The organism is Alkalimonas sp. NCh-2, from assembly GCF_039631345.1.
Lineage (GTDB): Bacteria > Pseudomonadota > Gammaproteobacteria > Enterobacterales > Alteromonadaceae > Alkalimonas > Alkalimonas mucilaginosa.
The window spans coordinates 111,347-168,740 of the sequence record NZ_JBDIUV010000006.1 but is presented as its reverse complement, the minus strand read 5'-3'; the positions used below and the strand labels follow the sequence as shown (position 1 = coordinate 168,740).

The following is a 57,394-nucleotide window of genomic DNA, read 5'->3' as shown; positions in this document are numbered from 1 at the left end:
TGAAAAAAAGCGATGCTGAATGGCAACAACAATTAAGCCCGGAACAATACCGGGTAACCCGGCTTAAAGGGACTGAGCTGCCTTTTAGTGGTGAGTTACTCTATCAGGAAGCTAAAGGCAGCTATCATTGCATTTGCTGTGGTACTGCTCTGTTTGATTCAGCGGCCAAGTTTGACGCTGGCTGCGGCTGGCCGTCCTTTTATCAGTCGTTGGCTGACAAAGTACGCTATCAGCATGATCAGAGCCATGGCATGAGCCGCACGGAAATTCTTTGTGCTCAGTGTGATGCCCATCTTGGCCATGTATTTGACGATGGGCCGGCACCAACGGGTCAGCGTTATTGTGTAAACTCGGTCTCTTTGCAGTTTAGTCCTGAAAAAAAGCTGTAACTGTTGTGGTAAGGTTTCAGTTTCTATTACAATAGGCCGCCGCTCGCAAGGGCGGCCTCTGTATCTGAACACCCATTACATTCAGCAGACTGAAGTTAAAAGGCCGAACTATGACCCTATCACACGAAGAACAGTACCAGAAGAGCTGGCAGGAGCGCCAGGAATTTGCCGAGAACATGCTTCCTTTGATTGGGCGGTTGTACCGCAACAAAGGCGTGGAAGTGGTTGTTTATGGCAAGCCTCTGGTCAATGCAACCACCATTGAGCTGATCAAAGCCCATAAAATGGTGGAGCGTTACGAAGGACAAAAACTCCGTTTGCGGGAAAGCTTTCCTATCCTTGAAGCCATCAGTCAGCTGGAGCTGGCCCCGGGGCGCATTGATATCGGCAAACTGGCTTATGGTTATCAGTACAAAAACTCTTCCAATGGCGCCAGCCTGCAAGACTATCTAAAGCGAGAGCTGGCCGATTTGTTGGATAACCCAGATAAAGTCCAGCCAACTGATGTTGTCCTTTATGGCTTTGGCCGCATTGGTCGTTTGTTGGCACGCCTGATGTTGGAGCGCAGTGGCCCAAGCAGCAAACTGCGCTTACGTGCAATAGTGGTGCGTGGTGGCAAAGAAGGGGACCTTGAAAAGCGCGCCAGCTTGTTGCGCCGCGACTCCATTCATGGCCTGTTTAATGGCAGCATCACCGTCGATCACGAGAATCAGGGCATTAAAGCCAACGGTACTTTTATTAAGATCATCTATGCCAACTCACCAAGCGATGTTGATTACACCCAATATGGTATTAACAATGCATTGGTGGTGGACAACACCGGTGTCTGGAAAGATGACAAAGCTCTGGCCATTCATTTTGAATCCAAAGGTACGGCCAGGGTGTTGTTAACTGCCCCGGCAAAAGGCGAAGTGCCAAATGTGGTCTATGGTGTGAATCAGGATATGATCTTGCCAGAGCATAAAATTGTGTCGGCTGCCAGCTGTACCACCAATGCTATTACACCAGTGCTGAAAGCACTCAACGATGAGTTTGGTATTCGCAATGGCCATGTCGAAACCGTGCATTCCTATACCAACGATCAGAATCTGATCGATAACTTCCACAAAGCCGAGCGCCGTGGCCGGGCCGCTCCTTTAAACATGGTTATTACCTCGACTGGTGCTGCCAGTGCTGTAGCCAAGGCATTGCCAGAATTAAAAGGCAAGCTGACCGGTAACGCCATCCGGGTACCAACGCCGAACGTGTCGATGGCTATCCTGTCGTTAAACCTGAATAAAGAAACCAGCAAAGATGGTTTGAACGCCTTCTTGCAGCAAACGGCTTTGTTCTCTGAATTGCAGGATCAGATTGATTACACCAGCTCAACTGAAATCGTATCTTCTGATTTGGTGGGTTCGCGCTATGCCGGTGTGGTGGACTCTCAGGCTACCATCGTGGATGGCGATCGTTGCGTGCTTTACGTCTGGTACGATAACGAGTTTGGTTACAGCGTGCAGGTGATTCGGGTGATGTACGAAATGGCAGGCATCAAGTATCCCACCTTGCCACAAAGCCGTTAAACGCCCAGTTCGGAGTAGCCCGGTAAAGTCATTGCTTTACCGGGTTTCTTATTCCTGAACTGGTTTGTACTGCAACTTATATTCCGCTTTCCAGCTTGATTGCTTGCAAAAAATGAGCAGATTCTTTTTTTTGTAATTCCATTGTCATATCAGGCGCTTATTCTGAAAGGTTGCAATTGCGACTAAAACAGGGTTGAACCTTTCGCAACTTTGCCTTATCTATTAGATGCGGACTGGCTGAACGCATTCATCCAGTGTTGTCATCAAAAACGATTGAGGAAGACTGCCGTATGAAAAGACAAAAACGTGATCGTCTTGAACGTGCACACGCACAAGGTTACCGGGCCGGAGTCACTGGCCGCTCAAAAGAAATCTGTCCTTATCAAAATCTCGATGTACGCTCCCAGTGGTTAGGAGGCTGGCGCGAAGCCATGGAAGACCGTGGCACAGGTCTCTATAACAAGGGTATGTAATTGCCGAATATCAACAAGAACAAGCCCCGATCACCGGGGCTTGTGGCTTTGTAAAGCTGGCGTTTTTACCTGAGCCTCAGAAGCTGGAGGTGTCGGTAAAGAGGCCTACTTTTAAATCTTTGGCAGTGTATATTTCGCGACCATCCACACTGACTGAGCCATCTGCAATTCCCATAAACAGCTTGCGTTTTATCACGCGTTTCATGTTGATCCGGTAGGTTACTTTTTTGGCTGTTGGCAGGATCTGGCCGGTGAACTTCACTTCACCTACCCCCAAAGCCCGACCTTTACCAGGGCCACCAGACCAACCAAGGAAGAAACCAACCAGTTGCCACATAGCATCCAGTCCCAAACAGCCTGGCATGACCGGATCGCCCTGGAAGTGGCAGGCAAAGAACCAAAGCTCTGGGGTAATATCCAGTTCAGCAAGGATTTCACCTTTATCAAAGTCGCCGCCTTGCTCAGAAATATGTACAATGCGATCCATCATCAGCATCTGATCGATGGGGAGCTGGCTGTTGCCCGGGCCAAAGAGTTCACCGCGACCGCAGGCCGCCAATTCTTCTTTTGTAAAGCTATTCTTCATCATGTATGTTGATTCCAGTTAACGAGGTCTGATTTTTTCTGGTGGGAGCTTAGCGAACACTTGTACGCTAAGCAAGTCCGATTAGTGTAAAATAAGCACAAACACCAGCATTCAGCCAGCATTGAGGTACCGCATGAGCGAACAAGACAAACAAGCGCTAAGCAATGCCGAAAAGCAGCGGCGATACCGCGAACGGCAAAAAGAAGCTGGTAGAAAAGAGTTGCGTGGTTATCTGTCACCAGAAGCTTTGCGCTGCTATGAAGATATCCAGCAAAAAACAGATTGGAACGATAGCACCCTGGTCAGCAATGCTTTACGACTGATGTATGCTGCCCATAAGTGTGGCCAGGTCGGTTTGCTTTATGCCTGGTTAAAAGAGCATGATCGCTAACAGCCTCTGCCATTGAGCCGGTTGCTGCCGTATAATGCACGAACCTTGTTCGTCCTGTGAGTTGTTATGATTTTATTTGTACGTGATCTGACGGTCATCGATTTTTCTTATCTTTGTTCGCAGCGTGGTTTATTGGGTGAAAGTCTGATTGTGGATGTTGAGCTGCACGGTGATTTAGATCAGGCCTCCATGGTGTTTGATTTTGGCCTGGTCAAAAAAGTGATCAAAAAAGTCATTGATAGCAGCATCGATCATGCGTTGGCTGTGCCTGTGGCCTCGACTGCCTCCAGGCTGGAACAGCAAGATGCTGTCACCAGGGTGCATTTTAACAGTGCGCGTGGTGCCATTCAGGTGGCTGGCCCTGGGCAAGCCTTTGCTTTACTGCAGGCACAGCAGGTAGATCTGCAGTCCATAGAGCAATTTATTCTGCAGCAGTTGCATGGCCAGTTGCCAGACAATGTGAAACAAGTGCAGTTAACCTTAAGGCCGGAAGCCAGTCAGGGCTTTAGTTATCACTACAGTCATGGCCTGAAAAAGCACGATGGTAACTGCCAGCGTATCGCACATGGTCATCGCTCTACCATTCAGATCTATCAGGATGGCATGTTGTCTCCCCGGTTAAATAAGTTCTGGGCTGATCGCTGGCAGGATATTTACCTGATCACCACCGAGGATCTATGTCAGCCGGATGACTTGCAGTGGTTGCAGGCCAATGCCGGTGATCTCTGTTCGCGTTATCAGGCGGGCCAGGGCCAATTTGAAATTTGTTTACCCGCCAGCCATTGCGAAGTGGTGCCTTGCGATACCACTGTGGAATGCCTGGCTGACTACATAGCCGGTGCATTGAAAACATTGAATGCGGAACATCATTACAAGGTGGTTGCTTATGAAGGTGTGGCTAAAGGCGCTATTGCTTGCAGTTAGTTTGCCGCTGCAGGCAACTGAATTATCAAAAGACAGCATTGAGTTACGCGGGGAACTGACGCAGGGCAGCCTGATCCGTGCTGTAGTGCCGGCTGGCAGCCAGGTCTGGTTTAATGATACTGAAATTGCAGTAAGCCCAAGCGGCCAGGTGGTTTTTGGCATTGGCCGGGATGCTGCGCTTGAGCATCAATTGCGTGTTCAGCTAAATGGCCAGCAGCTTATCCTGCCATTAACATTCAGTGGCCGGGAATACGACATTCAACGGATTGAAGGGGTAGAGCAGCGCTTTGTCAGCCCTCCGGCTGAAGTACTGGCCAGGATCCGTCGTGATAGCCAGCAGGTGCAGGCTGCACGGACAACGATGACCGACTTGCCGTATGCTTTCCAACAGCCGGTATGGCCCGCCTATGGCCGCATCAGTGGTGTTTATGGGTCACAACGTATTTTTAATGGCCAGCCTCGTAACCCACATTTGGGGCTGGATATTGCCGGCCCGGTTGGTAGCCCGGTGTACGCCCCGATGACCGGTATAGTCACGCTGGCAGACGACTTGTACTACTCGGGGCTAACCCTCATCATCGACCATGGATATGGTGTAAGCAGTACGTTGATGCACCTGAATGCTTTTCATGTAACCGTTGGTGATAAAGTTACTCAGGGCCAGTTAGTGGCAGATATGGGCGCTACCGGCCGGGTGACCGGGCCTCATCTGGATTGGCGAATCAACTGGTTTCAAGAGCGATTGGATCCCGCTTTGCTTATGCCGGAAGCTGCACCGCCAAGGCAGGATCCAAATCGTCGTTAAGCTTTAATGGTCCATTGCCGGGGCGGCCCACCAGGGGTGAAGTGCATCTTCAGCAGTCATACGCAATTGTGCCACTGTAGCGGGTGGCGCGCTTAACGTGATGTGTCGCTCTAACAAGCGGTCACGCCGAAACAACTGCAGGGTCAAGGGCTGCTGTACAGGCAAACGTTTAAGCAGTTCTGGCAGGCTGCTGGTAGTCAGCCGGTAGCCATCCAAAGCCAGCAATTCGTCACCTACCATCAGGCCAGCCTGATGCGCGGGTCCTTTGTGATAGACAGCGGTGAGTTTGATGCTGTGTTCACTGCTCTGATATTGGGCACCAAGCCAGACGTTACCCTCTGATTCAGCTGTTCCGTTCAGATCGTCAGGGCTGGTCGGTTGACGCCAGTTCAGTGTTAATCCAAGAGCTGGTATGTAATCGGCCAAAGGGATAGGTTCGGCTTCTTGCACCCAGTGGTTCAGTTGTGTTGCCAGCTCGGGTAGCTGCCACTCCACTAATTGTTCTGCGATGGCGCCAGGGGGAGTCCCGGTAGTTAAATGCTTTAGCCATAGCTGTTGCATCAGCTCTGGCAAGTTGCGACCTTTCGCGGTTAAAGCGGCATCAAGACAAAGTGCCACCAAAGCACCTTTGGCGTAATAACTGGCTATCGCATTGACGGCATTTTCATCCTGCTTATAGAATTTAGTCCAGGCATCAAAACTGCTGTCTTCCAGTGATTGCACCGTATCGCTTGGGTTACGGGTGACGCGGCTGATGGTTTTTTCCAGGGTTTTTAAATAACGCTCTGTGCTTTGCAGACCACTGCTGTACAAGGCCAAATCATCAAAGTAGGAGGTAAAGCCTTCGTAGATCCATAACTGTCGGCTGTATTGTTCCTGTGTCAGTTGATAAGGATGAAATTCGGCCGGTTTTAATCGTTTTACCCACCAGGTATGGAAATATTCATGACTGCAGAGGCTCAACAAGGTTTGATAACCTTCCGACAGATCGGCGTTGTCCGTTTGCACTGCAGGTAAATCAAAGCGGCTGCACAACAGCAAGGTCGAGTCCAGGTGTTCCAGACCACCAAAGCCGGAGTCAGTAACCCAGGTTAAAAACCAATAAGCCCTTAAATCCTCAGGCAAAGCGCCAAAGACATTTCGTTGTTGCTGGCAAATCCTGGCCAGATCGGCGGTAAAGCGGCTGGCATCAAATAAATTACGTCCGGTCACCACCAGGTAATGCGGTACATCGTCGATGTGAAACTCGCTCAGTTGAAAGCGGCCCGCTAATAAGGGGCTGTCAATTAAGTGCTGGTAATGCCTGGCCAGGTAGGTGCCAAAGCCCAGCCATGGGGTATCGTCTGCCGCAGGCAAAGCGGTAGCCAGTCGCCAATCGGCCGCACCTGCATCTGTTGGGGCATGTACTTTCAGGCAATGCGGCAGTTGTTCATAACCGGCGACCGACAAACACAGACAGGCTGGGTTTAATACCGCGACTTCATCATCCAGATAAGCAGCCCGCACCGAGCGATCAAACGCATAGAGCTGATAGCGTATCTGAACGCTTTGGTTGCGGTGCACCAGTTGCCAGCTTTGTTTGTCGACTTTTTCGACCGGTAAAGGCCCTTGCTGATCCGATGCTGTCAGCCATAGTATATTGCGGGCAAAGTCCCGGATCATGTAGCTACCAGGGATCCAGGCCGGCAATTGCAACAGCAGGGGGCCGTTGTCTTGTGGCTGTATGGTGAGTTCCATCTCAATCAGATGGGCCGCGATATCGACACAACGAAGCTGGTATTGAATGAAAGCCTTCATATATACTGAGGTCTCCTGCAGATAGACTCTGTTGATTGTAACATGACAAGGAATCCCCATGGCGCAAGAAACGATTTTCAGCAAAATTGTACGCGGCGAAGTTCCGGCCGATATCCTGTACCAGGATGAACTGGTGACTGCTTTTCGGGACATTCATCCCAGAGCACCCAGCCATATTTTGATTATCCCCAATCACTTGATCCCAACAGTCAATGATGTAGAGCCGCAGCATGAACAAGCACTGGGTCGCCTCTTTACCGTGGCTCGTAAACTGGCGGCAGAGGAGGGCATTGCTGAGGATGGCTATCGGCTGATTATGAACTGCAATCAGCATGGCGGTCAGGAGGTGTACCATATTCATCTGCATTTGGTAGGCGGGCGCCCCTTAGGCCCCATGTTAAGCTACTAAAGCTGGCAGCATTGCATTTGCCGGGCGTTCACGTACAATGCGCGCCCGCACATACAACCAACAGATCAGAGCGAGCATGAGCACAGACAACCAAGACGCACTTATTGCCAAACGCATGCAGCATGCCATCACCCGGGTAACTAAAACCGTTTTTCCGGGGCGCACCAATCACCACAACACCTTGTTTGGTGGTGAGGCGCTGGCCTGGATGGATGAAGCCGCTTTTATTGCTGCTACCCGTTTTTGCCGTAAACCCCTGGTAACTGTGTCTTCTGACCGGGTTGATTTTAAAGAAGCCATTCCTGCTGGCAGTTTGATTGAACTGGTCGCAAAGATTGATCATGTCGGGCGTACCAGTATCCGGGTGCATGTGGATATTTTTTTGGAGCACATGTACCAGGATGACCAGCACAAAGCCATTTCCGGCAGCTTTACCTTTGTTGCGCTTGGGCCGGATCGCAAACCTGTGCCGGTGCTGTCAGGGTTTGATGGCTAGGTCCTTTACTTGACTTTGTGTGCTGTTGGATTAATCTGGTAAGAGCAGTTAGCAGCCGCCAGGTGACACAATGAAAACAGCACAGCAGTGGTTTGATGCATACGCGGTAAGCCATCAAAATAAAATAAATAAGGCCATTCACTGGTTAGCGGTGCCAATCATTTATGGCACTGTTTTTGGTTTGCTATGGTCCATTCCGATGCCTTTGTCCGGTCTGGCTGCCAGCCAAATCAATTGGGCCATGTTAATGGCTGTACCTGTGTTGGTGTTTTATTTTAGTTTATCTTTTGCACTGGGTGCGGGCATGACCTTGTTTACCGCTCTGGTATTTTCTGTGTTGCGTTGGCACGAACTGGCGCTTGGCTGGCCTCTTTGGCTCAGTAGCCTGGTACTCTTTGCAGTCATGTGGCTGTTGCAATTTATCGGGCATCATATTGAAGGGAAAAAACCGTCCTTTTTTCAGGATATTTTCTTTTTGCTGATTGGGCCGGCCTGGCTACTGAGCTTTGTGTTGCAGCGCCTTGGCATCCGTTATCAGCGCCGTTGCGACTAATGTAGCGGGATTCAGGTTTAACTGAGCTGCAGCCTGGCTGCACTCGGGTATAATTTCAGCTATCTCAAGCAGTTCTGGTGGCGCCTTGCTTCACAACTTAGACGATAAAAGACATCTGCAATTTTGGCTACTGCACACGCTCGGTTGGATAGGTTTTGCCGTGGTGCATTATCTGGGCTCTCTGGTGCAGGAGATGCGCGATGCTTACCTATGGGTGGTATTACTGGATGCCTTTGTGGGCTGGTTACTGACCATACCCCTGCGCTATGTGTATCAACGTGCCTGGTACTGGCATCCACTAAAAATGATCCTGACGGTCTTGTTGCTGGCCACTGTGGTTGCCGTGGTATGGACCATCTTTAAAAACCATTCCTACTGGGAAATCTACCGCCATGGCTTTCAGCCAAAAAGCTGGAGTTGGGCCCAGTTGTACCTGCGACATACGCCGGTCTCTTTTTATGTGATCCTAAGCTGGAGTGGCCTTTATTTTGGTATTAAGTATTACCAGACCCTGCAACGGGAAAAGCAGAAGCTGCTTACTGCTACCAACAGAGCGCATGAAGCTCAGTTAAAGATGTTGCGCTACCAGCTCAACCCTCACTTTTTATTCAATACCTTAAACGCAATTTCTACGCTGGTGTTGACCAGAGAAAATGATACTGCGGAGAAAATGGTAACCCGGCTCAGTGACTTTTTGCGTTATTCTTTGTACAAAGATCCGATCAAAAAAGTCCCCCTGCAACAGGAAATCAGTGCGGCTCGGCTTTATCTGGAAATTGAAAAAGTACGTTTTTCAGAGCGGTTGAAGGTGAGTTTTGAAATCAGTGATGAAGCCTGCCAGGCATTAGTACCCAGTTTAATCTTGCAACCCCTGATTGAAAATGCCATAAAGTACGCAGTAGCAACCCAGGTAGAAGGTGGCCGAATTGCAATTTCAGCGAAAAAGTTTGGTCATGATCTGCTGTTGGAAGTAGCCGACAATGGACCAGGTGTGCCGCTGGATGGTGGTTTGCCCAAGTCGGAAAACAGTGGGGTTGGTTTGGTCAATACCCGTGAGCGGTTAGCGGCATTGTACGATCATAATTTTTCATTGGTGCTGACGCACAACGATCCATTGGGACTGAAGGTCAATATTCGTATCCCTTATGAACTGGACACAACGGAATAAAGAGCATGCTGAAGGTAGTAGTAGTCGATGATGAGCCATTAGCCCGCAAAGGGATGTTGTACCGGCTGGGAGAATTTAAGGAGCTGACGGTAGTCGCTGAATGTGCCAATGGTAAAGAAGCGATTGATGCCATTGCTGCGCATCAGCCCGATTTGGTGTTTCTGGATGTAGAAATGCCAGGTATTAATGGCTTTGCTGTGATTGAACATTTGCAAAATCAACAATTGCCAATGCCTTACATTATTTTTGTCACCGCTTACGATCACTATGCGTTGGCGGCCTTTGATGTCAATGCTATTGATTATGTACTAAAGCCAGTTGAGGCAGAGCGGTTAAAGCTGGCTGTGGATAAAGCCATCAAGGTGTTTGACAGCCGGGATGATCAGAAGCACAAATCGCAACTGGCGCAGGTTGTATCCCGCTTAACCGGTGATGCAGCCGACACTATTTTGGAGCGGCTGAGTAACGAAGAGCCAGTGGTTGACTCACGCTATCCGGATGCCATTAGTATCAAAGACAGTGGCGAAATTACCCGGGTAATGGTGATTGATATTGATTGGGTGGATGCAGCCGGTGATTACATGTGTATCCATACCCGTGATGGTCAAACGCATATTCTGCGTAAAACCATGAAGGAGCTGGAGCAAGAACTGGATCCGCGCTTGTTTGTCCGGGTGCATCGTTCAGCCATTGTCAATGTAAATACCATCGTAAAGCTGCAGATGTTACCCAATGGCGAGCATCAGTTGATGTTAAGCAATGATCAGACGGTGAAAGTCAGCCGTAGCTACAAAGACAGGGTCAAACAGGTCTTTAAAGGAGCATAAACCATCACCTCAGTAGGTAGCTTGCCGTCCCTTAGCAGGACGGCAACCGAACTGAGTCAGTCATTGGCGACTTGTTGCTGCCAGCGAAGCAGATAAGGATCAATGCGTTTTTTCCGCTCGCCGCTGGCCTGCAGCGGGTACAGACCAGCCTGATGATTCACTTCACCAGCCATCATCAGGTGGGCACCGCCAAGTAACTGCTCCACTGCGTAGGCACCTAATTTAGTGGCAAGGATGCGATCCGCTCCAACGGGTGATCCCCCGCGTTGAATATGCCCCAACACACAAGCACGACATTCGATGCCGATCGCATCGGTAATGTCCGCTGCCAGCGTGGTGCTGCCACCAGGGTAGCAATGCTCGGCCATCACAATGATGTAACTGCTTTTGCCTTTCAGTACCTGGGCATTCTGAATGGGCCGAATCACTGTATCGAGCTGGCCTGGTTCCAGAGTACCGAACTCCGGACAGATAATTTGCTCTGCGCCGGATGCGATACCGGCAGACAGTGCAATAAACCCGCTGTGGCGTCCCATCAGCTCTACCAGAAAGATACGTTCGAACGCATCGGCAGTATCCCGAATTTTATCAATGGCATCCAGCGCCGTATCAATGGCGGTGGCATAGCCTATGGTGGCATCGGTGCCATCCACATCATTGTCAATGGTACCCGGCAAGCCAAGAATTTGCCCCTTGTAATGCTGAGCGATGGCCAGGGCACCTTTAAAACTGCCATCACCTCCAATCACCAGCAACGCATCAAGCTGCAGTTGACGCAGTGTGGCGGCGGCAGCTTTTGCGCCTTCTTCAGTCTGTAAAGCAGGGCAACGGGCGCTTTTTAAAATGGTGCCGCCCAGCTGAATAATATGCTGCACATGATAAGGCAGCAGCTTGGTATAGTCGCCTTCTATTAAGCCGTTGTAACCATGAGAAAAGCCAATCACCTCAATTTGGTGAGCTGCAGCCGTTAACACCACCGAACGAATGCAGGCATTCATGCCTGGCGCATCGCCACCTGAAGTTAAAACACCTATGCGCCGTATCGTTGCCATCTGATTGCTCCATTGCTATCTACAGAGCAGCAGTATAGCAAAACTTCATTGCAACACTTTGATCTGCCGCATAACGCTACATAACGCAATAAAGTGCTGGCTGGCGGAAACTGCAGGACTTTTGTCTTTGAATAAGCGAAAATAGTGGTTGTTGTTTTGCCCTTACAGGTAGTCCTTCCATGCATCAGGTTTCCGGTCGCGCAATTTTAGGTTTCAGCCTTGCTTTTACCACGGCGGTGCTCTGGGGGGTTTTACCGATAGTACTGAAGGTGCTGCTTGATTTTCTGACCGCCAGTACCTTGACTGGTATTCGTTTTTTCGTAGCTGCTGTTATGGTTGGTGTCTTATTGTGGTGGCAGCGGCAATGGCCCCGGTTCAGTTTGTTAAGCCGGCAAGGCATTGTATTGTTGTTGATTGCTGTGCTGGGCCTGTTGGCCAATTATCTGTTGTATATGTCAGGTTTAAATTACCTGACCGCAGAAACAGCTCAACTGTTAATCCAGTTGGCCCCTTTTCTGATGATGTTAGGAGGGGTCTGGATTTTTAAAGAGCGCTTGTTGTTTTGGCAAAAAATTGGTGCTCTGGTGTTGGTGGTTGGGTTGCTGCTGTTTTTTAATACACGCTTGTTGGTGCTACTGACTCAATTGAGCGAAGAAAGCTTTGGTTTATTGCTGATCATTGGAGCGGCTGTCACCTGGGCAGCTTATGCTCTGGCACAAAAGCAATTGTTGGTGCATTACAGTTCAAAGCAAATTATGGTGCTTATTTATTGTGCCGGAGCTGTAGTATTTATGCCTTTGTCGGATCTGCAGCCTTTGCTGCAACTGACGGGGTGGCATTGGGCATTTTTGCTGTTTTGTTGCTTAAATACCGTGGTAGCGTATGGAGCTTTTGCGGAGGCTTTGCATCATTGGGAGGCTTCAAAAGTCAGTGCTGTGTTGGCTATTACGCCTTTGATCACCATACTGGTTGCCAAAGGTTTGCATCAATGGCAGCCAGAATGGCTGACACCAGAACCTTTAAATGGCTGGGCCATGCTGGGAGCTTGTTTGGTGGTGGTAGGTTCCATGACAACCGCATTATCACCGTTGTGGGGGCAGTATCACGCTAAATTCCAAGAAAAACGCCGTAGTCAGCAACTACGGCGTTAAAACAGGCTGGTACTGGTAGCCGTTATTTAACCTGCACGATTTTACAGGTATTAGAGGCTCCGATAGTTTCCATTTGATCACCATGGGTCAGCATCACCAGATCGCCACTTTTTAAACCAGCCTGGCTGGCAATGCATTGAATTGCACTGTGAGCCAGTTCCTGTGCCGGAATAGCCCTGGTATCAAAAAATGCTGGATACACACCACGGTACAGCGCCAGTTTGTTCAGTGTTTTTTGATGGCGTGACAGGGCATAAATGGGCTGGGTGGAGGTGATTCGTGACATCAGCTTGGCGGTATAGCCAGATTCAGTCAGCGCGATGATGGCTTTAATGCCAGGCAGATGGTTCGCTGCATACATCGCGGACAAGGCTATGGTCTCACTGACATCACTGAAGGTTTCCTCCATCCGGTGCTTGGATACTTTAATGCTGGGGTGCTTTTCGGCTCCAAGACAAACCCGTGCCATCGCATCCACTGTTTCTGTCGGATAAGCACCAGCTGCGGTTTCAGCAGACAGCATCACGGCATCGGTACCATCCAGTACCGCATTTGCCACGTCCATCACCTCCGCCCGGGTTGGCATTGGGCTTTCGATCATCGACTCCATCATTTGAGTTGCTGTGATCACAATCCGATTCAACTGGCGACTGCGGGCGATAATACGCTTTTGCTGGCCAACCAACTCAGCATCGCCTATTTCTACCCCCAAATCCCCTCGGGCCACCATAACGGCATCGGAAGCCAGAATAATGTCATCCAGGGTAGGGTTATCTGCCACGGCTTCAGCCCGTTCAATTTTTGCCATGATACGGGCTTCAGAGCCTGCAGCCAAAGCCAGCTCGCGTGCCAGACGCAGGTCGTCACCGCAGCGCGGAAAAGAAACTGCCAGATAATCTACATCAATTTCAGCTGCCAGCTTGATGTCTTCTTTGTCTTTTTCGGTCAGGGCCGGGGCTGATAAGCCGCCGCCCTGGCGATTAATGCCTTTGTTGTTACTGAGCTTACCGGCCACGGTGACCTTGGTGTGTACCTTGCTGCCATCGACCGAAGTAACTTGCAATTGGATGCGACCATCATCCAGCAGCAGAATATCGCCAGGCTGTACATCCTGTGGCAATTCTTTGTAATCAATCCCTACCTGCTCAGTAGTGCCGGCGCCTTTCGGTAAGCTGGCATCCAGCAGGAATGCCTGCTCAGGTTTTAGCTGCACTGAGCCTTCAGCAAAGGTCGAGACACGAATTTTGGGTCCCTGCAAATCACCAAGAATGGCGACATGAGTCCCGGTTTTATTGGCGGCAGCACGAACCATGGCAGCGCGCTGGCGATGGTCATCGGCACTGCCATGAGAGAAGTTGAAGCGAAATACCGTGGCCCCTTTTTTAATCAGTTGCTCTATTGCGGTTTCGGTATTGGTGGCAGGGCCTAGGGTCGCGACAATTTTAGTTCTTCTTGGCATCAAATGCTCCTGAATGCAGCTATGGACGAATAACAAACAGTGTAATGTAATTTTATTACAGAATACAGCGTTATGGAGAAATTAAATAACAACGACCGTACAGCAAGTCAGGCGGTCGTTGTGCTGATTCAGGCAGGAAAGTCTTTCTTTTCGAAGCGGGAGCCGCGTAAACTATCTTTTACTTTTTTCAGGTTTTCACGGAACTTGGAGCCGCGGCGTAAGGTAAAACCTGTAGCCAGAATATCGATCAGTACCAGTTGAGCAACCCGGGAAGCCATGGGCATGTACATATCGGTGTCTTCCGGCACATCCAGCGACAACACCAGTGTACACTCGCGGGCCAATGGGCTGTCATAGGCCGTAATGCCAATTACAGTAGCATCGTTTTCGCGTGCAATGGCTGCGATATCACACAGGTTTTTAGTACGGCCGGTATGGCTGATGCATACCACTACATCGCCTTCTGCGCTGTTAATAGCCGACATACGTTGCATCACGATATCGTCAAAGCAAACGACCGGTACATTAAAGCGGAAAAACTTGTTCTGAGCATCATGCGCCACAGAGGCTGATGCGCCCAAACCAAAAAATGAAATTTTCTTCGCCTGCGTAAGTACATCCACCGCGCGGTTAATGGTATTGATATCTACATTGTGGCGGGCAGAGTCCAGCGCTGCCATGGTGGATTCAAAAATTTTTGCAGTATAGGCTTCAGGACCATCTTCTTCTTCTACATGACGGTTCACATAGGGAGTGCCATTGGCCAGGCTTTGCGCCAGATGCAGCTTAAAATCCGGAAAGCCTTTGGTATCCAGGCGACGGCAGAAGCGGTTAACTGTTGGCTCACTGACATCAGCCATTTTCGCCAGGGCAGCTATACTGCTATGGATGGTGGTTTGTGGGTTAGCCAGGATCACTTCAGCCACTTTACGTTCAGACTTGCTGAAGTTTGCCACGCTGTTGACTATTTTTTCGAGTACATTCATTCCAAGCTTCCTGGTTATGCAACCGGATGATACAGAGATCCGATGTAATCTTGTTGTTATACATCCAAACCCGGTTACAGAAAAGTATTTATTTTACCACAGTTAGAGCCTGTAGCACGCTGTAACTCACTGCAGCTGAGCGTATAATAGGATACTTAAGCATAAATGTAATTTAATTACAATAAGTCGGGTTTACAACGCCGGAATGCTGCGCTAGTATGCGGTGGTTGTTGTAAAATTACATCTTTAGAACGGGACTAAACTATGTCATCTGCAGCAAAAGCCTGTGATCTTATTTTATTTGGCACCAAAGGAGATCTGGCGCGTCGTAAGTTATTGCCGGCTCTGTATCAACTGGAAAAAGCCGGTTTAATGCAGGATGACAGCAGGGTAATAGGGGTGGCCAGAGATGAGCTGGAGTTAGAGGCTTATCAGCAACTGGTTCGGAAAAACCTGGAAACCTTTATTAAGAAAGAGCCGATTGACGAAGAAGTCTGGCAACGTTTTAAAGAGCGTTTGCATTATGTGCAACTGGATTTAAGCGCGACTGCGGATTACAAGAAACTCAGTGCTGTAGTAGATAGTAGCCAGCGCATTCCGGTCAGCTATTTTGCTACCCCACCGGCGTTGTTTTCCGCGATTTGTGCTGGCTTGCACGCCGCCGGCCTTGCAGCCGAACCTGCCCGGGTTGTGCTGGAGAAGCCCATTGGTCACGATTTAGAATCATCCCGGCTTATCAATGAGCAAGTGGCTCAGTATTTTAACGAATGCCAAATCTACCGCATCGATCACTACCTTGGTAAAGAAACGGTGCTTAATTTGTTGGCCCTGCGTTTTGCGAACGCAATTTTCGCTTCGAACTGGGATCATAATGCCATCGATCACGTGCAAATTACTGTAGCTGAAGAAGTTGGAGTCGAAGGGCGCTGGAGTTACTACGACGACGCCGGTCAGATGCGTGACATGGTGCAAAACCATTTATTGCAGGTACTGACGCTGATAGCGATGGAGCCACCAGCACGCCTGGATGCCGACAGCATCCGGGATGAAAAGCTTAAAGTATTGAAGGCTTTGCGTCCTATTGATACCAGCAATGTGCATGAAAAGACGGTACGTGGTCAATACGCAGGTGGTTATGTTGCCGGCGGCGCTGTGCCGGGCTACCTGGATGAAGAGGGCTCGCGTAGCAATAGCAGCACAGAAACTTTTGTTGCGATTAAAGTGGATATCGATAACTGGCGTTGGGCCGGAGTTCCTTTCTACCTGCGGACCGGTAAACGTATGCCGGAAAAGCGCAGCGAAGTGGTGATCAGTTTTAAACCGCAACCACACAATATTTTTCATGAAACTTACAAGCAGTTGCCAGCCAATAAGCTGATCATTCGTCTGCAACCTGATGAGGGTGTGGAAGTTCAGGTCATGAACAAAATTCCAGGTTTGGGTGAGCACATGCAGCTGAAACAAACCAAGCTGGATTTGAGCTTTGATGAAACGTTCAGTTCCAAGCGCATTGCCGATGCCTACGAGCGCTTACTGCTTGAAGCCATGCTTGGCAATCAATACCTCTTTGTACGTCGCGATGAAGTGGAGCATGCCTGGCGTTGGGTGGATGGTATTTTGGCAGCCTGGCAAGCAACAGGCGAAACCCCTAAAAGTTATCAGGCCGGCAGTTGGGGGCCTGTATCTGCCATTTCATTGCTGGCACGTGATGACCGCAATTGGGACGAATAGGAGTCAGGATGCAATTTCATCGTTTTGAAAACAGTAGCGCGCTAAACAGCACCTTTGCCAGGTGGTTAATTCGCATAGTTAAAGATGCCATTGCCGAGCGAGGCCATGCCTACCTGGCGGTGTCCGGTGGCCGTACACCGCAGGCATTGTTTGCACACTTGGCCGGGACTGACTTGCCCTGGCAGCAAGTTACCATCACCCTGGCGGATGACCGTTGGTTGGCTCCGGATGCTCAGGACAGCAATGAGCGTCTGGTGAAGTCGGTACTGCTGCAAGACAAAGCCAGCGCGGCTCACTTTGTAAGTCTGGTGACTACAGATGAACGCGCTGAGCAGGGAGCTGCTGTGATTAACCAGCGGCTGTCATCGTTACCAAAGTTTGATGCCGTTATTCTTGGCATGGGGGAGGATGGCCATACCGCCTCACTGTTTCCCTGCAGCCAGGAATTGTCTTTGGGGCTGAACACGACGCAGGATGCACTGGCCGTTCATCCGACTACAGCACCTTACCAGCGGATCTCGTTGTCCAAACAGCGTTTGCTGAACACGCAGCACTTGTTTTTGCATCTGGTTGGTGCCGGTAAACTGCCGGTATTGAACCAAGCCATAGCCGGTGATGATGTGCTGCAGATGCCAATCCGCGCTTTCTTACACCATCCCTGTGTTGATATCCAGGTGATGTTTGCTACCGAGTAGAGGCTATTTATGCACCCTGTCATTCAACAAGTCACCGATCGTATTGCCGCCAGAAGTGAGCGCAGCCGGGCGGTTTATCTGGCCAGGATTGAAAAGGCACGCCTAAAAGGACCCCATCGCGGTACCTTATCCTGTGGTAACCTGGCACATGGTTTTGCTGCTTGTGGCAAGCAGGATAAATCCGATCTGCGTAGCCTGACCAAAGCCAATATAGGCATTATTTCGTCGTACAACGATATGCTGTCAGCACATCAACCCTATGAGCATTATCCGGCGTTGATCAAAGCCGCAGCCCAAGAGGTAGGCAGTGTTGCTCAGTTTGCCGGTGGTGTGCCAGCGATGTGTGATGGTGTCACTCAGGGGCAGCCTGGGATGGAGCTCAGCTTGATGAGCCGCGACATTATTGCGATGGCCGCAGCGGTTGGTCTATCGCACAATATGTTTGATGGTGGTCTGATGCTTGGCATTTGCGACAAAATAGTGCCCGGACTGTTGATGGCAGCTTTTAGTTTTGGCCATTTACCCTTTGTGTTTGTACCCGCAGGGCCGATGCCATCCGGTATTCCCAATAAAGAAAAAGCGCGCGTACGCCAGTTGTATGCCGAAGGTAAAGCAAGCAAAGAGCAATTGCTGGAGGCCGAATCAGCGTCGTATCACTCAGCAGGTACCTGTACCTTTTATGGCACAGCCAACTCCAATCAGTTGGTGGTAGAAATGATGGGGCTGCACTTGCCAGGTTCTTCATTTGTAAATCCAGGAACCGAGCTGCGTGATGAGCTGACCAAAGCCGCTACCCGGCAAGTGACTCGTTTGACCGACTTAGGCACTGAGTACCTGCCCATCGGCAGCATGGTGGATGTAAAATCCATCGTCAACGGTCTGGTCGGCTTGTTGGCTACCGGCGGCTCTACCAATCATACTATGCATCTGATTGCGGTCGCCCGTTCGGCTGGCTTTCTGATCAACTGGGATGATTTTGCCGAACTATCCAGTGTGACTCCACTGGTAACCCGTATTTACCCCAATGGCCAGGCAGACATCAATCATTTTCAACAAGCCGGAGGTATGGCTTACCTGATCCGCACTTTACTGGATGAAGGCCTGCTGCACGAAGATGTGCACACCGTGGCTGGTTTTGGCTTGCGCCGTTACACCCAGGTGCCGGTATTGCAAGATGGCAAGCTGGTATGGGTAGATGGCCCGACCGAATCGCTTGACCCAAGTGTCTTAACTTCTGCCGCAGCTCCCTTTAAAAACCATGGCGGGCTTGAGGTGCTGTCTGGCAATCTGGGACGTGCTGTCATGAAAACCTCCGCTTTGCGTGACGGTACTGCTGCGATTACAGCTCCTGCAGTAGTTTTTTCCAGTCAGCACGAGTTGGACGCTGCTTTTAAAGCCGGAGATTTAAATAAAGACTGCATTGTGGTGGTTCGTTTTCAGGGACCAAAAGCCATTGGAATGCCGGAGTTGCATAAACTGACACCTCCTCTTGGCGTGTTGCAAGACCGAGGCTACAAAGTCGCTCTGGTGACAGATGGTCGTATGTCGGGTGCTTCCGGTAAGGTTCCGGCAGCCATTCATGTGACACCGGAAGCGGTAGAAGGCGGCTTACTGGCCAAAGTGCAAAACGGTGATCTGGTGCGGGTAGATGCTGATCAAGGTGTACTGGAAGTGCTGGTTGATGCGGACGAGCTGGCCAAGCGTCAGGCAGAAACCATCGATTTATCCGATAGCTACGCAGGCATGGGCCGGGAAATTTTTGGCGGGCTACGTGCTCAGTTAACCGGGGCAGAAGAGGGGGCTTGCGCCTTGTTCTCGACCGAAGATCATCTGGTAGCCGCTGGAGGTAGCAATGACTGATGTGCGTTACGCCATTGTGGCAGACATCGGCGGCACCAACGCCCGCTTCAGCCGGGTGGATTTATCGGCTTTGACATTGGATAAAGTCCAGCAGTATCGTTGTGCCGATTTTGCCAGTCTGGCGGATGCACTGCAGCATTACCGTACAGATCAGCAGTTGCATGCTTTAAGCGATGTTGCTATTGCCATCGCCTGCCCGGTGCAAGGTGATATGGTGCAAATGACCAACTTTCACTGGCAATTTTCCATCAGCGCGATGCAGCAGCAACTGGAGCTTTCCACTTTGCTGGTGATGAATGATTTTACCGCGGTGGCGATGAGCTTGCCTGCGGTGCAAGCTGCGGCTTGTGTGCAGGTAGGCGCAGGTACCGCTGTTGCCGGGCAGCCGATGGCAGTGCTGGGCGCAGGCACTGGTCTGGGTGTTGGCCATTTGTTGCCTGTTGGAGAAAAAGGTTATCTGCCACTGCCCGGAGAAGGTGGCCATGTCGATTGGGCTCCCACCAATCAGCAGGAGTGGGCAATATACCAGCAGCTAAGCGCTAAATATGGCCATGTTTCCCCAGAGCGCTTGTTATCAGGCCCTGGGTTGGAAGACTTGTACCTGGCACTGGCAGCGTATCGCCAACAGCAGGTTGAACCACTCAGTGCAGCTGCTATTTCACAGCAGGCATTGGCCGCTGACAATGCGCTGGCTTCAGCCACCATAGCGCAGTTTTTTGCCAGCCTTGGCAGTATCGCCGGTGATCTGGCATTGACATTAAGCACCACGGGAGGCGTTTTTATTGGCGGTGGCATAGTGCCGAAACTATTACCGCTGCTCCCGCAGAGTGAGTTTCGTGCCCGCTTCGAGCAAAAAGGGCGTTTTACAGCCTTTAATCAGGCCATTCCAACTTATGTAATCACAGCAGAGCAACCCGGCCTTATTGGCGCTGCTTTGTATCTGAAGCAAACCATCTTACAACAAACTCAGGGCGAGTAAGCACTATGGCATTTGAAAATTGGCAATTAGATCCTGCAACCTTGTTTGCTCAAGGCCCTGTGGTACCCGTTATCGTCATAAATGATTTGGCTGAAGCCGTGCCTATGGCGAAAGCACTGGTTGCTGGCGGCTTGCGCGTTCTTGAAGTGACGCTGCGAACCCCTGTGGCAATGGATGCGATCCGCTTGCTAAGTCAGGAAGTACCGGATGCGATTGTTGGTGCCGGCACCGTCACTTCGTCGGAGCAATTGCAGCAGGTCATTGCCGCTGGTGCCCGTTTTGCCATCAGTCCGGGCATGACCCGTGAGCTATTGCAGGCAGGTAAGGACTCTGTGATCCCACTGATCCCTGGCATTGCCAGCATTTCTGAGTTGATGGAAGGGCTGGCACTTGGGTATACCCACTTCAAGTTTTTCCCCGCAGAAGCTGCTGGTGGCGTTAAAACATTGAAATCCATCCATGGTCCTTTCTCAGAAGTTCGTTTCTGCCCAACCGGCGGTATCAATGAGAAAAACTTCCTTGAGTATCTGGCACTGCCGAATGTGGTGTGTGTGGGTGGCTCCTGGGTGTTGCCGGCCGATGCCATTGCCGCAGGAGACTGGCAAAGAGTCACAACCTTGTGTCAGGAGGCTTTGGCGCAGGTGCAGACCCACTGAGACCTGGCAACTGTGCCGGCTTAAGCCGGCCAGTTCACTGAGCTGCGGCTGTTTAAGCCGAAAATGTTGATCATCACACCTTAACTACCGATAATTTTTTGCATACTTAACCACTAAGAACTAGCCCTTAGTGCATACAGATGTTTTATTTCTGCTACTTTAGTCGCAACCTCGCAATTTAACGCTATTTTCTGGCATTTTGTCCTGATTTTTCTTTATCTGCTATGCTACAATGCCGCCGCCTGCAATAGGTAAAAGCTTCCCTTTAATCCGAATGTAACTAGATAGGTCTGGCCATGCAAAGTCTCCGTTGCGTGTCGTGGTTGGCTGGTTTGCTGTGTCTGCTGTTCAGCACTCCGGTTTTTGCTGCATCCGCTGCTCCACTTGATTTAACAAGCTCTCTCGTTGGTTTTGTCTGTATCGCAATCTTTGTTGTTGCCTATATTCTGGTAATGGGCGAAGAGAAACTCCATATGCGTAAATCCAAGCCCGTATTGGTCGCGGCGGGCCTTATTTGGATTTTGATTGGCTGGGTCTACATCAGTCAGGATATTCCCGATGTGACGGAGGCGGCATTTCGTCATAACCTGCTCGAGTTCGCTGAATTGATGCTGTTCCTGCTGGTTGCTATGACTTACATCAATGCGCTGGAAGAGCGACGCCTATTTGATGCGCTGCGCTCCTGGATGATTCGTAAGGGCTTTAGTTACCAGAATTTATTTTGGATCACTGGCTTTTTGTCGTTCTTTATTTCGCCTATTGCCGATAACCTGACTACGGCCTTACTGATGTGTGCCGTGGTGATGAAAGTTGCCGAAGGTGACAAGCGGTTTATTAATATTTGTTGCGTAAATATCGTTATTGCTGCCAACGCAGGCGGTGCTTTTAGCCCCTTTGGTGATATTACTACACTGATGGTATGGCAAGCTGGCTTGGTTCGTATTGATGAGTTCCTGGTGTTGTTCCTGCCTGCTCTGGTCAATTACCTGGTACCAGCAGCGGTGATGAGCTATTTCGTTGAAAAGAAACAGCCCAGCGCTGTCTATGAAGAGGTGGAGCTAAAACGTGGTGCGCTGCGAATTCTAACTTTGTTCTTGCTAACTGTAGCAACGGCTGTACTGTGTCACAGCTTGCTGCATCTGCCGCCGGTGCTGGGTATGATGATGGGGCTTGGCTATTTGCAGTTTTTTGGTTATTTCCTGCGGATGACTCTGCCAGGTTCACTGGCTCGTAAAAAAGCGATGGCTGAGCGGGAAGGGGATCAGGAAAAGTTAAAGCGCTTGGGTGGTGTGGTGCCCTTTGATGTGTTTAGCCGGGTTTCCAGGGCCGAGTGGGACACCTTGTTATTCTTCTATGGCATCGTTATGTGCGTAGGCGGATTGGGTTTTCTTGGTTACCTCGGTTTAATGTCCGACCTGCTGTACGAAGGTTGGAATGCCACCTCTGCCAATATTCTGTTGGGGATGATTTCTGCTGTTATCGATAATATTCCCGTGATGTTTGCTGTACTGGCGATGCAGCCGGAGATGTCGCATGGCCACTGGTTGTTGATTACCCTGACTGCAGGCGTTGGGGGCAGCTTGTTGTCCATTGGTTCTGCGGCTGGAGTGGCGCTGATGGGGCAGGCCAGGGGGTATTATACTTTCTTTGGGCATCTGAAGTGGGCGCCGGTTATTTTGCTAGGCTACATCGCCAGCATCGTTGTACATTTGTGGCTAAACGCTGATTTATTCCATATCTACGATTAAAAGGCCAACGGGCAGCAGCCAACTGCTGCCCGTTACTTTTGCAGTAAAACGTATCGCCTATCCCAGCTAATCTGTTATTCTTTCAGTCAATATTCCAATTATGTGCTTGCCGGCTATACTAATAGCAAGCAGACAAACCAACTTGAGACATCGTTTGATGAACGCTCTACAGTATGCCGAGAACGTAACCGAAGTTTTTGTCTTTCCTGATGCTTATTTGCGGGTCAAGCAATTGCTGGAGTCCGAGCGGGCAGATATGGATGAAGTGGCAGAAGTTATCCAACTGGATCCTTCACTAGCCAGCAAAGTGCTGAAATTAGCTAACAGCGCGATATACAGTTTACCCAAAAAAATTGACACCATTGGGAAAGCTCTGGTGGTATTGGGAGCCGAAACAGTTTACAACCTGGTGGTCAGCTCGGCGGTGATCAGTGTCTGCGAACAGGTCACCACCAATGCCATTGATATGGACAGATTTTGGGCGCAAAGTGTGCACAGTGCTTTAATAGCGAGGGCGTTAGGCAATAAAGTGGTGCCAAGGCAAAGTGAACAGCTGTATGTATCTGGCCTGCTGCACACTATTGGCGAGCTGGCATTGTGCCAGTTGGATCCTGAACTGGCCAAGGCCTGTGAGCAGTACTCTGCAACTGAGAAGCCCTGGCAATGCCAACGCCGGCTGTTGGGCTTTACCTATGCCGAGTTAAGTGCCGCATTATTGCGATTATGGCAATTGCCACCCTCTATCATTGAACCTATAGCCTTGCAGCATCAGCCAGATAAGCATCTGAGGCAACCTGCGGTTCTGTTGTTGAATATATCAACCCGCCTGGCATTGGCCAATATTCATGCGGATCTCTACAAGCAAGCGAATTTACTCGATCCCTTTGTGCTGGAGGTCCTGGGAATTATTGAGCCAGACTTGCGTGCCGCCCTGGATTTCTGTAATAGTGAAGCGCTTTACCTTCTTTCTGTATTAAACCCTAAAGCTGGCATGTTGTATTAAGTTGTAAGCGGGCCACTGCGGTAGATGCAGAGCAACGAATCCGATACAGGAGCCACTATGGTGCGTTATTCCGTTCTTGCTGTTTCACTGTCATTGCTGTTGGCAGGCTGTCAGCCTGCACAGGACCATGCAAGCAGTTTACCTCAACCCATCAGCGCAGAGTTTCAGCAACAAGAAAGTGAGCGATTGACCCGCTGGTTTGATGAAAAGTACGAACAACAGCTGCAACAAAGCCCGCTGATGCTGACCTTTCTTGGCCGCAAAGATCGTCAATTCGAAGTGGATGATATGAGCCTGGCGGCTCAGGATGCCCAACTGGCATGGAAAGCTGCGACGGTAGAAGCATTGCAAAGCCAGTTTGATTACCAGAACCTGACAGAAGAGGCTCAGGATTCTTACGATTTGTGGTTGTATCAATACCAGCAGATGAAAGCGGCCGCAGATTTTCGGCATCACAACTATTTATTCAATCAAATGCAGGGCATGCATAGCTTGCTTCCTCAAATTATGATGAATTTTCATCAGGTGGAAAGCAAAGAAGATATGCTTGCTTATATCCAACGTCTGGAGGGCATTAGTCATGCTCTGGTGCAGTTACTGGAGCAAGCTGAGCAATTTACTGAACAAGGAATCCGGCCACCACGTTTTGCCTATGAGGGCGTGATCGAGCAGGTTGAAAACTTATTGCGTGGCCAGCCTTTCACCCTGGAGTCGGAGCAGGTCGCTCCGCTATGGGAAAATGCCCAACAAAAAATCAGCCAGTTGCAGCAACAACAAGTGGTAAATGATGAGGAAGCAAAAGCGCTGCAACAGCAGGCAAGGGCGGCACTTACTGGCTATTTTCAACCGGCTTATCAGCAGTTGCTCGATTGGTTGCAGCAAGAGGTGGCTTTGGCTGCAGTGAATCCAACAGGCGTTTCCACCCATCCGAATGGCAAGGCTTATTACAACCATATGCTGCAGGTTTCAACCACCACGGAGATGACCGCAGAGCAAATCCATCAACTGGGTTTGCAGGAGGTGGAGCGTCTGACAAAAGAGATGGAAGCCATAAGGCAGCAAGTTGGTTTTGATGGTGATCTGCATCAGTTTTTTGAGTTTATCCGTACCGATGACCAGTTTTTTTATCCAGATACTGATGAAGGACGTCAAGCTTATATTACCGACTCAGAAGCCTTTCTGGCCTTTATTAATGAGCGCTTGCCGGATTATTTTGGCATCCTGCCCAAAGCCGATTTGGTGGTAAAGCGGGTAGAACCTTTCCGTGAGCAAGCCGGTGCGGCACAGCATTATTTCCCTGGCACTCCCGATGGGTCTCGGCCTGGGATCTATTACGCGCACTTGTCGGATATGCGTGCCATGCCAAAAAATGAAATGGAAGCTATTGCTTACCATGAAGGCAACCCTGGGCATCATATGCAAATTTCCATTGCACAGGAGTTGGAGAACATTCCTCGTTTCCGTACCCAAGCCAGCTTTACGGTTTATGTAGAAGGCTGGGCACTTTATTCCGAGCTGCTGGCTAAGGAAATGGGAGCCTACCAGGACCCGTATTCCGACTTTGGCCGGCTGGTAACGGAAATGTGGCGTGCTGTCCGTCTGGTGGTGGATACCGGTCTTCATGCGAAAGGGTGGACAGAGGAAGATGCGATTGGCTACTTCCAACAGTATACACCCATTCCATTGGAGGCTGTGCGCTCGGAAGTTCGGCGTTACCTGGTGATGCCCGGGCAAGCCACCTCTTATAAAATTGGTATGATCCGTATTCAGCAGTTACGCCAGCAGGCAGAGCTAGTACTGGGTGATCGGTTCGATATTCGTGGCTTCCACGACACCATTCTTGGTGGCGGTGCTTTGCCACTGGATTTACTGGAGCGTCGCGTTGAGCGATGGATTGCTGCTCAGCAATAAGCTCCCATCTTAATGCCAGGCCTGTTCGCTATCCAAAGCGCACAGGCCTTATAACACCAGGAAGTACATGGAAGGCACACCAAAACAACCATCCAACTTGTCATTACTGCTGCAAAGCCTGGTTGAACAGGCCAGGCAATTGCCTGAGCAAGGCAAGGTTGCTGATTACATTCCGGCTCTGGCTGCTGTAGCCCCTGAACAAACCGGCATCGCAGTAGCGACCTTAGATGGCCAGCTACACACAGCTGGTGATTCCAGTCAGAACTTTTCCATTCAAAGCGTCTCGAAAATTTTTGGCCTGGTATTGGCCATGAACCGGCTGGAAGAAGAGGTTTGGCAGCGCGTGCATATGGAGCCGTCCGGCCAGCCTTTTAATTCCATTGTGCAATTGGAGTGGGAGCATGGCATACCACGCAATCCCTTTATTAATGCCGGTGCTATTGTGGTGGCCGATATGCTGGTTAGTCACTATTCGGCCAGCAAGGCAGCCTTGTTAAACTTTATTCGTAAACTGGCAGGAACTGAACAAATATGGGCTGACAGTGAGGTTTATCAGTCGGAAAAAGAACACGGTAATCGCAATGCGGCTCTGGCCTACTTGATGAAAAGCTTTGGCAACATCGAAGCGGAAGTGCCGCAGGTGTTGGATCATTACTTTTATCAATGTGCAGTGGAAATGAGTTGTGAGCAACTGGCCAGCAGTCTGGTATTTCTAGCCAATCGCGGCGTACAGCCTGTCACAGAGCAGTTAATATGCAGCCGGCGTGATGCACACCGGGTCAATGCCATTTTATCTACCAGTGGCATGTACGATCAGTCCGGTGAGTTTGCTTTTACCGTAGGCTTGCCGGCGAAAAGTGGGGTAGGTGGTGGTATTGCCGCCATCGTGCCCAATTACGGGGTGATAGCGGCCTGGAGCCCCAGGCTGAACAGCTTTGGCAACTCCTGCCGGGCCATGTTTATGGTAACCCGGCTGGCAGAGCAATTGGGCTTATCTGTGTATTAGCATTAACCTGAAGTTATTGCTGTTACTCGGTACCTTCATAGCCCCAGGGCGTAGGTGGCAGGGCAACTGGCTTGGTTAAATCGAAGTCTACCCGAAGTTCACGGCCTTCACGGGTTAAACGGTAAGCAAAAAACTCACCCGGATAAATGTACATATGCCAGGTATTGCCAACCGATTGAGGGATTCGGCGTCGCAAAAAGTCTTGTTTGGAGAAGTCATCTGCCGGGAATGACTGTGCATGTGGCCAACCCGCATTGATCGTATGACCACCATACATGGTGGCGTTATCCGGCAGCCCTTCTTTGGTTCGGTGATCATGTTTTAATTGGATACCAGAGCCAGTTTTGGTCAGGATCCAGGTGCGAGAATGGTTATCTCCAACGTGAAACGGAATTTCCAGCCGGTCAGCACTGCAGTGACGTACATGCATCACCAGTCGATTCTCGGTGAAGGTTTCAACACCGGTGAAGTTGGCTTCAGTGACCCGACCTTCAAAGGCCTGACCGCAGTAAGCTGCAATGTGGTCAAAAAACTGATCCTGAGCCGGAACCGACACAGTTTGGGCATAAAGCGGGCTGCTGACTACCAGAGCAACACTGAGTGCAAGTCGTTTTACCATGAAAATATTTCCTTTATAGTTATAGTGTCTTTGAGCATGGTACCCAGTCTGTCACAGTGGTGCAAATGCCTTGTCCCGGATCCCGGTGCATTCAACGAACAGGATAACAGTGATTCATGCAGTCGCTTTTTACCTTTAGTATTGCCAGCATTAATTTGCTTAATTACATCGAGCCGCCACTGGCCTGCTATGAGTATGATGCTATTTACAGCAAAGCACAGTGGCAGCAAAAACAGCAATGGTTACAGCGTATTATCGAACAACAACAACCTGACATTATTGGCTTTCAGGAGGTTTTTAGCTGTGAAGCGCTGAAACAACAAGTGCAAGCTTTAGGCTACCCATATTTTGTAGTGGTGCAGCAGCCAGAGCTGGTTGCAGATTACATTTATCATAAACCCGTGGTTGCACTGGCGTCACGTTTTAAAATTAGTTCGTATGCTGCCTTGATGCCGGATACTGCCTTACTAAATGCAGCTGGTTTAAGTGGTATGCAATTTAGCCGTCATCCTCTACGTGCTACCGTACAAGTACCGGATTTTGGTGCCTTGGATTGTTGTGTGGTGCATTTAAAATCGAAGCGATCTCAGTTAGATAGCAGCCTGTTAACCCCTTTGGGTCATGCCTCCCCCCTGCAGGATGCGTTCGGCTATTGGGCCTCGACGGTACAACGAGGCACGGAAGCGCAGTTGTTAGCGCATGCGCTCTGTCTACGTCGGCAACAACACCAACAGCCACTGGTAGTGCTGGGAGATTTGAATGATACGCTGAGTGAGCAATCACCCTTGGCGATTTTACTGCAAGCAGGTCTGCTGTGGCAAAAGCAGGCCAACAGCCAAGCATTGAATCAGCACAGCTTTAACCCAGCCAGATTGCATGATGCTTACTTGCTGGCAAATCAACTGCTTGCAACTACAGCACAACGACCTGCAACCCATTACTATGGCGCAGAGGGGCAGGTGCTCGATTACATTCTGCTGTCGGATGAGTTCGATAGCCATCATCCAGCCTGTCGTGCCGATGTAATGGGGTATCAGACCCTGGATCAACACCTGAGGCGGCCAGATTACAACCAGGATGCCTACAGCAGTGATCATGCACCAGTCTTGGTGCGGATGCGGTTAAAAGACAAACTTCTTCGCCCATAGTCTAAGTTTCAACAAAGCCTTTCTGCAGTACAGTAGTGATCTATTTCCTTACCCTATGTAAGGGCAAATCGTATGAAAGGAGCAGGGCTATGACCAGTTATCAGGCACACTATCAGGCGGCTATGGCCGACCCGGAATCTTTCTGGTTACAGCAGGCGCAGCAACTGCCCTGGTATCAGCTACCGAGCCGGGCTTTAGAGCCTTTATCCGACCATCGTTACCGTTGGTTTGCCGATGGCAAGCTCAATTGCAGCTATCTGGCACTGGATCATCATGTAGCTGCCGGACGGGGAAACCAGCTAGCACTGATTTATGATTCTCCGGTCACCAATACCAGACAAAACTTCAGCTACCAGCTACTACTGCAACAGGTGCAGCAATGTGCCGGAGCTTTACGGCAGCTTGGGGTGGCTAAGGGCGATCGGGTGGTGATTTATATGCCGATGATCCCAGAGGCCGTGATCGCTATGCTGGCTGTGGCGCGACTTGGAGCTATTCACTCGGTGGTTTTTGGAGGCTTTGCTGCGCATGAGCTGGCGGTCCGAATTGATGATGCCACTCCTAAGGTAATTATCAGTGCCAGCTGTGGCATTGAAGTTAATAAAGTCATTGCCTACAAACCACTGCTTGATAAAGCTTTGGCGCAGGCATCGCATCAACCCGTTGCTACGTTAATTGTTCAGCGGGCACAGTTAGCTGCGGCATTGCAACCAGGGAGGGATCATGATTGGCAGCAGGCTTTAGCCACTGCCGAACCGGCGGCTGCGGTCCCGGTCGCAAGCGATGATCCCCTGTATATTTTGTATACTTCTGGTACGACTGGAAAGCCCAAAGGGGTGGTGCGCGATCATGGCGGTTATGCGGTGGCACTGCATTACAGCATGGGTGCTATTTACAATGTGCGGGCCGGCGATGTATTTTTTGCCGCATCCGATGTGGGTTGGGTGGTAGGGCACTCCTACATTGTGTATGGCCCATTGTTTGCTGGCTGCACTACGGTGCTGTATGAAGGTAAGCCGGTAATGACACCCGATGCAGGCTCTTTCTGGCGATTGTGTCAACAGTATCAGGTCAAAGTCCTGTTTGCAGCGCCAACCGCTTTTCGCGCTATTCGCAAAGATGATCCGGAAGCGCAATGGCTGCAACACTACGATATAAGTAGCTTGCAATGCATTTTCATGGCCGGGGAGCGGCTTGATCCTGCAACCTATGATTGGACTGTAGCCAAAACGGGCAAGCCAGTCATTGATCATTGGTGGCAAACCGAAACAGGATGGCCAATTTGTGCCAATTTGATGGGCATTGAGGCTTTGCCGGTCAAGCCCGGCTCTTCTTCGGTGCCGGTGCCTGGTTTTTGCATTGAAGTGCTGGATGATGCTGGCCAGCGGCTGCCTGCCAATCAACAAGGCAATATTGCCATTAAATTGCCATTGCCACCCGGCTGTCTGCAAACCATTTGGAGGAATGAAGCCCGGTTCGAAGCTGGTTATCTCAGCAGTTTTCCGGGGTACTACAGCAGTGGTGATGGTGGTTTTATTGACGACGATGGTTATGTGTTTATCATGGGGCGCACTGACGACGTGATCAATGTAGCTGGCCATCGTTTATCGACCGGTGAGATGGAAGAGATTATTGCCCGGCATCCGGCGGTTGCTGAGTGCTGTGTGATAGGCATTGCCGATGCACTCAAAGGCCAGTTGCCTTTTGGTCTGGTGATGGTAAAAAATGGCAGCACGATTTCGCCTGAGCAATTGGAGCAGGAATTGGTCACCATGGTGCGCGAAGACATCGGTGCTGTGGCCTGTTTTAAGCAAGCCAAAATTGTACAGAAGTTGCCAAAAACCCGCTCTGGCAAAATTCTGCGTAAGGTGTTGCGTGAAATTGCCGATGGTAAAACGCCTCAGGTGCCTTCTACCATTGAAGATCCAAGCTGTCTGGAAGAAATACGCCAGCATTTACCCTAACGGCTAACATTGGCAGGCTTCCCCTTACTGGCTATACTGCCGCAAAAAGGAAGGGGAAGCGCGATGTCGACCGGAGTGGATCTGTTTATGGTGATGCTGGGAGGAAGCCATCCCAAAGCTAACATCGAGTTGCATGATGTTGTTTTTGTGGCAGGCACCGAGCTGGAGCAGTGCTACCCGCAGCTTCAGCGCTTATGGTTTGCTGAGCCTGAGGGCCTGCATATGGATGCCTGGATGCGGGTGCGGGTAGTTGATGGGTATCGGCTGCAACTGGTTTCTGAGCCTGCCCCTCAGCAAAATAAACTGTTCTTTTTAAATCTTGGTGGGTATCACGATGGGGTATTTGGCGAAGACCATCGTTATTTGTTTGTGGTGGCTACAGACAGAGCGGATGCGAAACAAAAGGCCAAAGCCAGGCTGTTGTCAAGTTGGGATAAGCCACATACAGATCGGGTTTTCGAGTTGGATCAATGTCTTGAGATCAGCCAGGTTGGCACATTGCATATTCAACTGGTTGCGACTTCCCAGGCTGATGATCTGCATTTTGAGAATGTTTACATAGTACTGCCGTCCAACTGACTTTGTTGCTCTGTGGCAACAGGCTCAATCAACAGAGCCTTGCCACGACCTCGGGGATCGGCAATGGCTTCGATGCCCCGATCTGTCAGCTGGATCGCCTGAATATCACCCAGGCTCCAGCGCTGCAGATGAAGCTGGTAGCCCATTGCGGACAACTGCTGTTGTACCTCATCACTTAACGGCTGATAAGGTTCCATGGCAAGCTGGTTTTTGGGCAGCAACTGATGATGAAAGCGGGGGGCTGCAACAGCATCCGCCAGTGACATGCCGAAGTCATACAGATTCGTGATCACCTGAAATACCGAGGTGAAAATAGTAGAGCCGCCTGGTGTACCAATTACCAGTCGAATTTCATTATCCTGCACCAGAATACTGGGTGTCATTGACGACAACATTCGCTTGCCAGGTTCGATCGCATTGGCCGCTCCACCGACCACACCGAAGGCATTCGGTACGCCAGGTTTAATGGAAAAATCATCCATTTCATTGTTCAACAGAAAACCTGCGCCTGTTACCACCACACCACTGCCGAAATCAAGGTTCAGGGTGTAGGTGTTGGACACTGCATTACCGGCATGATCGACAATGGAAAAGTGAGTTGTTTGTGCCGATTCGAGCCCCGGCCTGATTTGCTTTGTAGCTGAAATTGCCTGCGGATTGATTTCACTGGCTCGTTGCGCCAGATAGTCTGCTGCCAGCAATTCTTGTTGCGGTACCTTGGTAAAGGCAGGATCACCCAGGTAATCGGCCCGGTCGGCGAAAACCCGCTTGTAAATCTCTGCCAACAGATGCACATAGCCAGCAGAATTGTGTTGCTGTGCTTTAAAATCATCCAGCCGAAGTTGCTTTAAACCAAGCAGTTGACTAAGCGCTATGCCGCCAGAGCTGGGTGGAGCGACCGTGACTAATTGATAATCTCGCCATGGGAAAATAAGCGGCTCTCGCCATACCGCCTGGTACTGTGCCAAATCGTCGGCCGTGATAAAGCCGGCCCCGCGCTGCATTTCAGCCACAATCAGGCTGGCAGTTTCGCCCATGTAAAACTCTGCCGCTCCCTGGTTCGCGATACGGCTCAGGGTGGCGGCCAACTCTGGTTGTTTAAACAAATGACCTGCGGTCATGGCGGCAAAATAATCGGCGAAATTGGTTTTGCCCTGATAGCGCTCCAGTGCGTTACCGCCGTATTGCTGCAGGTTCTCTGGCACAACAAAACCCTGGTTTGCTAAAGCAATGGCAGGTTGCAGCAAATCGGCCCAGGGCAGGGTGCCGAAGCGCTGATGTGCCTGCCACAGTCCCATGACAGTACCAGGAACACCGGAAGCCAGATGACCAATCAGGCTAAGTTCATCAATGACTTGCCGATCTTCATCCAGATACATGTCCCGGCTCGCTTGCAATGGCGCTGTTTCGCGGTAATCCAGGAAATAAGGCTTGCCTTCAAACCAGATCACCATAAAGCCGCCTCCGCCAATATTCCCAGCCTCAGGATAAGTGACGGCCAGTGTAAAAGCGGTTGCTATGGCAGCATCAACTGCATTGCCTCCCTGATGCAGAATAAGTTGGGCTGTTTCAGCGCCATAGCGATCTGGGCTGGCAACTGCGGCTGTGCTGCCATAAGCCAGATTGGTTCCCAGGCAGATACTCAGTACTAGACTCCACCAGCAGCTTCTCATTGTATTCCCCCTTAGGCACCATCTATGAACCGCTCTTGCAGTATTCTAATGTACCACAAAAGATAAACAACGCTGCGTACCAGAGGCAATAGCGGTTATATAGAAGAAGCAAAGGTAATCATAGACACAAAAAACAGCGATTGAAGAGCGAACCGGCAACCTTCGGGTTGCTGAAGTCCAGATACAAAAAAACCAGCACATGGCTGGTTAAGATGTTGGTTGCGAGAGCCGGATTTTCGACCTTCGCCCCACGGTTATAGAGAGGAGCCCGAGGGCGATTCACTATACCATGTTTACAATCAATTTGGTTGCGGGAGCCGGATTTGAACCGACGACCTTCGGGTTATGAGCCCGACGAGCTACCAGGCTGCTCCATCCCGCGTCCGTGAATTATCCCCGAGCAGTAGAGATAATTGGTTGATTTGCAAGACGTTAATTGATGACCTCTGGAATAAGTTGGTCACAATTGGTTGCGGGAGCCGGATTTGAACCGACGACCTTCGGGTTATGAGCCCGACGAGCTACCAGGCTGCTCCATCCCGCGTCCGTCATTGCGGGGCGAATGATAGGGGGTTTTTGGTAACTACGCAAGCACCAATTTAATCGATGGCAATCGTTTGCTGCTTTATTCGGCATCTGCTGCTAAAAGCCACTGCAAAGGTAACAAAGATTCACCCCTTCAGGCGCGTCTTCGGGGTTCGCTTCTGATATACTAGCCATCGATTTTTTTCATGGCAGTCAAAGCATGCTGGAATTTTGGGCATTAACCTCCAAAGGTGTGGAGGAATTACTGGCGGATGAGATCCGTCAGCATCAGGGCGAAGTGGTTAAGATAACCATGGGTGTTGTTCGGTTTAAAGCTGACTTAAAAACGGCCTATCAGCTGTGTTTGTGGTCGCGGTTGGCTACCCGCATTTTACGGCACCTGCATACCGAAATGGTGGATAACAGCGCCGATCTGTATCAGGTTGCCAGCCAGTTGAACTGGACTGAACTAATGTCGGTGCAACAATCCATTGCCATTGACTGCGTGGGCAAGCACCCAACCATCGATAATACCCAGTTTGGTGCCTTGCGAGTAAAAGATGCCATTGTCGATCAGTTTCGCCGTGAAACCAATGAGCGGCCCAATGTAGATAGGCAACAGCCAGATGTGCGCTTTCAGGTGCGTATCAGCAACAAAGCCTTTCATTTCTTGCAGGACTTCTCCGGTCCATCGTTGCATCAGCGCGGTTACCGTTTTGGCCAGGGCGAAGCGCCACTGAAAGAGCATTTGGCTGCTGCCCTGGTATTGCGCTCCGGCTGGAAGCATGATCAGGTGCTGTTTGATCCCTTCTGTGGCAGCGGTACCTTATTGATTGAAGCTGCGCTTATTGCTACCAACAGGGCACCGGGCTTACAGCGGCAGCACTTTGCTTTTGAAGGCTGGCCCGGCCATCGGCCGGCACTGTGGCAAAGCCTGCGTAAAGAGGCGTTGGCCGCTAAAACAGAACTGGCCACTGGCCTGCTGTATGGGCTGGATAAAGATCCGCAGGTGCTGCAAAAATCGTTGCGCAATGCCAGCAATGCCGGTGTGGCTGAGTTGATTACTTTTATGGAAGGCGATGCCACGGCACTGGATGTCGCCGTATCCAAAGAGCCAGGGGTAATTGTCACCAATCCGCCTTATGGCGAGCGGCTGGGGGACTTACCGGCGCTGATCCCACTCTATACCCGTTTTTCGGTGGCGTTAAAGCAGCATTATGTGGGCTGGCGGCTGGCGATCATTACCTCCAATCAGGATTTACTGCGGGCCCTGAAGCTGGCACGCAGCAAAAGCTACCAGTTTAGTAATGGCCCACTCGATTGCGAGTTCAGCCTGTTTGAACTGACTGAAAAACAGGTGCAAAGCCGCAATGTCGAAGCGCCGGCGTTATTTTTCAGCGAAAGCAGCTCTTTTGGCAACCGGCTTACTAAAAACCGTAAGCAGCTAAAAAAGTGGGCTGAGCGGGAAAATATCCGTTGCTACCGGCTGTACGATGCCGATATTCCGGAATACAACGTGGCGGTCGACTGGTACGACGGAGAAGTGGTGGTGCATGAATACGCACCGCCAGCCTCAGTGAATGAGGACTTGGCGCAAAAGCGTTTGTTCGATGTGGTGAATCAGGTACCGCAGGTACTTGGCATTAAGCCGGAACAAATGGTGTTGAAGGTACGGGAGCGGCAAAAAGGCACCAAACAGTATCAGGCCTTGCAACAGCAAGGCCAGTACAAAGAAGTGCAGGAGTACGGTGCCAAACTCTGGGTGAATCTGCGTGATTATCTGGATACGGGCTTGTTTTTGGACCACCGCATTACCCGCAAGCGCATTCAGCAGATGGCCCAAGGCAAGTCGGTACTGAATCTATTTGCCTACACCGGTACTGCATCGGTGCACGCGGCTATTGGTGGCGCGAGCTCGGTCACTACCGTGGATATGTCCAATACCTATCTGGATTGGGCGAAGCGCAACTTTTTACTGAATGGTTTGCACGGTCATCAGTACCAGTTTGAGCAAGCCGATTGTTTGCAGTGGCTTACCCGTTGCCAGCAGCAATACGATCTGATTTTTGTCGATCCTCCGACATTTTCAAACTCCAAGCGGATGCAGGATAGTTGGGATGTGCAGCGCGATCATGTCAAACTGCTGGAGCTTATCAAATACCGGCTGAAAGATGGCGGTGTGGTTATTTTCTCCAACAACAAGCGCCGCTTTAAATTGGATTATCAGGCGCTTGAAGCCGATGGTTGGCAGGTGAAAGATATTTCGGCGGCAACCTTGCCGGAAGACTTTAAACGCAATCCGCACATTCATGTCTGTTTTGAGTTGAACCGATGACTGCACGGTTTGAACTCTTCAGCACCTGGGGCTGTCATCTGTGTGAGCAAGCAGAGCAGATGCTACTGGATGCAGGCTTAGCCGGCCAGTATCAGGTGCTGGATATCGTGGATCACGAGCACTTATTTGAGCAATACCGGGCTCTGATCCCAGTCGTGGCCTGCCGTAACAACAAGGCCACACTGGGCTGGCCCTTTGATCAGGCGCAACTGATGGCCTGGCTGCAACAACAGGAACAATAACGGTGGAAGTATTACGTTTTCAGCAGGCCTGTCTGGCCTTTGGTACCCATCCGGTACTGGATAAGGTGGATTTTAGCTTATTCAGTGGCGAGCGCGTCTGCCTGGTCGGGCGCAATGGCGCCGGCAAATCGACCTTTTTAAAAGTGCTGACCGGCCAGCAAAGTCTGGATGACGGCCAGGTGGTACTGCCAACCGGTGTGGTACTAAGCAGGCTGGAGCAAGATCCACCTGCTAAAATGGACACCCGCATTGCCGATTTTATCCGGGAAGGTGCCGGCGATTTAGCCGATAAGCTGCAGCAGTTTTATCAACTATCGGAAGCGCTCGATGCCGAAAATCCCCAGCAAATGCGTTTGTTCGAGCAGCTACAGGCTGAGCTCGATAGCCGCGATGGTTGGTCCTTAGAAGCACGCGTAACCGCACTCTGTCAGCAGTTTGCGATGGATCCCGAAGCCAACCTGGCATCACTTTCCGGTGGCTGGCTGCGTAAAGCCGCGCTGGCAAGAGCCTTGGTGGCTAAGCCTGATATCTTGTTGCTGGATGAGCCAACCAACCATCTGGATATCGCTGCCATACAGTGGTTGGAAGGTTTTTTAAAAGAGTTTAAAGGTGCCATTATTTTTATCTCGCACGACCGGGCTTTTATCCGCGCTTTAGCTACCCGTATCATAGATTTAGATCGTGGCCAGCTCACTTCACATCCCGGTGATTACCAACAGTACCTGGATCGTAAGCAAAAAATTCTCGAAGATGAGCAGCAACACAATGCACTGTTCGATAAAAAGCTGGCCGAAGAAGAGGTCTGGATCCGCCAGGGCATCAAAGCCCGCCGCACCCGCAACGAAGGCCGGGTACGGGCGCTGAAGGCGTTGCGTAAAGAGCGGGCTGCCCGGGTAGAAAGCTTAGGCAAAGTCGAGTTTGCTATCGAGCAGGCCGATCGCTCTGGCAAACTGGTGTTTGAAACCAAGCAGATTAGCCATAGCTTTGGTGGTGAGCCGCTGTTAAAAGATTTGGACTTACTGGTTATGAGAGGTGACCGGCTTGCCTTGATTGGTCCTAATGGGGTTGGTAAGTCAACGTTAATAAAACTGCTACTGGGCGAGTTGGAGCCGGAGCAAGGCAGCATCAAACGGGGTTCTAACCTTGAGGTAGCTTATTTCGACCAGCACCGCCAGGCACTGGATCTGGATGCGACCGTGCAGGACAATGTGGCAGATGGCCGGCAAGAAGTGATGCAAAATGGCCAAAGCCGCCATGTCCTCAGTTATCTGCAGGACTTTTTATTTCCACCAGCCAGAAGCCGTACGCCGGTTAGGGCATTATCTGGTGGCGAAAAAAACCGCCTGCTGCTGGCGCGCTTGTTTGCCAAGCCCAGTAACTTGCTGATCCTGGATGAGCCTACCAACGACCTGGATGTGGAAACCCTGGAGCTGCTGGAAGATATTTTACAGCAGTATCAAGGCACTGTTATTCTGGTCAGCCATGACCGGGAGTTTGTCAATAATACCGTCACCAGTAGTTTGTTGTTTGCTGGTCGTGCTACCATCGTGGATATTACCGGTGGCTACGATGATGTGGTACGCTGGCAGGCGCAGTTCGCCGAAGAGCCGGTAAAACCTGCCAAATCATCAGTGACGCCAGAGCCTGCGCCTGTTAGCAACAGCAGCAAAGTCACCACAAGCACAGAACGTAAGTTATCCTTTAAGGAAAAACGCGAGTTGGAACAATTGCCTGCCTTGATTGAAACCTTGGAAACTCAGCTGGCAGCTTTGCAACAACAAGTCAATGCACCGGAATTCTTTGCCAGCCCGATCGAGCAAACACAAGCGGTGTTGAACCAACTTGCTGAAGTTGAGTCGAAGTTGGCGCACGCGTACGAGCGTTGGGAAATTTTAGAAGCATAATAAACAGACGTATTTATAGGGGTTTTTGAATGAAATTATCACCCATCAGCCTGGCCATGGTGCCTTTTTTAACTGCCATGAGTGCTTCAGCTGCAGTGTACCAGGTGGTTGACTTAGGCGAAGTTGTCGATGCGCGTGCAACCTATGCAAACTCGGTGAATGATCAAGGTGTCTCTGTCCTGAATGGCCGTGAGTTGTACTCGGTGGATATAGACATCAGTCGGATAGACTTTGATAAAGAAGTGTTTGAAAACGTGTTTACTGAAGATCAGTTGGCAGAGTTGAAAAATGGCGAGTTGACGGCAACCACCCATGGTCTTTTGTATTCTTTTTTGTCAGGCTGGCCAAACAGCTACAACAACATCCATACCTCTTTAAGCGCCCGAGTTGCCAATTTAGTGGATCGTTATGAGTTTCAACCGGTGAGTACGGTAGCAGCCTCTATTGAGCAAGGGCAAGGGGTTCAGCCGCTGCGCTTTTTAACCACGGACACTCAGATTGGTAATAATGAGCAGGTATTGGGGCAAAATAATCGCAATATGCAGGTTGGTTATGCGACGCCCACCTTTGAGTACACAGCCTTTACCCGCACGACAGACCCTGAAAGTGTTGAAGAAGGCAGCGAAGTGCCTGAACCAACAGAGCATATGATTTGGCGTCCTGTTGGCGCGCAACAACTGGGCGTGGTTCGGATAGGGAATGAAGTTCTCACTCTGACACCGGTATACTCTGAGTATGGCGGTGGTACAAGCATTGCTCAGGCAATTAGTGATGAAGGTTTAATTATTGGCGTCGGTAGTGTCGATATCAGTGAAAGCTTCATCACTTTAGTTGAAGATAACTGCGGTGGTTTTTCAGCTCCAGTCGAAAACTGTCTGCACTATCTTCACACTATAGCTGATGGCTATGTAAGCCGTGCTATGGTATGGCAACTCAATGATGATAATAGCGTTTCTTCGCCACAAATACTTGGTTTTCTGGGGGATAAAGGCAGTAATGAACCGCATCCGGAGACTGAGTTACCAGACGTGCCTTACAGCAGTTTGGCCAATGCAGTGAACAATCAGGGCATTATTGTGGGCATTTCAACCTACTCCGACTCCAGCGACATTATTCGAACGGAACGGATTGACCCTTGGACTGGTCAGCGCATAACCCAGGAAAACATATATGCCAGCAACCGGGCTTCCATCTTTATTGGTGATGAAGTACACCCGATATTTCCGGAAACTGACCGTGAATGGTTGGCAAGCAATGCGACGGCAATTAACAATAACAACATTATTGCTGGCTTCGCAACCAGGTTTATTACGGGCCAGCAGCGTAACCGCATGTTTTATTACGATTACAATTCCGCTGAACTGGTGTTCCCGGAGGATTTCTTTGTTACTGCCAACACCATACCACGCGCTATCAATGATCAAGGCGTGATTGTCGGCCGGACGGAGGTGGTTATTTCTTCGGCCAAACGGCAGCGGGCTTTTATGTACAGCATTGATGATGGCAGCTTTATTGATTTAAACACTTACCTTGCATGCGATAGCGATTATACGCTAGTCGATGCAACCAGCATCAATAATAACAATGAAATTCTGGCTACCGCGGTGACTGAAGTACCCCTGCGTAACTCTTGGGGGGAAGTCTTAACGGATGAGGATGGCAACCCGCGAACTGAGTTCCAGGCCAGAGCGGTCAAGTTAACCCCGATTGCCAATGGTACTCCCAGCGAGTGTGGTGGCGTGGATGAGTCGACCTATGAGCGTAAAAGTGCCACCAGTTCGCTGTGGTCTGCTCTTGGGTTATCGTTACTGTTATTGATGCGTCTGCGCACAGGGCGTTCGCAGCGTAAAGCTCACTAATTAAGTGACCAGCCCTAGTCCGCTGTGGCGGGCTAGGGCAGTAAGTAGGTTATGACTCGATCTCTATTACTGCATCTGATAGCTGTCGTTCTGACAGTGCAAGCAGTATCCTGGTTCCGGGAGCGTTCTTTGCTGCCGACAGAGACCATGGCACCAATGTTTTATCACAGCACTCTTCAGCACGGCTGGCTGAGTCGGGATGATCTGCAGGGAAAACCCACTGTACTCTATTTTTTTGCTCCCTGGTGCAGCGTTTGCAAATACAGCATGCCCAATCTCGAAGCGATGCAGCGTGATGGCTGGAACATTGTGGCCGTGGCATTAAGCTATGAAGATCGGTCGGAAGTGGAAGCTTTTGTGGCAGACTTAGCGCTCAGTATGCCGGTTGTGCTGGGCAATGATCAATTGGCCCAAGATTACCAGATCAAGGGATTCCCTACTTACTATGTATTGGATAGCGAAGCCAGGGTGCAGCGCAAGTCGTTGGGATGGAGCAGCAGGCTTGGTCTTGAGCTCAGAGTGCGCTGAGATTTTTTATAGCACAACTTTATGGTACCCTTAGCATCATAAAAGCTACAGCATAAATAGCAGTAAGCTGCTTGCTTACTTCACGACAACCACGGAAACCTGTATGAAAATTACCGCTCAATTCGACAGTGGCAATATTGATGTGATTAGTGCCACCGATCCAACCGATATCCGCCTTGAAATTCGCAAAGATAACCAATCCGATTTCTATCAGTGGTTTCATTTCCGTTTGCACACACCGCACATTGAAGCACATACCATCAAAATCACCAATGTGAATGGCTCAGCTTACCCAGATGGCTGGAAAGGCTATCAGGCGGTTGCTTCTTACGATCGCCAAACCTGGTTTCGGGTTGATACTGAATACAATGGCCAGGAGTTGGTGATTACCCACTACCCGGAAGCTGAGTCGATTTATTTTGCCTACTTTGCTCCCTACAGTTACGAGCAGCATCTGGATTTATTGCAACAAGCTCAGTTTCATGAGCGTTGCCAACTGGTTGAGCTGGGTGAAACGCTGGATGGGCGTGATATGAGCCTGCTGGTCATTGGTGAACCAGATGATAGTAAGCGCAAAATTTGGATCACAGCCCGTCAGCATCCGGGCGAAACCATGGCCGAGTGGTATGTGGAAGGTTTGCTTGATCGCCTGCTGGATGATGACGACGCTGTCGCTCGGAGTGTGCTGGATAAAGCTGTATTCTATGTCGTGCCAAATATGAACCCGGATGGTGCTGTGCGTGGTCACTTACGTACCAACGCTGTTGGCGTGAACCTGAACCGTGAATGGCAGTCACCTTCTATGGCGCAAAGCCCGGAGGTTTATCTGGTGCGGGAAAAAATGCTTGAGCTGGGCGTTGATATGTTCCTGGATGTGCATGGTGATGAAAATATTCCTTACAATTTCCTCGCCGGCAGTGAAGGGGTGCCTTGCTTTGATGAGCGTATGGGCAAGCTGGAGCAAAACTTTCGGCAGTACCTGCTTATGGCATCGCCAGAGTTCCAAAATGAGCATGGTTACCAGGTAGATGCACCGGGTACAGCCAATATGACAGTGGCGTCCAATTGGGTTGCCGAGCAGTTTAACTGCATGGCCTTTACCCTGGAAATGCCATTCAAAGACAACGACAAGCTACCGGATGAATTGTATGGCTGGAGCGATGTGCGCTCGATGAAGTTTGGTGCAGACAGTCTGACCGCCGTACTGGCGATTGTGGATCAATTGCGTTGATTGAAACTAGGCCAGCTGCAGTTGCAACTGGCCTTTACAAAAGGGGAGTTCATGGCCATTATCAGTTGCCCGTCCTGCGGGCAGAAAGTATCCGATAAGGCACCAGGTTGCCCTAAATGTGGTGCTGCCATAGCCGGGCTGGACAAAGAAAAACTGGCTGTGATGGAGCGCGATCGACGTTTAAACCTGAGTCAGTCCTTGATGACCCAATCGATGATTGCAATGGTGTTGTTTCTGGCGGGTTTCTTTTTTTATTGGCAACTGCCGCCTTATGGTTGGAAGTATTACGCGGCTATAGCAGCCATTGGCGTTGGTTTTATCTGGTATCTGGTAAACCGGGTGCGGATAATGATGTTAAAGCGAAAATCTAAACATGGATTTTGACTCTCTTGTTAGTGCACTCTCGCCGGAAACCTATGAAAAGCTGGCAGAGGCCGTAGCGACCGGTCGTTGGGCTGATGGCAGTCTCTTATCGGAGCAGCAGCGTGCACACAGCATGCAGTTGGTGCTGGCCTATCAGGCCAAAGTACTAAAAAGCAACGAACCTTTCACCATTGGAGCCGATGGCCAGATGGTGCAAAAAAGCAAAGCCGAGATGAAAGCATCCTGGCAAATGCAAACTCCTATTGCACGGTTTAACCATGATGATCTTTAAACGCCTGCTGCAGCCCAAATGGCAGCACCCGGATAGCGCAAAGCGCATAGAAGCCATTCAGCAACTGGTTGCAGAGCAAAGTGATTACAAAAAAATCCTGCACGAGCTGGCATTTAATGATGGTAGCTCCAAAGTGCGTCAGGCGGCTCTTGAAAAACTGAATGACTTTTCTTTATGGTGGCAAGCCAGCAAAAAAGAAGCATCCGAGCGATTGAGGCTGGAAGCCGAAAATCGGGTGGTTCAGATGGTGATCACCAATCAAATTTCGTTGCGGTTAAAACAACAATTTATTGAGCAGTGTCAGCGCAGCAGTGTGCTGGAGCAAATTTTGCGGATGGAGCAAGACAGCGATATTAAACTTAATTTGTTGCAGCGGTTGAACAAACAAGAGCTGTACTGTGCCGCGTTGCATGATGAAACGCTTGCACTGACTGCCCGCCAGAATCTGCTGTCATGCATTCAGGACGATAAAGAGTTGGAGCGCTTGCATAAGTCGCTGCAACCTGAGCTTGCAGAGCTAGTGGCACAATTGCTGTCAAAGCGGCAGCAACAAAGAGAATTGCCTGCCAAGCTGCGCAAACAAGCCAGCCTGATTGTATCCAAAATAAATGCATTAAAAGATCGCAACCCACCAGACAGTGAGTCGCGTTTTAGGCAGTACCAGCAGGAGTGGCTTGAGCTTACCGATGCATTGCGAAGTCTGGATGACTGGCCGGCGTTGGAAGAAAAATATCAACAACTGCAATCTTCGGTGCAGGCGTTTTTCGCCAGCAGCTGGCAGCAGGCAAAACAACAACAGGCGGCTGAAGATAAGCAGCAACAGCAGCAACTGCTCAGTTCGGGGATCCGCAAAGCCATCGCAGCACTGGAAATCGATTTACGTCAAAGCCTGGCAAATACCAACTTGCAACAAGCCGAGCAACTGCAGAGCCAGTTTTATGCTTTGCAAGAGCAACTGCAACAGGCTGAGTTAGCTGCTGCTGAACAATTGGCGTTACAAGAGACGCTGGCAAAGCTCGAGCAGCAGCTGGTTGATTTGCCCAGGGTGGCCTTGCGATTTGGTCAGGCTGAGCAATGGTTGCAACAGTGGCGGGAGGAAAACTTACCGAGCCAGGTTGCTGATATTGCCAAGGCAAAACAACAGCTACAAGATTGGCAGCAATGTTGGCAACAGCTGTCAGCAGATTTGTCCCTGCCACTACCGAGTGAATTAAACCAGTCTTTTGCAGTGCTGTCAGAGCAGTGGCAATCCAGGCTGGAATCGCTGGAACGTACTTCGCAGCAACCCTATCGTCAGTGCCGCAGCAAATTGCACGAGTTTAAACGCTTGCATCAGGCCGGTAAATTTAAGGTGCTTTTTGGCCTTTTTAAGGGCATTGAACAGGACTACCAGCAATTGCTGCCGGAGCAGCAGCAACAACTGGATACTTTGTACCAACAGGCCCGGCAGCAACTGGAAGCGCTGAGTGACTTACAAGCTTTTATTGCCACGCCGCGCAAGCAGCAGTTGCTGCAGCAAATGCAGCAACTGGCTGAAGAGCCTATGCTGGATGCTTCCCAGCGTTCTGCTGAAGTAAAAAGAGCCCGCTCAGATTGGCTGTCACTTGGCAAGGTGAAAGAGGATGAAGCGGCAAACTGGCAGCAGCTCTTTGATGATGCCTGTGAGCGTGCTTTTGCTCCTTGCCGCGCATTTTTTGCTACGCAGCAAGCTGAGCGCGAACATAACTTAAAACAAAAGCAAGCCTTGCTGAGCCGGCTGCAACAGCTAGCCGCCGCAGACGATAGTAAAGATCTGGCGCAGACTCTACAGCAATTACAGCAAGAATGGCAGCGTGTTGGTCAGGTGCCCAAAGAGGCTTTTACCGCGCTGCAACATAGCTATCAGCAACAGTGCCGGGAGCTATGGCAGCGGGTGAAACACCAGCAAGCCGGTTATGCTGCCAGTAAGCAGCAACTGATTGCAGAAGTGAAGGCTGCGATGCAATTAAGTGATACCGGTCAGGCGGCGGCTATTTTGAAGCAATGCCAGTTGCAATGGAAACAGATCCCTTTTGCCGGCAAAACGCAGGATACTGAATTATGGCGTGCGTTCCGTGCGCTGTGTGATGATTTCTTTGCCAAACGAAAGTCGGAACATCAGGAGTTGCAACAGCAACGGCAGCAAGAGCAGCAGCAATGCCAACAACAGCTAACGGCATGTGAGCATGAGCTACAGCAAAGTGAACAGCCGCAGCAACTCAGTGTTATACGGCAACAGTTGCTGGCGTTGGATTTAAGCAGTTTTGCTTCCCTCAGCCGTATGCGGCAGCAGTTGCTGGAACAGTTGGAGCAAAAGCAACAACAGTTTGTCCAACATGAACAACAGCAATGGTACCATCAGTTGTTTACTGCCTTGCAAAGCGGTGCAAGCATGGAGTCACTCCCTGGTTATTGGCGTGATGCTTTGGCGCAGCAAGCTGATAACATGAGCAGAGCAGATCTCACCATCATACTTGAGCTGGTATCTACCGGACAGGTTCAGGATGCCACGGTCCCAGCACAGCATATTTCGGCATTAAAATTACAGTTGTTGGCTGAAAAGCACAATCAAAGTAGTAATTTAACCAAAGAAAATTTGCTCAAGCGCTGGTTAAGTCATGGTACTTTGCAACCGGATGAGACGGCTTTGCTTAGCCGGGTGGCGGCACTGTTTACGGCATCCTGAGCTCAGCTTTTGCTGAGCTCTCCCCGTAAATCCTGTTGCATTTTAAGGCGTGCCTGGTCGATGCTGATTGGTTGGCTTAGCAAATAATGCAGCTTTGTCAGGGTCGCTTCCAAAGTCATGTCATAACCACTGATCACCCCATGGGCCCTAAGGGCATTACCGGTGGCATAGCCATCCATATTTACCCGGCCACGGAAGCATTGGGTGCAGTTGACAATAATGGTGCCACGCTCAGTGGCCTGCTGCAATGTTGCCAGCAACTCTGCTTGCTGGGGAGCATTGCCCACCCCATAAGATTTAATAATCAATGCTTTGACCGGAGCTGCTGCCATATTGGCAATCACATCAACGCTAATACCAGGATACAGAGTAACCACACTGACGGGTTGTGGCAGCACTGTCGCTACTTGCAGTGGAGAGCCATGTCGCTCTGTGGTGCTTAAGGCTCCAGCCTGCAACCGTATTTGGATGCCAGCTTCCAGCAGAGGTGGGTAATTGGGTGAAGCAAAAGCGTTAAAGCCATCGGCGTCAGCTTTGGTTGAGCGATTGCCCCGAAATAGCTGATTATTGAAAAACAGCGAGACTTCATGAATAGGGTACTCTGCCGCCAGGTAGAGTGCATTTAATAGATTGACCTGACCATCGCTGCGCAACTGTGCCAGTGGAATTTGCGAACCAGTGACAATGACAGGCTTGCTTAAGTTCTCCAGCAAAAAAGATAAGGCCGAGGCGGTATAGGCCATGGTATCGGTGCCATGCAATACCACAAACCCATCGTATTGCTGGTAGTTTTGTTGAATATCTTTGGCAATTTGCCACCAGTGGGCGGGTGTCATATTGGAGGAGTCAATCAGCTCCGGGTACTCGTGAATGGTGAATTCTGGCATTTCAGCCCGGAAAAACTCCGGCATGCCCTGAACTGTTTTAATTAAAAAGCCAGGGGCAGGAACGAAACCCTGGGAGGACTGTTGCATGCCAATGGTACCGCCGGTATAAGCGACGTAAATCCGTTTTTTATTCATCGAAGGCCTCATAAAAAAATGCCCGGCACAGGCCGGGCATTGTAGCTAAGATCATGCTGAGTGTCAGTCGATTTGGCACATCAGGCAGAAAGCATAGAGCCCCTGTGGGTCGTTAAAGTTGGACAGGGTGACAAAGTCATGCCGAAGTTGTTGAGTCATACGGTTAATCGCCTGGCGTTCTGGGCTCGTGCCAATTTGTGGCAACCAGCCCTGGTTGGCGGCACCACCAAAGAGCTCAATGACCATTTGTTCAAATGGTGACAGCTCGTGCCCAATGATTTTTACATCGTAGTTGCTTAATCCTGCCCGCTCTGCAGCAGCAGCAATGGCATCGTCAAAGCTACCCAGTTTATCGACCAGGCCGTATTGCAGGGCATGCTGGCCAGTAAATACTCGCCCTTGCGCTACTTTATCTACTTCTTCAAGGCTCATACCGCGATGTTCACCAACCAAGCTGAGGAAGTCTTTGTAGCCACGCTCGATCAGCAATTGGAAGATGTCTTTTTCGCGTGGTTGCAGGCCTTTATAAAATGGCAGCCCGGAACTAAAGCCGGCTAATTCGGTAGTACCGACGCCATCTACATTAATTCCCAGCGCATGAAAACTATCTTCCAGGCTGTGAAACAAGCCAAAAATCCCAATGGAGCCAGTGATGGTGGTCGGGGATGCCCAGATCTCTGTCGCAGGTGCTGCAATCCAGTAACCGCCAGAGGCTGCAACCGCACCCATCGAAGCAATGACTGGTTTCCCTGCCGCACGCAAAGCCATAACCTCACGGCCAATAATTTCAGAAGCAAAGGCACTGCCACCGCCACTATCAATGCGAAGCACCACTGCTTTTACTTTGTCGTCGTTACGGGCTCGTCGCAGCATGGCAGCTGTGCTATCACCACCAATGGTGCCGGCTTTGGCATTCCCATCGACAATCATGCCACGTGCAACGATGACCGCAACTTTGTCAGTCAGTGGGTTATCAAATGACTGCCGTGGCACTACCAGGCTCAGGTAGTCGTCGAAGGTGACATGGTTGTAGGTTTGGTTGTCGTTCTCACCAACCAGGCTGATCATTTTCTGGCGAAACTCCTGCTGGGTGCTCAAGGTATCTACCAGGCCCAGTGCCAACGCCATACTTGCTAAGTCACCATCTTGTTGCTGCAACTTTTCAAAGAAAGCATCACGTGTTTCAATAAAGCTTGCCGGTTCGAAGCCGCGGCGCTCAGCCACCTCTACTTTGTAGTTATGCCACAAGTCGTTTAACCAGAACAAAGCGTCTTGTTTTGCTTCGTCAGACATAGTGTCGCGAATAAAAGGCTCTACAGCAGATTTGTAGGTGCCAACCCGGAAGACATGGGTGTTTACTTTCAGCTTTTCCAGGGCACTTTTATAGAACATGGGGTAACTACCATAGCCTTCCAGCAGCACTGCACCCATAGGATCAAGATGTACTTCGTTGGCGTAGCTGGCAAGGAAATATTGCCCTTGGCCGAAATAGGCACCTCGGGTATAGATATGCTTGCCCGAAGCTTTGAACTGTTCTAGTTCTTTACCTATGGCCTGTAATTTGTCCAGCGAAGCACGGCCAAGGCCGGACAGATCCAACACCATGGCATGAATACGATCATCCTTGGTCGCATGCTGAATCACCTGCAATACATCGGACAGCAGAATTTCAGCCGGATCGGATTGGCCACCCAAGCTTTCGTTGACGATGGTGGAGAAGGGGTCGACAAAGCGCTTTTCTTCGACGATGTCACCTTGTAAATTCAGTACCAAAGCTGAGGTTGCCGGGACCTGTACCTTATCTTTGCCACTGAAAATGCTGATCAGCAGGATCAACACAATCAGAATAAACAGGGTGTTTAAAATAATAGAACGAAAAACTTTGTAACCATGCCAAATGCCTCCGAAGAAGCGACGGACTATTCCAGGGTTGGTTGCGGACATAGATGGATTCCTACACAACAATAAATCTGATCTTGGTGATACTATGCTAGCGAATTTAAGCACTAAAGATAACTGCAATTTGTAAGTAAATGTACATATTGCGTATCTGGGGTAAAACAGCTACCCTCTAACGGACAAGTTAACAGGTATGACCAGAGAGGGCGATGTGGCTTACCAATATTTATTACAGCCTTTGGATTTGGGTTTTACACAGCTGCGCAACCGCGTAGTTATGGGGTCCATGCATACTGGCCTTGAGGAAGAAAAAAACGGCTTTAGTAAACTTGCTGCATTTTATGCTGAGCGTGCTAAAGGAGGGGTTGGTCTTATCATTACAGGGGGCATTAGCCCGAATTTCCGGGGCAATCTGGTGCCTTTTGGTAGCCAGCTTAGCTTTGGCTGGCAAGCAAAAAAGCATACTGAAGTCACCCAGGCAGTGCATGCTCATGGGGCCAAAATTTGTTTGCAGTTGTTGCATGCAGGTCGCTATGGCTATCATCCTTTTAATGTAGCTCCCAGTAAAATCAAATCACCTATTACCCCTTTTACCCCATCCGAAATGTCCGGCCGGCAAATTAAAAGCACCATCCGTGATTTTGCTAAGGCGGCAGTGCTGGCGAAAAAGGCTGGTTACGATGGGGTGGAAATCATGGGCTCTGAAGGCTACCTCATTAACCAGTTTATTTGTCAGCGGACCAATCAACGCACTGATGAATGGGGGGGCGATTTTGCCAACCGCATCCGCTTCCCATTGGAAACCATTAAAGCAGTGCGTGAGCGGTGTGGGGACGATTTTATTATTGTCTATCGTCTTTCCATGTTGGATCTGGTAGAAGACGGCAATAGCTACGAGGAAGTGGTAGAACTTGCCAAAGCTGTATCTGCCGCAGGTGTCAGCATCATCAATACCGGCATTGGCTGGCATGAAGCGAGGATCCCAACCATCACCACCCGGGTGCCCCGGGCTGCTTTTAGTTGGATCACAGAGCGGGTTCGTCAGGAAATTACTATCCCAATCATGGCGACCAACCGTATCAATACACCGCAGGTAGCCGAAGATATCCTGGCCAATGGTCAGGCGGATATGGTGTGTATGGCACGGCCATTTTTAGCCGATGCAGATTTTGTCAATAAAGCTGCCGCTAATAAAGCCGATGAAATCAATACCTGCATTGCCTGCAACCAGGCCTGCCTTGATCATGTGTTTCAGAAAAAGCGCGCCAGCTGCTTAGTCAATCCGCGGGCTTGTTATGAAACCGAACTGAATTTCGAGTCTGCAGCTACACCTAAAAAATTGGCGGTGGTCGGTGCCGGTCCGGCTGGCCTTGCCTTTAGTGTCTATGCGGCGCAGCGTGGTCATAAGGTGACCTTATTTGATAAATCGCATCAGATAGGTGGTCAGTTTAACTACGCCAAGCAAATTCCTGGTAAAGAAGAATTTTATGAAACCCTGCGTTATTTTGGCCGGATGCTGGAACTGCATCATATTGAACTGCGCTTAAACAGCGAACAGAGTGTAGACTCTCTGCAGCAAGCTGGGTTTGATGAAGTGATCCTTGCGACCGGTATTGTACCAAGGCCTGTCGATATTGAAGGCATTGAGCACCCGATGGTACTCAGCTATCTGGATGTATTGCGTGATCACAAAGCGGTCGGTAAGAATGTAGCTATTATTGGCGCTGGCGGCATTGGTTTTGATGTGGCCGAGTATCTGACCGAGAACCATTCCCTGACGCTGCAACCAGATGCCTGGCTCAAAGAGTGGGGCGTTGATAAAGCCTACCAGGCACGAGGTGCTTTGTTGCCAGAGCATCGGCCTGAACCTGCATTGCGCAAAATCTATTTGCTGCAACGCAAAAGCAGCAAAGTGGGTGCAGGCCTTGGCAAAACATCCGGCTGGGCGCACCGCGCCTCGCTTAAAAGTAAAGGGGTAGAAAGTATTGCTGGTGTGCAATACCGTAAGATTGATGATCATGGTCTTTGGATTGAAATTGCAGGTGAGGAGCGGTGTCTGCAAGTAGATAATGTCATTATTTGCGCCGGACAAATGCCTTTGCGTGAGCTGCAAGCCGGACTGCAGGATGTTGGTTTGCCGGTGCATCTGATTGGTGGCGCGGATGTTGCTGCTGAATTGGATGCCAAAAGAGCCATCCGGCAGGGTGCTGAATTGGCTGCCCGTATTTAGTTTCTGTTTCATCCCCCTTGCTGGTTGCACCAGCAAGGGGATATCTGCTCCTTTCCTTCCTGAATCTCTTGTCGCTGATGCAAAGCTTTGCTAGCCTGAAACCAGCTTGTGCTTTTTTTGCACTAAATGAGTGTGGCGCCAGCTATTTTTTGCTCCATATTGGTGCCTTTGTCATGCTATCGCCATACTGGCGTCATAACCTGTTGCATACGAATGCAGCTTTGCCAGGGCATGACTTCACAATGGCCTTTACCTTGCATTACAAAGATCGAAACATCACTATCATTATTTTTTGATTCACAGGGAGTTGGTATGTCAGGTGTGTTAACCATGATTTTAGCCGGTGGTGAAGGAACTCGGTTGGCGCCATTAACGGGTATCCGCGCCAAACCTGCGGTGCCTTTCGGTGGCAATTACCGCATTATAGACTTTGTACTGAATAACTTTGTGAACTCTGATTTTTTGCAGATTTTTGTGATTACCCAGTTCAAATCACACTCCCTGATGAAGCATCTGGGGCGGGCCTGGCGCGTCTCGGGTTTAACCAACCGCTTTATTGATCCAATACCCGCTCAGATGCAAACCGGCAAGCATTGGTATCTGGGCACTGCCGATGCGGTGTACCAAAATCTGCACTTGATCCATGGCCTGGATCCTGAAGAGGTCTGTATTTTCGGTGGTGATCACATCTACAAAATGGATGTGCGGCAAATGCTGGATTTTCACCGTCAAAACAATGCCAGCATGACGGTTGCAGCCATTCCTGTGCCGGTCGCTGATGCCCATCACTTCGGTGTGATAGAAGTAGATGCCAGCGGTAAAATGATTGGTTTCGAAGAAAAACCACTTAGCAATCCAAAAACGATACCTGGCCGGCCTGATTACGTGTTGGCTTCGATGGGCAATTATATTTTCGAAAAAGACTGCCTGATCGAGTGTCTGGAAACCGATGCTGCCGATCCGGCGTCCAGTCATGATTTTGGTAAAAACATTATTCCCAGACTCTATCCGTCTGGCGACGTCTATGTGTATGATTTTTCCAGCAACAGCATTCGTGGTGAACAAGATATCTCCCGCGGTTACTGGCGCGATGTTGGCACGCTCGACTCCTACTACGAAGCCAATATGGATTTGATTGCGGTGATTCCGCCTTTTGATTTGTACAACCGGTATTGGCCGCTACGTAGCTATACGCCTCCGATGCCGCCGGCTAAATTTGTGCATGATGAAACCAACCGTACTGGTCAGGCGATTAGCTCTATGGTGTCTTCAGGTTGTATTATCAGTGGTTCCATCGTGTACCATTCGATCCTGGGTTACAACGTGCATGTGCACAGTCATGCCTACATTGAAAAGTGTGTGCTGATGGGCAACAACGATATAGGGCGGGGCTGTCGCATCCGTCGTGCTATCATTGATAAAGATGTCAAGATAGCGCCGAATACAGTGATTGGCGAAGATGTGAACCTGGATAAACAGCGCTTTCATGTGTCAGAAGAAGGCGTTATTGTGATCCCCAAAGGAGCCCGGGTTGGCTTTGATTAAGCCAGGATTGAACAACAACAAAGGTTCATTGAATGCGTATTTTGATGTTATGCAGTGAATATGAAGGCCTCATTAAAACCGGCGGTCTGGCAGATGCCTGCCGTGGCCTGACCAAAGCTCTGGTCGAGGCCGGGCATGAGGTGATGGTGTTAGTGCCGCGTTATGCCAGCTTGTATGAATTTGAAACCAGGGATTGGCAATCGGTCTATGTATCTCTGGGCGGTCGTACATTTGGCTGTGCTGTCCGACAGCTAACGCTGGATGGCGTTGCCATTGGTCTGGTAGAGCATCATGAGTTTTTTCAGCGCATACGGCCATACGACGATGGAGAATATGGCTATGCCGATAATCCGCTGCGTTTCGCTTTCTTTTGCAAGGCTGCGCTTGCCTGGTGTCAGGAGCGGGGTTTTTGCCCGGATATTATCCATGGCCACGATTGGCAAACGGCGTTGGCTGGTGTCTATTTACAGCATGAGCAAGCGCAGGATGATTTCTTTTCCGGCAGTCGTTTCGTTTTTACCATTCATAATGGTGCTTATCAGGAAGTGGTCGCATCCGACTGGGCGAAACAACTGGAGCTGCCAGCATCCAGCAGTCCGGTCAATCTGCTGCAACAAGGCATCGCCAGTGCCAGCAAAATCAACACCGTCAGTAGTGGCTATCGGGATGAACTGCTGTCAGAGCCGGCAGGCAATGGACTGGCTTGGTTGTATCAGCAGCGCCAGACCGACTTTAGCGGTATTTTAAATGGCTGTGATTACCAGTTATGGCATCCTGGCCGGGACGTTCACTTACCAGCCCATTACGATTGGCCGGATCTGACTGGCAAGGCAAGTTGCAAAACCTGGTTGCGGCAACATCATCAATTGCCCGACAAAGCAGTTCCGTTGTATGTAGCGGTAAGCCGCATTACCGGCCAAAAAGGCTTCGATTATTTGCTACCGGCACTGGCGCAATGGCTGCCCACCACCGACTCTCAGGTGCTGATTATGGGGACCGGTGAGCGGCACTACACCGAGGCTTTATTTGCATTGGCTGCGCGCTTTAAAGGCCAGATGAGCTTTGTGATGGGCTTTGATGAAGCGATGGCGCATAAAATTGAAGCGGCTGGTGACTTTTTTCTGATGCCTTCATTGTTTGAGCCTTGTGGGCTGAACCAAATTTATAGTTTACGTTATGGTACCTTGCCCTTGGTGCGTGCTACCGGGGGCCTGAAAGACACTGTAGTGCCTTACCCTGAAGCCGATTGTACCGGCATCCATTTCGAGCAAGCGAATGCGGTTGCCTTACTGCAAGCTTTGCAACAAACCGATGCTATTTATCAGGACCAGGCGCTATATCAGGCGATGCAACAACGCGCAATGGCGCAGTGCTTTAGTTGGCAGCAAGCTTGTCAGCAATACGAGCTGTTGTATCAGGCGGCTTTGCAGCAATACTAAGCGCTCTGATCAATTCCCAAGCGATTGCGCTGAAATCGCAATAAAGCCATAGGCAGCTTGAAAAACTTCTGATAGCCTTGTTGCTATTCTAAGTTGTCGCTTTTTTTGCTCTGAGAAGGGTTTTATCATGGATGCGATCACGCTACTGACTACGCGGCAATCCTGTCCGCGTTTAACTGAGCCAGCTCCTCAAGGTGAAGCGCTGGAATTGATCAAGCAGGCCGCGCTGCGGGTGCCGGATCATGGTGCTTTGCGGCCCTGGCGCTTTTTGATAGTGCAGGGCAGATCTTCACTGGAGCGCTTAGGGGATATTTTCGCCGAAGCTGCGGTTGAGGATGATCCCACCATTTCCAATGATCTGCTGGAGCGAGCCCGCCAGTTGCCACTGCGAGCACCTATGGTGATTGTTTGCATTGCCCGTTGCAACAGCGAGTCGAAAATACCTTTGCACGAGCAAATTCAGTCAGCAGCCTGCTCGGTGATGGCGATGCAGCAAGCGGCTTTTGCACTGGGCTATGGGGGTATTTGGCGCAGCGGCATGTATGCCGAGATGGAGTTTGTCAAACAGTCGCTTGAGCTGGGCGAAGACGATGAAATTGTCGGCTTTTTGTATTTGGGCACACCGGCCTCTGAAGTCCGTATTCGTGCTGGCCTTGATCCGGCCGACTTCTTTGCCGAATTTTAAAGTGATTTAAAAGCAACAGCCCCGCATTAGCGGGGCTGTTTCGTTTATGGTCTAATGACAACGGCTTAGAAGTCAGCGTTGCCTGGGGTGCGCGGGAAGGGGATCACATCGCGTACATTGCCCATACCGGTCACGTAACTGACCAGGCGCTCAAAGCCCAAACCAAAACCTGAGTGCGGTACGGTGCCGTAACGGCGCAGATCGCGGTACCAGCCGTAATCGTCTTTGTTCAGGCCCATCGCAGCCAGTCGCTCATCCAGCTTGTCGAGCCGCTCTTCGCGCTGACTGCCGCCAATGATTTCACCAATACCGGGGGCCAGGATATCCATCGCTGCTACCGTCTTGCCATCTTCGTTTAAGCGCATGTAGAAGGCTTTGATGTCTTTCGGGTAGTTTTGCAAAATAATGGGTGCGCCCACATGCTCTTCGGCCAGGTAGCGCTCGTGCTCGGACTGCAAATCAATACCCCATTCCACCGGGTAATTGAAGGTCTTGCCGCAGTTTTGCAGGATCTCGATGGCATCGGTGTAATCCATCCGCACAAAGCTGGAATCCACCATCTGTTGCAAACGGCTGATGGCGTCTTTATCTACCCGCTCGGCAAAAAAGGCCATGTCATCGGCACGTTCTTCCAACACGGCTTTAAACACGTACTTCAGCATGTCTTCGGCCAGCTGCGCCACATCGGCCAGTTCAGCAAAAGCCACTTCCGGTTCAATCATCCAGAACTCGGCCAGGTGGCGGCTGGTATTGGAGTTTTCCGCACGAAAAGTCGGGCCAAAGGTGTACACCTTGGACAGGGCACAGCAGTAAGTTTCTACGTTCAGCTGGCCGGAAACGGTGAGGAAGGTCTCGCGGTCAAAGAAATCTTTGCTGTAATCCACTTTGCCATCATCGGTGCGTGGCAGGTTTTCCAGATCCAGCGTACTGACCCGGAACATTTCGCCAGCGCCTTCGGTGTCCGAGCCGGTGATGATAGGGGTGCTGATCCAGTAAAAGCCGCGCTGATGAAAGAAACGATGTACCGCTTGCGCCAGGCAGTTGCGTACCCGGGTTACAGCGCCATGGATATTGGTGCGTGGGCGCAGATGGGCAAATTCACGCAGGTACTCCATAGAGTGGCGTTTTGGCGCCATCGGGTAAGTATCCGGGTTTTCCACCCAGCCAATCACGGCCACCGAGCTGGCCTGAATTTCAAACTGCTGGCCCTGACCTTCAGAGCGGGCAATGGTGCCTGTCACTACCACGGAGCAGGCAGTAGTCAGGCGTTTGATTTCGCTTTCGTAATTGGGTAGCGCGGCCGGTACTACCGCCTGCACCGCATCAAAGCAGCTGCCATCGTGCACAGCGACAAAAGAAATACCGGCTTTGGAGTCACGCTTGGTGCGGACCCAGCCTTTGACAGTAACGGTATCGCCTACAGCGTAGCGACCACTTAAAACATCATGAATCACAGCATCGGACATGCTTGAAAGCTCCGTGTAAAATTGGAAACCTGGCGGTTAAACTTGGTCAAATCAATAAGACATGTAATGATACTGACGCAGTGACTGAACACAAGTAAAACTTAGGTTTTTAGCGCGAATATGACCACAGAGCACAGTGCATTTAAAAATGATCGTCGTCAGGGGCCGGATCTGGTGCGCCAGTTGTTTGCCTGGCTGGCGGTGCTGGCGTGGGTGCTTTTTATTCTGGCTTTGCTACTTGTGCACTTTGCCCGGCCGGAAATGGATACCGGCCTGGTGCGCTACTGGGATATTGAAGTGCGTGGCGACTGGCACCCGGTGTTGACCAACTGGTTGCAGGCCATGCTGTATGGCACGGCGCTGCTTAGTGCCATTAGCCTGGTGCTCAACCGGCTGCGCTTACGCCGTAAAGACGACCGGCTGCATTTTAATCTGGTGCTGTTGCTGCTGGCGTCGATAGCGCTGGGGCTTTACCTGCTTCGCCTGTAGCATCCTGCGATATGCTATCAGACGCCAACCGCACGACGCATCGACCAGCACAAGCGGCTGATTTGCTCCTCGCTGATAATATAGGGCGGCATCAGATAAATCAGCCGGTTAAAAGGCCGGATCCAAACCCCATCACCGACAAAATGCTGTTGCAGCTTGGCTACATCCACAGGGTGGTGCATCTCCAGCACACCGATGGCTCCCAGTACCCGCACTTCTTTTACCAAAGGCGAGGCCTGGCAGGGGGCTAATTCGGCTTTTAGCTGAGTTTCAATCGCTGCGACCTGCGCTTGCCAGTCACCGGTACGGATCAAACCGATACTGGCATTGGCCACCGCACAGGCCAGCGGGTTGGCCATAAAGGTCGGGCCATGCATCAGGCCACCTGCCTCGCTCTGGCTAACACCAAGCGCCACCTGATCGGTACAGAGGGTAGCGGCCATCGTCATGTAACCGCCGGTTAAGGCTTTGCCCAGGCACAGAATATCGGCGGTGATCTTGGCTTGTTCACAGGCAAACAGACTGCCGGTGCGGCCAAAGCCGGTGGCAATCTCATCGGCAATCAGCAGTACGTCAAATTCATCACACAGAGCACGACAACCGGCCAGATAGTCGGGGTGATAAAAACGCATGCCGCCATAGCCTTGCACGATGGGCTCCAGGATCAGGGCGGCAATGTACTGATGGCGCTGCTCTAGCAGTTGTTGCAAGGGCTTTAGGCTCTCTGGCCGGAATTCGCTGTGGTACGGACTGTCCGGGGCCGGTAGAAAATGATGCTGCGGCAGCAGTTTGCTGAACATGCTGTGCATGCTATCGACCGGATCGCACACCGCCATGGCGGCAAAGGTATCGCCATGGTAGCCCTTACGCAGGCTAATCAGCTCGGTTTTTTGTCTGTGGCCGATGCCCTGCCAGTACTGCAGCGCCATTTTAATGGCTACTTCCACCGCAATCGAGCCGCTGTCGGCCAGAAAGACTTTGTTTAATGCCGGTGGCGTGATGGCCAGCAGCTGTTGGCACAGTGTCACTGCCTGCGGATGGGTAATGCCGCCAAACATCACATGGGCCATCTGGCCAAGCTGGTAGGTGACTGCCTGATCCAGCACCGGGTGGCGGTAGCCATGCACTGCCGACCACCAGGAGGCGGTGCCATCCACCAGCCGCTGGCCATTTTCCAGCATTAGCTCACAGCCTTCGGCGGCCACCACCGGATACACCGGCAGTGGATCGATCATCGAGGTATAGGGGTGCCAGATATGCTGCCGGTCAAAGGCTAAATCAATGCTCATAAAATAACCATCAGTAAAGTTGTGTGTGCAAATCAGATTGACAAGTCAGGGTTGGCGGCTAGACTAGCGAAAAATAACCCGAACCACAATCCAAACAGGGATCCTCATGTCTACAGCCATTCGTCACGACTGGAGCCTAGCCGAAGTCAATGCTCTGTTCGCCTTGCCGTTTAATGATCTGGTGTTTCAGGCCCAAACAGTGCATCGCCAGCATTTTACCCCGAACGAGGTGCAGGTCAGCACCTTGTTGTCGATTAAAACCGGTGCCTGCGCCGAAGACTGCAAGTACTGCCCGCAAAGCGGCCATTACAACACCGGCCTGGAGCGTGAGCGCCTGCTGGAAGTGGAAAAAGTACTGCGCCAGGCTCAGGCGGCTAAAGAGAAAGGTGCCACCCGCTTTTGCATGGGCGCAGCCTGGAGCAACCCGAAGCAGCGGGATATGCCGTACCTGATTGAAATGGTCCGTGGTGTGAAGTCGATGGGGCTGGAAACCTGCATGACGCTTGGCATGATTGACCCCGAGCAGGCGCAAAGCCTTGCTTCTGCCGGTCTGGATTACTACAACCACAACCTGGATACCTCACCGGAATTTTATGGTGAAATCATTACCACCCGTACTTATCAGGATCGGTTGGATACGCTGCAGCATGTGCGCGATGCCGGCATGAAGGTCTGCTGTGGCGGTATTCTTGGCATGGGCGAGTCGGCCAATGATCGCTCGGCCTTGCTGATGCAGCTGGCTAATTT

The 57,394-nt window shown here is 50.5% G+C and carries 50 protein-coding genes and 2 tRNA genes (2 of these 52 cut by a window edge); 39 read left to right on the top strand and 13 right to left on the bottom strand.

Annotated elements, in window-relative coordinates:
- The 3 genes from msrB to rmf all read left to right on the top strand — a co-directional run.
- On the top strand, positions 1–389 hold the 3' portion of the coding sequence (gene msrB / locus ABC502_RS15175) for a peptide-methionine (R)-S-oxide reductase MsrB (protein ID WP_330087066.1). It extends 1 nt beyond the left edge of the window; the window shows 389 of its 390 coding nt (coding positions 2–390); only part of the start codon is in view: it crosses the left edge, with 2 bases visible at positions 1–2; the stop codon is at positions 387–389.
- Positions 390–499: 110 nt separating this feature from the next.
- Positions 500–1,951, top strand: coding sequence for a glyceraldehyde-3-phosphate dehydrogenase (locus tag ABC502_RS15170; protein ID WP_345916486.1), 1,452 nt, complete (start codon positions 500–502; stop codon positions 1,949–1,951).
- A gap of 290 nt (positions 1,952–2,241) precedes the next feature.
- Positions 2,242–2,424: a ribosome modulation factor gene (gene rmf, locus ABC502_RS15165; RefSeq protein WP_330087064.1), complete on the top strand. Its 183-nt coding sequence runs from the start codon at positions 2,242–2,244 to the stop codon at positions 2,422–2,424.
- 76 nt (positions 2,425–2,500) lie between these two features.
- Here the strand turns inward: rmf and fabA are convergent, their stop codons facing one another.
- On the bottom strand, positions 2,501–3,013 hold the full coding sequence (gene fabA / locus ABC502_RS15160; RefSeq protein WP_345916484.1) for a 3-hydroxyacyl-[acyl-carrier-protein] dehydratase FabA: 513 nt from the start codon (positions 3,011–3,013) through the stop codon (positions 2,501–2,503).
- Between the two features lie 130 nt (positions 3,014–3,143).
- On the opposite strand from fabA, the gene ABC502_RS15155 reads away from it, so the two are divergent.
- From ABC502_RS15155 to ABC502_RS15145, 3 genes are all read left to right on the top strand, one after another.
- The gene (locus ABC502_RS15155; RefSeq protein ID WP_345916483.1) at positions 3,144–3,401 is read left to right on the top strand and encodes a hypothetical protein; all 258 of its coding nucleotides are present in this window, start codon (positions 3,144–3,146) and stop codon (positions 3,399–3,401) included.
- A 66-nt stretch (positions 3,402–3,467) separates the two neighbouring features.
- Complete coding sequence (locus ABC502_RS15150) at positions 3,468–4,325, top strand: 6-carboxytetrahydropterin synthase (protein ID WP_345916482.1); 858 nt, start codon at positions 3,468–3,470, stop codon at positions 4,323–4,325.
- The gene (locus ABC502_RS15145) at positions 4,288–5,130 is read left to right on the top strand and encodes a M23 family metallopeptidase (RefSeq protein WP_345916481.1); all 843 of its coding nucleotides are present in this window, start codon (positions 4,288–4,290) and stop codon (positions 5,128–5,130) included. Before ABC502_RS15150 ends, ABC502_RS15145 begins: the two co-directional genes overlap by 38 nt.
- A 3-nt stretch (positions 5,131–5,133) precedes the next feature.
- On the opposite strand, the gene ABC502_RS15140 is transcribed toward ABC502_RS15145, so the two are convergent.
- Positions 5,134–6,927, bottom strand: a complete 1,794-nt coding sequence (locus tag ABC502_RS15140) for a PDZ domain-containing protein (RefSeq protein WP_345916480.1) — start codon at positions 6,925–6,927, stop codon at positions 5,134–5,136.
- A 58-nt stretch (positions 6,928–6,985) separates the two neighbouring features.
- On the opposite strand from ABC502_RS15140, the gene hinT reads away from it, so the two are divergent.
- The 5 genes from hinT (at position 6,986) to ABC502_RS15115 (ending at position 10,380) form a co-directional block, all read left to right on the top strand.
- Positions 6,986–7,336 (top strand): purine nucleoside phosphoramidase, encoded by a 351-nt coding sequence (hinT, locus tag ABC502_RS15135; RefSeq protein WP_330087058.1) that lies wholly within the window; start codon positions 6,986–6,988, stop codon positions 7,334–7,336.
- Between the two features lie 76 nt (positions 7,337–7,412).
- The gene (locus ABC502_RS15130) at positions 7,413–7,832 is read left to right on the top strand and encodes an acyl-CoA thioesterase (RefSeq protein WP_330087057.1); all 420 of its coding nucleotides are present in this window, start codon (positions 7,413–7,415) and stop codon (positions 7,830–7,832) included.
- A 70-nt stretch (positions 7,833–7,902) separates the two neighbouring features.
- Positions 7,903–8,385 (top strand): Mpo1-like protein, encoded by a 483-nt coding sequence (locus ABC502_RS15125; RefSeq protein WP_330087056.1) that lies wholly within the window; start codon positions 7,903–7,905, stop codon positions 8,383–8,385.
- 85 nt (positions 8,386–8,470) lie between these two features.
- Positions 8,471–9,553, top strand: a complete 1,083-nt coding sequence (locus tag ABC502_RS15120; protein ID WP_345916479.1) for a histidine kinase — start codon at positions 8,471–8,473, stop codon at positions 9,551–9,553.
- Between the two features lie 5 nt (positions 9,554–9,558).
- Positions 9,559–10,380 (top strand): LytTR family DNA-binding domain-containing protein, encoded by an 822-nt coding sequence (locus ABC502_RS15115; protein WP_330087054.1) that lies wholly within the window; start codon positions 9,559–9,561, stop codon positions 10,378–10,380.
- A 56-nt stretch (positions 10,381–10,436) separates the two neighbouring features.
- Here the strand turns inward: ABC502_RS15115 and ABC502_RS15110 are convergent, their stop codons facing one another.
- A complete protein-coding gene (locus tag ABC502_RS15110; RefSeq protein WP_330087053.1) occupies positions 10,437–11,432 on the bottom strand; it encodes an ATP-dependent 6-phosphofructokinase in 996 nt (331 codons plus the stop codon).
- Between the two features lie 179 nt (positions 11,433–11,611).
- Between ABC502_RS15110 and ABC502_RS15105 the strand changes: the two genes are divergently transcribed.
- Entirely contained in the window at positions 11,612–12,583 is a 972-nt protein-coding gene (locus ABC502_RS15105) for a DMT family transporter (RefSeq protein ID WP_330087052.1), read from the top strand.
- 22 nt (positions 12,584–12,605) lie between these two features.
- Here ABC502_RS15105 and pyk read toward each other — a convergent pair whose 3' ends face one another.
- Together pyk and ABC502_RS15095 are read right to left on the bottom strand one after the other, a co-directional pair.
- Positions 12,606–14,042 (bottom strand): pyruvate kinase, encoded by a 1,437-nt coding sequence (pyk, locus tag ABC502_RS15100; protein ID WP_345916478.1) that lies wholly within the window; start codon positions 14,040–14,042, stop codon positions 12,606–12,608.
- 128 nt (positions 14,043–14,170) lie between these two features.
- Positions 14,171–15,028, bottom strand: a complete 858-nt coding sequence (locus ABC502_RS15095; RefSeq protein ID WP_091339722.1) for a MurR/RpiR family transcriptional regulator — start codon at positions 15,026–15,028, stop codon at positions 14,171–14,173.
- 264 nt (positions 15,029–15,292) lie between these two features.
- Here ABC502_RS15095 and zwf point away from each other — a divergent pair, with 264 nt between their 5' ends.
- The 9 genes from zwf (at position 15,293) to glsB (ending at position 26,617) form a co-directional block, all read left to right on the top strand.
- Positions 15,293–16,759, top strand: coding sequence for a glucose-6-phosphate dehydrogenase (gene zwf / locus ABC502_RS15090; protein ID WP_330087050.1), 1,467 nt, complete (start codon positions 15,293–15,295; stop codon positions 16,757–16,759).
- Between the two features lie 8 nt (positions 16,760–16,767).
- The gene (gene pgl / locus ABC502_RS15085; RefSeq protein ID WP_345916477.1) at positions 16,768–17,454 is read left to right on the top strand and encodes a 6-phosphogluconolactonase; all 687 of its coding nucleotides are present in this window, start codon (positions 16,768–16,770) and stop codon (positions 17,452–17,454) included.
- Between the two features lie 9 nt (positions 17,455–17,463).
- Complete coding sequence (gene edd / locus ABC502_RS15080; RefSeq protein ID WP_345916476.1) at positions 17,464–19,314, top strand: phosphogluconate dehydratase; 1,851 nt, start codon at positions 17,464–17,466, stop codon at positions 19,312–19,314.
- The gene (locus ABC502_RS15075) at positions 19,307–20,293 is read left to right on the top strand and encodes a glucokinase (protein ID WP_330087047.1); all 987 of its coding nucleotides are present in this window, start codon (positions 19,307–19,309) and stop codon (positions 20,291–20,293) included. The genes edd and ABC502_RS15075 overlap by 8 nt, the downstream gene beginning before the upstream one ends.
- Positions 20,294–20,298: 5 nt before the next feature.
- Complete coding sequence (locus ABC502_RS15070; RefSeq protein WP_345916475.1) at positions 20,299–20,949, top strand: bifunctional 4-hydroxy-2-oxoglutarate aldolase/2-dehydro-3-deoxy-phosphogluconate aldolase; 651 nt, start codon at positions 20,299–20,301, stop codon at positions 20,947–20,949.
- A gap of 296 nt (positions 20,950–21,245) precedes the next feature.
- A complete protein-coding gene (gene nhaD / locus ABC502_RS15065) occupies positions 21,246–22,697 on the top strand; it encodes a sodium:proton antiporter NhaD (protein WP_330087045.1) in 1,452 nt (483 codons plus the stop codon).
- Positions 22,698–22,854: 157 nt separating this feature from the next.
- On the top strand, positions 22,855–23,700 hold the full coding sequence (locus ABC502_RS15060; protein WP_345916474.1) for an HDOD domain-containing protein: 846 nt from the start codon (positions 22,855–22,857) through the stop codon (positions 23,698–23,700).
- Positions 23,701–23,760: 60 nt separating this feature from the next.
- On the top strand, positions 23,761–25,611 hold the full coding sequence (locus ABC502_RS15055) for a DUF885 domain-containing protein (protein ID WP_345916597.1): 1,851 nt from the start codon (positions 23,761–23,763) through the stop codon (positions 25,609–25,611).
- Between the two features lie 67 nt (positions 25,612–25,678).
- Complete coding sequence (gene glsB / locus ABC502_RS15050; RefSeq protein WP_330087043.1) at positions 25,679–26,617, top strand: glutaminase B; 939 nt, start codon at positions 25,679–25,681, stop codon at positions 26,615–26,617.
- A gap of 22 nt (positions 26,618–26,639) precedes the next feature.
- On the opposite strand, the gene ABC502_RS15045 is transcribed toward glsB, so the two are convergent.
- On the bottom strand, positions 26,640–27,236 hold the full coding sequence (locus ABC502_RS15045; protein ID WP_330087042.1) for a hypothetical protein: 597 nt from the start codon (positions 27,234–27,236) through the stop codon (positions 26,640–26,642).
- A 116-nt stretch (positions 27,237–27,352) separates the two neighbouring features.
- On the opposite strand from ABC502_RS15045, the gene ABC502_RS15040 reads away from it, so the two are divergent.
- From ABC502_RS15040 to ABC502_RS15030, 3 genes are all read left to right on the top strand, one after another.
- Positions 27,353–28,384: an endonuclease/exonuclease/phosphatase family protein gene (locus tag ABC502_RS15040; RefSeq protein ID WP_345916473.1), complete on the top strand. Its 1,032-nt coding sequence runs from the start codon at positions 27,353–27,355 to the stop codon at positions 28,382–28,384.
- Between the two features lie 89 nt (positions 28,385–28,473).
- Positions 28,474–30,348 carry an acetate--CoA ligase gene (locus ABC502_RS15035; RefSeq protein WP_330087040.1) on the top strand — a complete coding sequence of 625 codons (1,875 nt, stop codon included), beginning with the start codon at positions 28,474–28,476 and terminating at the stop codon, positions 30,346–30,348.
- A gap of 63 nt (positions 30,349–30,411) precedes the next feature.
- On the top strand, positions 30,412–30,927 hold the full coding sequence (locus ABC502_RS15030) for a DUF1543 domain-containing protein (RefSeq protein WP_345916472.1): 516 nt from the start codon (positions 30,412–30,414) through the stop codon (positions 30,925–30,927).
- Here the strand turns inward: ABC502_RS15030 and ggt are convergent.
- The 3 genes from ggt to ABC502_RS15015 all read right to left on the bottom strand — a co-directional run bounded on the left by ggt (position 30,903) and on the right by ABC502_RS15015 (position 33,144).
- Positions 30,903–32,600 carry a gamma-glutamyltransferase gene (ggt, locus tag ABC502_RS15025; RefSeq protein WP_345916471.1) on the bottom strand — a complete coding sequence of 566 codons (1,698 nt, stop codon included), beginning with the start codon at positions 32,598–32,600 and terminating at the stop codon, positions 30,903–30,905. The genes ABC502_RS15030 and ggt overlap by 25 nt on opposite strands.
- A gap of 305 nt (positions 32,601–32,905) precedes the next feature.
- Positions 32,906–32,982: transfer RNA gene (locus ABC502_RS15020), tRNA-Met, on the bottom strand.
- A gap of 85 nt (positions 32,983–33,067) precedes the next feature.
- A tRNA-Met gene (locus tag ABC502_RS15015) sits at positions 33,068–33,144 on the bottom strand.
- Between the two features lie 201 nt (positions 33,145–33,345).
- Here ABC502_RS15015 and rlmKL point away from each other — a divergent pair.
- From rlmKL to ABC502_RS14970, 9 genes are all read left to right on the top strand, one after another.
- The gene (rlmKL, locus tag ABC502_RS15010) at positions 33,346–35,460 is read left to right on the top strand and encodes a bifunctional 23S rRNA (guanine(2069)-N(7))-methyltransferase RlmK/23S rRNA (guanine(2445)-N(2))-methyltransferase RlmL (protein WP_345916469.1); all 2,115 of its coding nucleotides are present in this window, start codon (positions 33,346–33,348) and stop codon (positions 35,458–35,460) included.
- Positions 35,457–35,702, top strand: a complete 246-nt coding sequence (locus tag ABC502_RS15005) for a glutaredoxin family protein (RefSeq protein ID WP_330087036.1) — start codon at positions 35,457–35,459, stop codon at positions 35,700–35,702. The genes rlmKL and ABC502_RS15005 overlap by 4 nt, the downstream gene beginning before the upstream one ends.
- A 2-nt stretch (positions 35,703–35,704) precedes the next feature.
- Positions 35,705–37,606, top strand: coding sequence for an ATP-binding cassette domain-containing protein (locus ABC502_RS15000; RefSeq protein WP_330087035.1), 1,902 nt, complete (start codon positions 35,705–35,707; stop codon positions 37,604–37,606).
- 29 nt (positions 37,607–37,635) lie between these two features.
- Positions 37,636–39,465, top strand: coding sequence for a DUF3466 family protein (locus ABC502_RS14995; protein ID WP_345916468.1), 1,830 nt, complete (start codon positions 37,636–37,638; stop codon positions 39,463–39,465).
- A 51-nt stretch (positions 39,466–39,516) separates the two neighbouring features.
- Positions 39,517–39,993, top strand: coding sequence for a TlpA disulfide reductase family protein (locus tag ABC502_RS14990; RefSeq protein ID WP_345916467.1), 477 nt, complete (start codon positions 39,517–39,519; stop codon positions 39,991–39,993).
- A 103-nt stretch (positions 39,994–40,096) separates the two neighbouring features.
- Complete coding sequence (locus ABC502_RS14985) at positions 40,097–41,224, top strand: M14-type cytosolic carboxypeptidase (RefSeq protein WP_345916466.1); 1,128 nt, start codon at positions 40,097–40,099, stop codon at positions 41,222–41,224.
- A 51-nt stretch (positions 41,225–41,275) separates the two neighbouring features.
- Complete coding sequence (locus tag ABC502_RS14980; RefSeq protein ID WP_330087031.1) at positions 41,276–41,608, top strand: zinc ribbon domain-containing protein; 333 nt, start codon at positions 41,276–41,278, stop codon at positions 41,606–41,608.
- On the top strand, positions 41,598–41,879 hold the full coding sequence (locus ABC502_RS14975; RefSeq protein WP_330087030.1) for a DUF1315 family protein: 282 nt from the start codon (positions 41,598–41,600) through the stop codon (positions 41,877–41,879). Before ABC502_RS14980 ends, ABC502_RS14975 begins: the two co-directional genes overlap by 11 nt.
- On the top strand, positions 41,866–44,583 hold the full coding sequence (locus tag ABC502_RS14970) for a DUF349 domain-containing protein (RefSeq protein WP_345916464.1): 2,718 nt from the start codon (positions 41,866–41,868) through the stop codon (positions 44,581–44,583). The genes ABC502_RS14975 and ABC502_RS14970 overlap by 14 nt, the downstream gene beginning before the upstream one ends.
- A 2-nt stretch (positions 44,584–44,585) precedes the next feature.
- Here the strand turns inward: ABC502_RS14970 and ansA are convergent, their stop codons facing one another.
- Together ansA and sppA are read right to left on the bottom strand one after the other, a co-directional pair.
- A complete protein-coding gene (gene ansA, locus ABC502_RS14965) occupies positions 44,586–45,605 on the bottom strand; it encodes an asparaginase (protein WP_330087028.1) in 1,020 nt (339 codons plus the stop codon).
- 63 nt (positions 45,606–45,668) lie between these two features.
- Positions 45,669–47,549 carry a signal peptide peptidase SppA gene (gene sppA, locus ABC502_RS14960; protein WP_345916463.1) on the bottom strand — a complete coding sequence of 627 codons (1,881 nt, stop codon included), beginning with the start codon at positions 47,547–47,549 and terminating at the stop codon, positions 45,669–45,671.
- 148 nt (positions 47,550–47,697) lie between these two features.
- Here sppA and ABC502_RS14955 point away from each other — a divergent pair, with 148 nt between their 5' ends.
- The 4 genes from ABC502_RS14955 to ABC502_RS14940 all read left to right on the top strand — a co-directional run bounded on the left by ABC502_RS14955 (position 47,698) and on the right by ABC502_RS14940 (position 53,403).
- The gene (locus ABC502_RS14955) at positions 47,698–49,734 is read left to right on the top strand and encodes an NADPH-dependent 2,4-dienoyl-CoA reductase (RefSeq protein WP_345916461.1); all 2,037 of its coding nucleotides are present in this window, start codon (positions 47,698–47,700) and stop codon (positions 49,732–49,734) included.
- 312 nt (positions 49,735–50,046) lie between these two features.
- Positions 50,047–51,279: a glucose-1-phosphate adenylyltransferase gene (gene glgC / locus ABC502_RS14950; protein WP_330087025.1), complete on the top strand. Its 1,233-nt coding sequence runs from the start codon at positions 50,047–50,049 to the stop codon at positions 51,277–51,279.
- 32 nt (positions 51,280–51,311) lie between these two features.
- The gene (locus tag ABC502_RS14945) at positions 51,312–52,718 is read left to right on the top strand and encodes a glycogen synthase (protein WP_345916460.1); all 1,407 of its coding nucleotides are present in this window, start codon (positions 51,312–51,314) and stop codon (positions 52,716–52,718) included.
- A 127-nt stretch (positions 52,719–52,845) separates the two neighbouring features.
- Positions 52,846–53,403, top strand: a complete 558-nt coding sequence (locus ABC502_RS14940) for an NAD(P)H nitroreductase (protein ID WP_330087023.1) — start codon at positions 52,846–52,848, stop codon at positions 53,401–53,403.
- A 65-nt stretch (positions 53,404–53,468) separates the two neighbouring features.
- On the opposite strand, the gene asnS is transcribed toward ABC502_RS14940, so the two are convergent.
- On the bottom strand, positions 53,469–54,869 hold the full coding sequence (gene asnS, locus ABC502_RS14935) for an asparagine--tRNA ligase (protein WP_345916459.1): 1,401 nt from the start codon (positions 54,867–54,869) through the stop codon (positions 53,469–53,471).
- A gap of 120 nt (positions 54,870–54,989) precedes the next feature.
- Between asnS and ABC502_RS14930 the strand changes: the two genes are divergently transcribed.
- Positions 54,990–55,358 carry a hypothetical protein gene (locus ABC502_RS14930; protein WP_330087021.1) on the top strand — a complete coding sequence of 123 codons (369 nt, stop codon included), beginning with the start codon at positions 54,990–54,992 and terminating at the stop codon, positions 55,356–55,358.
- Between the two features lie 17 nt (positions 55,359–55,375).
- Here ABC502_RS14930 and bioA read toward each other — a convergent pair whose 3' ends face one another.
- On the bottom strand, positions 55,376–56,647 hold the full coding sequence (gene bioA, locus ABC502_RS14925) for an adenosylmethionine--8-amino-7-oxononanoate transaminase (RefSeq protein WP_345916458.1): 1,272 nt from the start codon (positions 56,645–56,647) through the stop codon (positions 55,376–55,378).
- A 106-nt stretch (positions 56,648–56,753) separates the two neighbouring features.
- Between bioA and bioB the strand changes: the two genes are divergently transcribed.
- On the top strand, positions 56,754–57,394 hold the 5' portion of the coding sequence (gene bioB / locus ABC502_RS14920) for a biotin synthase BioB (RefSeq protein ID WP_345916456.1). It continues 400 nt past the right edge of the window; only the first 641 of its 1,041 coding nucleotides appear in the window; the start codon lies at positions 56,754–56,756; its stop codon lies beyond the right edge, outside the window.

Excerpts from the sequence above, each read along its gene's own strand:
- rmf (WP_330087064.1), top strand. The coding sequence starts at position 2,242 with ATGAAAAGACAAAAACGTGATCGTCTTGAACGTGCACACGCACAAGGT.
- hinT (WP_330087058.1), top strand. The coding sequence starts at position 6,986 with ATGGCGCAAGAAACGATTTTCAGCAAAATTGTACGCGGCGAAGTTCCG.
- ABC502_RS14930 (WP_330087021.1), top strand. The coding sequence starts at position 54,990 with ATGACCACAGAGCACAGTGCATTTAAAAATGATCGTCGTCAGGGGCCG.
- ABC502_RS14990 (WP_345916467.1), top strand. The coding sequence starts at position 39,517 with ATGACTCGATCTCTATTACTGCATCTGATAGCTGTCGTTCTGACAGTG.
- ABC502_RS14940 (WP_330087023.1), top strand. The coding sequence starts at position 52,846 with ATGGATGCGATCACGCTACTGACTACGCGGCAATCCTGTCCGCGTTTA.
- pgl (WP_345916477.1), top strand. The coding sequence starts at position 16,768 with ATGCAATTTCATCGTTTTGAAAACAGTAGCGCGCTAAACAGCACCTTT.
- zwf (WP_330087050.1), top strand. The coding sequence starts at position 15,293 with ATGTCATCTGCAGCAAAAGCCTGTGATCTTATTTTATTTGGCACCAAA.
- ABC502_RS15045 (WP_330087042.1), bottom strand. The coding sequence starts at position 27,236 with ATGGTAAAACGACTTGCACTCAGTGTTGCTCTGGTAGTCAGCAGCCCG.
- ABC502_RS15075 (WP_330087047.1), top strand. The coding sequence starts at position 19,307 with ATGACTGATGTGCGTTACGCCATTGTGGCAGACATCGGCGGCACCAAC.
- ABC502_RS15150 (WP_345916482.1), top strand. The coding sequence starts at position 3,468 with ATGATTTTATTTGTACGTGATCTGACGGTCATCGATTTTTCTTATCTT.
- ABC502_RS15145 (WP_345916481.1), top strand. The coding sequence starts at position 4,288 with ATGAAGGTGTGGCTAAAGGCGCTATTGCTTGCAGTTAGTTTGCCGCTG.
- ansA (WP_330087028.1), bottom strand. The coding sequence starts at position 45,605 with ATGAATAAAAAACGGATTTACGTCGCTTATACCGGCGGTACCATTGGC.
- ABC502_RS15070 (WP_345916475.1), top strand. The coding sequence starts at position 20,299 with ATGGCATTTGAAAATTGGCAATTAGATCCTGCAACCTTGTTTGCTCAA.
- ABC502_RS15140 (WP_345916480.1), bottom strand. The coding sequence starts at position 6,927 with ATGAAGGCTTTCATTCAATACCAGCTTCGTTGTGTCGATATCGCGGCC.
- rlmKL (WP_345916469.1), top strand. The coding sequence starts at position 33,346 with ATGCTGGAATTTTGGGCATTAACCTCCAAAGGTGTGGAGGAATTACTG.
- ABC502_RS14970 (WP_345916464.1), top strand. The coding sequence starts at position 41,866 with ATGATGATCTTTAAACGCCTGCTGCAGCCCAAATGGCAGCACCCGGAT.
- ABC502_RS14995 (WP_345916468.1), top strand. The coding sequence starts at position 37,636 with ATGAAATTATCACCCATCAGCCTGGCCATGGTGCCTTTTTTAACTGCC.
- ABC502_RS14945 (WP_345916460.1), top strand. The coding sequence starts at position 51,312 with ATGCGTATTTTGATGTTATGCAGTGAATATGAAGGCCTCATTAAAACC.
- bioA (WP_345916458.1), bottom strand. The coding sequence starts at position 56,647 with ATGAGCATTGATTTAGCCTTTGACCGGCAGCATATCTGGCACCCCTAT.
- ABC502_RS15030 (WP_345916472.1), top strand. The coding sequence starts at position 30,412 with ATGTCGACCGGAGTGGATCTGTTTATGGTGATGCTGGGAGGAAGCCAT.
- ABC502_RS14980 (WP_330087031.1), top strand. The coding sequence starts at position 41,276 with ATGGCCATTATCAGTTGCCCGTCCTGCGGGCAGAAAGTATCCGATAAG.
- ABC502_RS15005 (WP_330087036.1), top strand. The coding sequence starts at position 35,457 with ATGACTGCACGGTTTGAACTCTTCAGCACCTGGGGCTGTCATCTGTGT.
- ABC502_RS15035 (WP_330087040.1), top strand. The coding sequence starts at position 28,474 with ATGACCAGTTATCAGGCACACTATCAGGCGGCTATGGCCGACCCGGAA.
- ggt (WP_345916471.1), bottom strand. The coding sequence starts at position 32,600 with ATGAGAAGCTGCTGGTGGAGTCTAGTACTGAGTATCTGCCTGGGAACC.
- glsB (WP_330087043.1), top strand. The coding sequence starts at position 25,679 with ATGGAAGGCACACCAAAACAACCATCCAACTTGTCATTACTGCTGCAA.
- ABC502_RS15110 (WP_330087053.1), bottom strand. The coding sequence starts at position 11,432 with ATGGCAACGATACGGCGCATAGGTGTTTTAACTTCAGGTGGCGATGCG.
- edd (WP_345916476.1), top strand. The coding sequence starts at position 17,464 with ATGCACCCTGTCATTCAACAAGTCACCGATCGTATTGCCGCCAGAAGT.
- asnS (WP_345916459.1), bottom strand. The coding sequence starts at position 54,869 with ATGTCCGATGCTGTGATTCATGATGTTTTAAGTGGTCGCTACGCTGTA.
- ABC502_RS15170 (WP_345916486.1), top strand. The coding sequence starts at position 500 with ATGACCCTATCACACGAAGAACAGTACCAGAAGAGCTGGCAGGAGCGC.
- pyk (WP_345916478.1), bottom strand. The coding sequence starts at position 14,042 with ATGCCAAGAAGAACTAAAATTGTCGCGACCCTAGGCCCTGCCACCAAT.
- ABC502_RS14985 (WP_345916466.1), top strand. The coding sequence starts at position 40,097 with ATGAAAATTACCGCTCAATTCGACAGTGGCAATATTGATGTGATTAGT.
- ABC502_RS15060 (WP_345916474.1), top strand. The coding sequence starts at position 22,855 with ATGAACGCTCTACAGTATGCCGAGAACGTAACCGAAGTTTTTGTCTTT.
- ABC502_RS15130 (WP_330087057.1), top strand. The coding sequence starts at position 7,413 with ATGAGCACAGACAACCAAGACGCACTTATTGCCAAACGCATGCAGCAT.
- fabA (WP_345916484.1), bottom strand. The coding sequence starts at position 3,013 with ATGATGAAGAATAGCTTTACAAAAGAAGAATTGGCGGCCTGCGGTCGC.
- ABC502_RS15095 (WP_091339722.1), bottom strand. The coding sequence starts at position 15,028 with ATGAATGTACTCGAAAAAATAGTCAACAGCGTGGCAAACTTCAGCAAG.
- nhaD (WP_330087045.1), top strand. The coding sequence starts at position 21,246 with ATGCAAAGTCTCCGTTGCGTGTCGTGGTTGGCTGGTTTGCTGTGTCTG.
- ABC502_RS15040 (WP_345916473.1), top strand. The coding sequence starts at position 27,353 with ATGCAGTCGCTTTTTACCTTTAGTATTGCCAGCATTAATTTGCTTAAT.
- ABC502_RS14975 (WP_330087030.1), top strand. The coding sequence starts at position 41,598 with ATGGATTTTGACTCTCTTGTTAGTGCACTCTCGCCGGAAACCTATGAA.
- glgC (WP_330087025.1), top strand. The coding sequence starts at position 50,047 with ATGTCAGGTGTGTTAACCATGATTTTAGCCGGTGGTGAAGGAACTCGG.
- sppA (WP_345916463.1), bottom strand. The coding sequence starts at position 47,549 with ATGTCCGCAACCAACCCTGGAATAGTCCGTCGCTTCTTCGGAGGCATT.
- ABC502_RS15115 (WP_330087054.1), top strand. The coding sequence starts at position 9,559 with ATGCTGAAGGTAGTAGTAGTCGATGATGAGCCATTAGCCCGCAAAGGG.
- ABC502_RS15155 (WP_345916483.1), top strand. The coding sequence starts at position 3,144 with ATGAGCGAACAAGACAAACAAGCGCTAAGCAATGCCGAAAAGCAGCGG.
- ABC502_RS15105 (WP_330087052.1), top strand. The coding sequence starts at position 11,612 with ATGCATCAGGTTTCCGGTCGCGCAATTTTAGGTTTCAGCCTTGCTTTT.
- ABC502_RS14955 (WP_345916461.1), top strand. The coding sequence starts at position 47,698 with ATGACCAGAGAGGGCGATGTGGCTTACCAATATTTATTACAGCCTTTG.
- ABC502_RS15125 (WP_330087056.1), top strand. The coding sequence starts at position 7,903 with ATGAAAACAGCACAGCAGTGGTTTGATGCATACGCGGTAAGCCATCAA.